We start from the raw sequence: 57,671 nt of genomic DNA, 5'->3' as shown, positions 1-57,671 counted from the left end.
CAGCGTGATCGTCGCGAGTCCGTCGCTCACCTCGTAGAGCACGGTGTCGGCCATGGTGTGTCCCCTCGGCTGTCGCGGTTCAGGCGTACCGGCCGGTACGCCCCTGTCCGTAGGACAGCATGGCGGAGATCACCGCCGGGGGACCGGAGTGGACGTGTGACCTGCGTCAAAGAATTCGGGACGGTTTCCGGTCGGCGGAACTCCGTGCGGCCGCGCAGTATCGCAGTCACATCGCCGAATTGGGTGGTTTTGCTCGCGCGCGTTGCCCAAGCGATGCCGACTGATGTTGGTCATCGGGTCCTGAGATGCGGGATAATGGCTTGGAAGCAATGTGTTCGATGCCGGTGTCGCGTGTCTCACGCTGCGCGCGTGCCCTCCCAGGGCCGTCGGCTTTGACGATGAGCTGGTTTCAGGAAGGGGAACGAGCATGGCGGCCATGAAGCCGCGGACGGGCGATGGCCCGCTCGAGGTGACCAAGGAGGGGCGGGGCATCGTCATGCGCGTTCCGCTCGAAGGCGGCGGTCGGCTCGTCGTCGAGCTGACCCCTGACGAGGCCGACGCGCTCGGCGACGCCCTCAAGAAGGTCGTCGGCTGACGCGGAAGCGACCATACCCTTTCAGCTGCCCCGGCATCCAAGTGGTGCCGGGGTTGCTGTTTGCCGGGCCGCCCCCGCTCGTTTCCCGGCACCTCACCGCTTGATCGAGGCCCTTACCTCTTGACCGCGCACAGCAGCCCGTCGCCCACCGGCAGCAGCGAGGGCACCAGCTCCTGGCTCTCGCGCACCGCGCGCAGCAGCTCCCGGAGCCGCAGCACCTCCGTGGGCTGCGGGCCCGAGTCCACCGTGCGGCCGTTGGCGAAGACGCCCTCGAAGACGACCAGGCCACCGGTGCGCAGCAGACGCAACGATTCAGCGAGATAGTCGAGGAACTCCAGGCGGTCACCGTCGCAGAAGACCAGGTCGTAGCCGGCGTCCGCGAGCCGGGGCAGGACGTCCAGGGCGCGGCCCGGGATGAACCGGGCCCGGTTGCTGGCGAAACCGGAGGCACGGAAGGCCTGGCGGGCGAACTGCTGGTGTTCCGGCTCGGGGTCCACCGTGGTCAGCACCCCGTCCGGGCGCATGCCGTGCAGCAGATGGATGCCGGAGACGCCGGTGCCGGTGCCGATCTCCGCCACCGCCTTCGCGTCCACCGAAGCCGCCAGCAACCGCAGCGCGGAGCCCGTGCCGGGCGACACCGAGCGCAGGCCCGCCTCACGGGCCCGGTCACGGGCCCAGCGCAGCACTTCGTCCTCGGCGACGTAGGCGTCGGCGAACGCCCAGCTCGTCTGCCGGTTGCCGGTAATGACCCTCTCCTGTCCCCGTGGTTGCCTGGGCGTGACTGTATCCGTTGGGGCCGGGAACCCGCAGATGGGACCGGGCGTTTAGAGGGGTAGGAGACGGCACGGGGGGACACAGTTGGATCACGATGAGGGGCAGTGGCCCGAGCAACTGCGGAAGCAGGGGTCCGAGCGGTATCAGCCCAGATCAAATTCTCGTAAAACCGCTTATCCGGAGCTAACGGGCGAGGTGGCTATGGTAGGGGCTCCACTGGACACCACCAGAGCCGACAGGGGAGGTGCGGCTGCGCCTGTGGATCGGGGAGGAGTGCTGCGGCGCTTTCTCGGATCGGCAGGCAGGCCGAAATCCGTGAACGACACCGCTGCTGACCCCAGCCACGCCGCTGACCACGCCCAGACCGCGACTTTCTCCACCGACGCGGACGGGCAGGCGTGGACTCCGCCCACCTGGGAGGAGATCGTCAGCACCCACAGTGGCCGCGTCTACCGCCTTGCCTACCGCCTGACCGGCAACCAGCACGACGCCGAGGACCTCACCCAGGAGGTCTTCGTCCGCGTCTTCCGGTCCCTGTCGACCTACACGCCGGGCACCTTCGAGGGCTGGCTGCACCGGATCACCACCAACCTCTTCCTGGACATGGTCCGCCGCAAGCAGCGCATCCGCTTCGACGCCCTGGGCGACGACGCGGCCGAGCGGCTGCCGAGCCGCGAGCCGTCGCCCCAGCAGGTCTTCAACGACGCGCACTTCGACGCGGATGTCCAGCAGGCCCTCGACACCCTCGCGCCCGAGTTCCGTGCCGCGGTCGTCCTGTGCGACATCGAAGGCCTGTCGTACGAGGAGATCGCCGCAACCCTCGGCGTCAAGCTCGGCACGGTCCGCTCCCGGATCCACCGCGGCCGCTCGCAGCTGCGCAAGGCTCTCGCGCACCGTTCGCCGGAGGCCCGTGCCTCCGAGCGGCGCTCCTTCGTGCCTCGCGTACCCGCACTGGGGGGAGGGGGCGCGACCGCGTGAGTGGAACACGACCCAGCCCCGCCGAGAGGCGTCTGGCCGAGCAGCATCTGGGAGACCGACTCTCCGCCCTGGTGGACGGAGAGCTCGGTCATGACTCGCGCGAGCGTGTCCTCGCCCATCTGGCCACCTGCGCCAGGTGCAAGGCGGAGGCCGATGCGCAGCGACAGCTGAAGAACGTGTTTGCGGAGGCGGCTCCGCCGCCGCCCTCCGAGAGCTTCCTGGCCCGTCTGCAGGGCCTTCCGGGGGGAGATGATCCGGACGGCGGTGGCTCGCCGTTCGGCGGGGGAGGACTCCTCGGAGGAGCCCCCGGAAGACCGGGCCTCACCGGGGTCTTCGGCCTGAAGCGGGGTGAGCGCTTCGAGTTCGGCTACGTCCCCTCCTCTTCCTCGCACGCCCCGATGCTCCCGCCGTCCGCGGACCGCGGCTTCCGCATACACGACGTCAGCCGGCACGAGGCCGAACGGTCGGCCTCGCGCGGGATGCGGTTCGCGTTCGTCGCCGCCGGTGCGGTGTCGCTCGCCGCGGTCGCGCTGGGCGGCGTCACGACGGGCACCCCCGTCGACACCACGGACGCGCGCGGCGGCTCCGGGGCGGGCAGCAATGTGACCCCGATGCGTACGCAGGGGACGGGCGCCGCGACGGCCCCCGAGACCCAGCGGCGCCGTGGCGTCGGCCCGCTGCTCGCGCAGGGCCGGCAGTCGCTCGGTGACGCCCCGGTGGCCCCGACCGAGGTGTCCGCACCGCTGCTGTCGGGGGTGCCGAGCCCGGCCGGCGCGGCGCAGACCATGCACACGCTGGCCACCCCCGTGGTGGCGGGTGCCGCGGTGATGTCCCCACTGATACGTCCGCTCACCACGACCCCGCTGCTCACCCTGACCTCGTGGTCCACGGCCCCCGAGGCCTCGTCCCCCGGCCTCCTGGCCGCACCGCTCCCCGACTCGCCTTCCGCTCCCTCCTCCCCCCACGCCTCCCGCTGACCGGCCCCTGCGCGACGGTCCGCGAACCTGGTTGAATCCAGGTGGACCGCGTCCACGGCAGACGGCCGCGCGCGGAGTCGACAACTGAGGCCACCGCCGACGAGGCGTGCTGCGTCGTGGCCAGCTGTGGGGAGAGCATGAACGAGGGGAAGCCCACGAAGCCGAAGTGGTGGAACCGCCCACGCCCGCAGACCCCTGCGGCGCCTCCGACGGGCACGGCGCCCGCATCGGGCACGATGAGCGGGCCGATCGCCGCCGAGGCTGCCGGGGCGCCGGGGGCGGCGGAGGCGGCACTTGGTTCGACGGGTTCAACGGCGGTCACGGATGCGGCGGGTGCCGCTGCCGGTTCGCCGATGCCCGTGGATGCGTCCGCCGATGCCGCGGCCGGTCCGACCGAGGCTGTGGATGCGCCGCCGCGTCCTGCGTCCGGGACGGCACCGGTGGACGGCGGTGCGGCCCTGCCACAGGACGGTGCCGACGACGGCGACTTCGAGTTGGGCCCCCCGGCCGGGACACGCAGCGGGACAACCGCCTCCGAGGCCGCCGCTGAGCCAGCTCGGCCGAAGCGTGCTGGCGGCGACCGCTCGGCAGTCCCCGAGGGTGACTTCGAGCTGGGCCGACCGGAAGGTCTTTCGGGGAAGCGCAGGGCTGTCGCCGAGGGCGAGAGCGCGGTTTCCGTGGGTGGGGAGGTCGAGCCGGGGCGTCCCGCGGTGGTCGGTGGCGGTGGCCTCCCCGAGGGTGACTTCGAGTTGAGGGCTCCGCAGGATATGGCCGGGTCCGAGGCCGAGGGCGGCTTGCAGAGCGCCTCCGAGGGGGCGGGCTCGGACGAGCCGCGCGCCGAGGGCGACTTCGAGTTGGACCCGCCCGCTGAGGCGGCACCCTTTGCCGACAAGGACTCGGTTGCGGTTACCGGCTCTGCGCCGCCCGCCGCCGAGCGTCCCCAGCCGCTGCACGACCCTGATCCCTACAGCACCCCGCCCTACGGCGAGCCCGGCCCCTGGGCCCCTGCCCCGCCGGTACAGCACCCGGCGGCCAGACCCGCCCAGGGCACGGCGATACCGACTCCGACACCGCCCCACGCCGCACCCGCCCCGGTGCTGGCCCCCGGTGCCCCTGTTCCCACGGCGGCGGCCTCCACGCCCCACGCCACGCCGACCCCGCTGCCGCCGTCGGCCCCCGGCACTCCCGTCGCCGGTGCCCCCACCCCCGTGGCGGCCGCAGCGCCCCACAGCGCACCCGCCCCCACGCAGCCTCCCGGCATCTCGGCCCCGGAGTCCCACAGCGCACCCGCTCAGCCTCCCGGCATCTCGGCGCCGGTTCCGTCCCCTGCCGCTGGCGAGTTCCACAGCGCGCCCAGCGCGACGCAGCCCCCCGGCCTACCGGCCCCCGCCGCCCCCGCACTCCCCCTCTCCACCCCCTGGCAGAACTACGACCCCTGGGCTGCCGCCCCCCTCCAGCAGACCGGGGCTCTCGTCGAGGGTGAGGACAAGCGGCGGCGGCGGGTGAGGAGGGGGCTTGTCGGGGGTGCTGTGGTGCTGGCGCTTGTGTCCGGTGGGGTCGGTGGGGGCATCGGGGCCTATCTCGAGCGCAACGGCGGTGTGGGGGCCGTAGAGCTGCCGCAGGCCGGGAAGGAGCCCGCCGGGCGGGCTCCGGACAGTGTGGCCGGGATTGCCGCCCGGGCCCTGCCCAGCGTGGTGACCCTGCATGTGACCGGCGCCGACGAGTCCGGCACCGGGACCGGGTTCGTGCTCGACGACCAGGGTCACATCCTCACCAACAACCACGTCGTCGAACCGGCCGCCGGGTCGACAGGCGGTACAGGCGAGATATCCGTGACCTTCAACAGCGGGGACACCGCCAAGGCCACCGTGGTGGGGCGGGACAGCGGCTACGACCTCGCCGTCGTCAAGGTCGGCAATGTGCGCGGGCTGAAGCCCATGCCCCTCGGTAATTCCGACAACGTCCAGGTCGGCGACCCCGTCGTCGCCATCGGCGCGCCCTTCGACCTGGAGGGCACCGTCACCGCCGGCATCATCAGCGCCAAGGAACGCCCCATCACCGCCGGCGGCGACAGCTCCGACGGGAGCGACGTCTCGTACGTCGACGCGCTGCAGACCGATGCGCCGATCAACCCCGGCAACTCCGGCGGGCCCCTCCTCGACTCGAAGGCCCGCGTCATCGGCATCAACTCCGCCATCCGGTCCGCCGACAGCAGCTCCGACGAGAGCGGTCAGGCCGGTTCCATCGGGCTCGGCTTCGCCATCCCCGTCAACCAGGCCAAACGGGTCGCCGAGGAACTCATCAACACGGGCAAGGCCACCCACCCCGTCATCGGCGTCACCCTCGACATGGACTACACGGGCGACGGCGCGCGCGTCGGTACCAAGGCTTCCGGCGGCGGTCCCGCCGTCAACGCGGGCGGACCGGGCGACAAGGCCGGCATCAAGGCGGGCGACATCATCACCGGGGTGGACGGCCAGCGTGTGCACTCCGGCGAGGAGCTGATCGTCAAGACGCGCGCCCACCGCCCGGGCGACCGCCTGGAGCTGACCGTGCGGCGCGACAGCAAGGAGAAGCAGATCTCGCTGGTGCTAGGTTCCGCCGGCGGCGACTGATTGACACAAACCTCACAGGTACGACCCCAAGCACAGCCCCACAAGGCAAACATCCCCCAAAACCGCGCAGGAAGACGCACTCGGAAACCTCGGGACAGTACCGGTCGTACGGGATCGCCGGGTACCGTGGATCCGGCCCGGACCACGGAAGACCCGCACAGACCACCGAGGGCCGAGGACCGAGGACATCGCAAGGAGCTTCAGGTGTTCAATGACATAGGACCGCTCGAGCTGGTGACGCTCGTTGTCCTTGCTGTGCTCGTCTTCGGTCCGGACAAGCTCCCGAAGTTCATCCAGGACGTCACACGGACGATCCGCAAGATCCGTGAGTTCTCGGAGAGCGCCAAGCAGGACATCCGCAGCGAGCTGGGCCCGGAGTTCAAGGACTTCGAGTTCGAGGACCTCAACCCCAAGACGTTCATCCGCAAGCAACTGGACAACGACGACCTGGGGCTCAAGGAGATCCGCAACGGCTTCGACCTGAAGAAGGAGATGGCCGAGGTCACGGACGCCGTCCACAGCACCGACGCGCCGTCCTCCCCCTCTGCCTCCTCGTCCTCGTCGGCCTCTTCGTCCTCCGGTTCCACCGGCGGCCGTGTCGACATGACGAAGAAGCCCGAGGATGACGACCGGCCGCCGTTCGACGCGGACGCCACCTGAGATCCTGCTCAGCCGTACGCCCCGGCTGATCCCCTGCGCCGTACGTGACGCGTTTCATAGTCCGCGGCGCCTCCGCACGGCCTGAACCCGCCCTCGGTGCGACCCACGCGCCGGACGGTTTCCGTGCTGTCCTGAGTGGGGTGGCTATGCTGCCGAGTTGTTGTGCGGACCGTACTTCGAGGAGTAACGCCGCCCGAAGGGGGGCGGGCCGCTCCGGTCCGACGAGAGCGAGGAGGCGTCCGGGCACATGGAGACGACGAGTCAGGCAGTCGCGCAGGCGCCGGCCGCGGAGGGCGAAGAACAGCTGCCCTCCGCCCGGCGCACGGTCGACGGCTACCTGCTGGCGCCCTTCCCGTGGTACGGCCTCGACGAGGCCTTCACGGGCCCGCGCTGGCTGATGCAGGTCGGGACGGCGGCCGACGAAGCTGTCGAACACGGTTCGATCGGACACGGCGACGAGCCCTCCGTGAAGAACGAGTACGCGGTCGGGACGGCCGGCGAGCCCAAGGAGAAGTTCGCGGTCGTGGTCACGGTCGCGGCCAACCCCGTGCGGCGCAGCGCGGACGGCACGGGGCTCCTGGAGGCCACCTCGGTGTCCTCGGCGGCCTGGCTCGCGGGTGTGGGGCTGCTGTCCTTCACCTGGCCGGGGCAGATGGACCACTCCCTGCGTGACGACTGGCTGGAGCAGCAGACCGAGACGGCCTGGGCCCTCGCGGACGACCTGGATGGTCCGGACTGGTCGACGCTGTCCCTGCCCGTGGACGGTGTCCCGACGCCGTTCCACTACCGCGAGTCCGAGTTCGGCTGGGTCCTCGCGGGTTCCACGCAGCAAGGGGTGCACGTGGGGGCATACGGGAGAGGCATGAGCGCATACGGCCTGGGCTTCGCCATGATCAAGGACATCGGCACATACGCCTAGCCACGGATACGGCAGAGGGGGCGCTGTCCGCCTGGACAGCGCCCCCTCTGCCGTGGAAACCCTAGAACTTGTTCTTCGGCGTGATCCCCAGCGACAGCCCCGAAAGGCCGCGCTGGCGGCCGCCCAGCTTGCCCGCGATGCCGCGCAGGGCCGCGCCCGCCGGGGAGTCGGGGTCGGTCAGGACCACCGGCTTGCCCTCGTCGCCGCCCTCGCGGAGGCGGACGTCGATCGGGATGGCGCCGAGGACCGGGACGGTCGCGCCGGTCGTGCGGGTGAGACCGTCGGCGACCGTCTGGCCGCCGCCCGTGCCGAAGACGTCGACCATCTCGCCGCAGTGCGGGCAGGGCAGGCCCGACATGTTCTCGACCACGCCGACGATCTTCTGGTGGGTCTGCACGGCGATGGAGCCGGCCCGCTCCGCGACCTCGGCGGCCGCCTGCTGCGGGGTCGTCACGACCAGGATCTCGGCGTTCGGGACCAGCTGGGCGACCGAGATGGCGATGTCGCCCGTGCCCGGCGGGAGGTCGAGGAGCAGGACGTCCAGGTCGCCCCAGTACACGTCCGCCAGGAACTGCTGCAGCGCACGGTGGAGCATCGGGCCGCGCCAGACCACCGGGGCGTTGCCCGGCGTGAACATGCCGATGGAGATGACCTTCACGCCGTTGGCCGAAGGGGGCATGATCATGTTTTCGACCTGGGTGGGACGCCCGTCCACACCGAGCATGCGCGGCACCGAGTGACCGTAGATGTCGGCATCGACGACACCCACCTTGAGGCCGTCGGCGGCCATCGCCGCCGCCAGGTTCACCGTCACCGAGGACTTGCCGACGCCGCCCTTGCCGGACGCGACCGCGTACACACGGGTCAGCGAGCCCGGCTTGGCGAAGGGGACCTCGCGCTCGGCCGTGCCGCCGCGCAGGGCGGCCGCCAGCTCCTTGCGCTGCTCGTCACTCATGACGTCGAGGGTGACGTCGACGCGGGTGACGCCGTCGACCCGGGAGACCGCCTCGGTCACGCGCTGCGTGATCGTCTCGCGCATCGGGCAGCCGGAGACCGTCAGGTACACGGTGACCGCGACCGCTCCGTCAGCGCCGATCTCCACCGACTTCACCATCCCGAGCTCGGTGATGGGCCGGTTGATCTCGGGGTCGTTCACCGTCGCCAGTGCCTCGCGCACCGCGTCTTCGCTAGCCATAGGAACGATGGTACGGCTCGGTAGCCTGGCCCCGGAAAGCCCGTCACCGGTCGTCTACGTCACGTCCGCGCGACCGTTCTGCCGGGAATACGGCATGTTCGTGGTGACCGTCCTGCCGTCCCTCCAGCTCCTTGACCAGGTCCTGCAGCTCGGAGCGGATCCAGTCGCGGGTCGCCACCTCGCCGAGGCCGATGCGCAGGGCGGCGATCTCGCGGGTCAGATACTCGGTGTCGGCGATGGAGCGCTCGTTCTGCTTGCGGTCCTGTTCGAGGTTGACCCGGTCCCGGTCGTCCTGCCGGTTCTGCGCGAGCAGGATCAGCGGGGCCGCATACGAGGCCTGGAGCGACAGCATCAGGGTCAGGAAGATGAACGGGTAGTTGTCGAAGCGCAGGTCGTGCGGTGCGAAGACGTTCCACAGCACCCACGCGATGATGACGACCGTCATCCAGACGATGAACCGCCCGGTGCCCAGGAAGCGCGCGATGCGCTCCGAGAGCCGTCCGAAGGCCTCCGGGTCCCACTCCGGCAGGATCCGGCGGCGCGGCGGCCGCGGCTGGTCGAGGCGGGGACGTGTGCGCGTGGTCGCCGTCGCACCCGCCGGGGTGCGCTCGCGGCCGGTCTCGCGCTCAGGAGACATGGGGGGCAGCCCCCTCGTCGTCCTCGAGGTGGAACTCGGTCTCACGCCAGTCCTCGGGCAGCATGTGGTCCAGTACGTCGTCCACGGTCACCGCGCCGAGCAGCGACCCGGCCTCGTCGACGACGGGCGCCGCGACCATGTCGTACGCCGCGAAGAACCCTGCCACCAGGGGTAGCGCGTCGTCGGGGTCCAGGGGCTGCAGATCGTCGTCGATGATCGAGCTGACCAGCGTGTACGGCGGGTCCCGCAGCAGCCGCTGGAAGTGGACCGTGCCGAGGTACTTGCCGGTCGGCGTCTCGTCGGGCGGGCGGCAGACGTAGACCTGCGCGGCGAGCGCAGGCGAAAGGTCGCGGTTGCGCACGCGCGCGAGGGCGTCGGCGACGGTGGCGTCGGGCCGCAGCACGATCGGCTCGGTGGTCATGAGCCCGCCGGCCGTCTTCTCCTCGTATGCCATGAGCCGGCGCACGTCCGCCGCCTCGGCGGGCTGCATCAGCGTCAGCAGCCGCTCCTTGTCCTCCTCCGGCAGCTCGGCCAGCAGGTCGGCCGCGTCGTCCGGGTCCATGGCCTCCAGGACGTCGGCGGCGCGCTCCTCCTTCAGCTTGCCGAGGATCTCGATCTGGTCGTCCTCGGGGAGCTCTTCAAGTACGTCGGCCAGGCGGTCGTCGTCGAGGGCGGCGGCGACCTCGGCGCGCCGCTTGGCGGAGAGGTGGTGCAGGACGTTCGCCAGGTCGGCGGGGCGCAGCTGCTCGAAGGTGGCGAGAAGGCTCTCGGCGCCCTGCCCGTGCTCCTCCAGGGAGAAGCCGGTGACGGCGGACCACTCCACCGTCAGCGTCTCGCCCTTGGCCCGCCGGAAGGCACCGCCCTTCCTGCCCTTGCGGACGAAGACACGGTCGACCTCCCAGTCCCGGCGGGCCGGGAGGTGGTGCACCGACACGTCGAGGACGGTGACCTGCTCGCCGGTCTCGGCGAGCGTGACGCGCCGGTCGAGGAGTTCGCCGAAGACGAGGCGCTCGGTGGGGCGTTGCTCGAAGCGGCGGACGTTGAGCACGCCGGTGGTGATGACCTGGCCGGACTCGATGCTGGTGATCCGGGTCATGGGCAGGAAGATGCGGCGCCGGCTGGGCAGTTCGACGACCAGACCGAGCACCCGCGGGGGCTTTCGCCCTACGCGCAGCATCACGACCAGATCGCGCACGCGGCCCACCTGGTCGCCGTTGGGGTCGAAGGCCGCGACGCCGGCGAGGTGCGAGACGAAGATCCGGGGCGCGCCCGCTGCCATGGCTGCGCCTCCTTTTCGTACGGGTGTCCAGTGCTGCGTGTCGCTGCTGTGCATCTTTACCGAATTGCCCCCTCGGATGGGCTTCAGGCTAGCCCGTACCGATCGGATCCGCCCTGGTGGGAGGTCCGGACGGACCGGCTCCGCTCGGCCCGAACGACACCCGTTACTCTGCCGTACGCTGCGGGGGCCCAGCCCGGCGACAGGGCCCCGCGTCCCTCGACTGAAAGGCAGCCCCACCTGTGACTGCGATTGCCCTGGGCCGAATCCGTCGGACCTCGCTGGTGAGCGCGGTGTGCGCGCTGGTGGTGACGGGGACGGGGCTGCTTGCGGGATGCAGCGAGGACCCCGACGCGGGCACCAACGGGGTCGGCAAGCTGCCGGCCGACAAGATCCAGTCGAGGACCAGGGCGGCCGCCGAATCCGCCGAGGCGGTACGGCTCTCCGGAACCGTGGTGACCAACGGGCGGACGTACACACTCGACATGCGCCTGAAGTCCGGCGGCGGCAGCGGCTCGGTCACCTCCAAGGGGGTGGCCTTCGGGCTGCTGCGGATCGGTGAGCAGCTGTATCTGAAGGCCGGCGCGGAGTTCTGGAACCACGCGGACGGCAACAAGGACGCGTCGGCCGGGGGCGCGCTCGACGGCAAGTACGTGAAGGTGCCGCAGGGCGACCCCTCGTACAAGAAGTTCAGCGGGTTCACGGACAAGGATGTCCTCCTCGACGGCCTGCTCACCCTGCACGGCGCGCTCGCCACGGACGGCCACCACGAGCAGGCGGGCACCCGCACCATCCGCATCACCGGCGACAAGGGCTCAGGCGGCACACTGGACGTCTCCCTGGAGGGCACCCCGTACCCCCTCCGCCTGGAACGCGCAGGCGGCGCCGGCACCCTCACCTTCTCCTCCTGGGGCAAGGACTTCTCCCTCACCGAGCCGAAGAAGGACGAGACGGTGGACTACGGCAAGAAGCTGCCGACGTAAGTGACAGCGCCCCCTTGAGGGGCGCGGGCCTGTGTCTGACATGCGGCTCCGCCGCGTGGGCGCGACAAGCCACGACGTCGCCGCAGACGCTGGACGGCCGATCGCGGCACTACGAGCGGCAGCTCACCCGCGCCGGCGCTTCCGGAAAAGCAGCCGCGGCAACCCCGCCGGAATCGGCTGACGAGTGGTGGCCGGCGACGGCAAAGGTGCCTCCGCCAGACTGCCGTCGGGCAGGGGACCCGACACCCCCGCCGGCTCAAGGCGGAGCACCCTGCACTCACGGGCCCAACGCCCCGTCATCGCCTCACCGTCGGGGGCGTTCAGCCGCTTGCCCTTGAGCTCGGCGACCGCCGCCTCCCACTCCTCGGAACCCGGCGTCAGCTCCACGACCTTCGCCGGCCAGGACACCAGCCGCCCGCCCTTGTCCTTGCTGCGCACCGTCACCTCGGCGCCGCCCCCGTCGGCAAGCCCCGGAAGCGGCTGCTCGCCCGGCCCGTCGCCGACGACGCACGCGGCACCCTCGTGCCACACGTGCCACAGCGCACGGGCCGCAGCACCCGGGCCCCTGACCCAGATGAGGCCGGACTTCTTGGTGGCCTCCTCGACGAGGGCCTGGTCGAGCAGCTCGCTTGTCATGAGCCCAGACTATCGAGGCGCCTCACAGCCAGCCGTTCCGCTTCAGCGTGCGGTGGATGCCCAGGCAGATGACCCCGGTGAGCATCATGATCACCGGGTAGCCGTACTTCCAGTGCAGCTCCGGCATGTACTTGAAGTTCATGCCGTACACCCCGCACACCATGGTCGGTACGGCGATGATCGCGGCCCAGGCGGTGATCTTCCGCATGTCCTCGTTCTGCGCGACGGACGCCTGCGCGAGGTTGGCCTGCAGGATCGAGTTGAGCAGCTCGTCGAAGCCGATGACCTGCTCCTGGACGCGGGCGAGGTGGTCGGCGACGTCCCGGAAGTACTTCTGGATGTCGGGGTCGATCAGCCGCATCGGCCGCTCGCTCAGCAGCTGCATGGGGCGAAGCAGCGGCGACACGGCCCGCTTGAACTCCAGCACCTCACGCTTGAGCTGGTAGATCCGCGCCGAGTCCACACCGCGTGAGGCACCGCCCCGGCGCCCCGGCGAGAACACCTCGGTCTCCACCTCGTCGATGTCGTCCTGGACGGCGTCGGCGACCGCGACATAGCCGTCGACGACGTGGTCGGCGATCGCGTGCAGCACCGCCGAGGGGCCCTTGGCGAGCAGCTCGGGGTCGTCCTGCAGCCGGTGCCGCAGCGTGCGCAGCGAGCCCTGGCCGCCGTGCCGGACGGTGATGAAGAAGTCCCGCCCGGTGAAGCACATGACCTCGCCGGTCTCCACGACCTCGCTGTTGGCGGTGAGCTGGTCGTGCTCGACGTAGTGGATCGTCTTGAAGACGGTGAACAGGGAGTCGTCGTACCGCTCCAGCTTGGGCCGCTGGTGGGCCTGGACGGCGTCCTCGACGGCCAGCGGGTGCAGTCCGAACTCGCGGGCGATCCCGGCGAATTCGGCCTCGGTCGGCTCGTGCATCCCGATCCACACGAAGCCGCCGTCGCGGCGCACCAGGCGCATCGCCTCGTGCGGGGTCAACGGCTTGCCGGTGTCGACGCGGGCCCCGTCGCGGTAGACGGCGCAGTCGACGACGGCGGACGGCGTCGAGGGGTCGCGCGTCGTGTCGTACACGCCGGTGTCCTTGCGCAGGGAGATGCGGGACGGCCGGACCGCGGCGCGGAGGTCACGGATCATCGACATGGCTGGCTCCTTCGTGACTGGCAACGCAAGGGCGCCGACGACGGATGGAACTGCCCGGAATGGGGACGTCCTGACTTCGGGTGTTTGGCACGTCCACAAAGCGGGGAGCACCGCACCATCGCGGTGGCGAGCTTCGTTACTGATTCAGATCAGACAGATCAGGCAAAACGAAGTGCTCTTCCGCATGAAGACGTAAGCGTGAAAGGCGGCGGTCAGCCGGAGCCGGATCAGCTGTATCAGCGGCGGGAAGAGCGAGTGGTACTGCACGGGTGACTTCGATCCATGACAGCCCCACCTCCTCCGGCCGGTCCCTCGTAAGGGAGTCTCAATCGGCGTCGGGACTCGATCGCGACGCCTCTGCGTGCTGCCCGAACGACCGGGCCAGAGTATCAGCCGCCCAAACTGTCAAGGCGCCGCTTTGCCCGGTGCTGACGAGTTCTATGCTCACCGCATGGTTGATGTTCTCCCTCTGGTCGAGGCCCGGTTGCGCAGCGCGCTGGGTGAACCGGACGCCCGCGCGGCAGTCACGTTCCTGGGTACGGACCGCATCGAGGTGCTGCGTTTCCGGGACGACTCGGGGGACGGCGCCATCGTCCGCTACGCCACGCTCGGCATGTCCGCGCAGCCGATGAGCGACCCCACCGCGGTGCTCGCCGACCCGGTCAAGGGCCCGCGCGCGGAGCTGGTCCTCTCGGTGCGCGGCGGCCTCGCCGACACCGACAAGGCGCTGCGCCCGCTCGCCGTACTCGCCGCGTCCCCGCAGGTCGAGGGCGTGATCGTGGCCCCCGGCGCCTCGCTCGACGTCGGGGACCCCCTGTGGCCCGGGGCCCCGTTCAGCTCGGTCCTGGTCGCCGAGCCGGGCGGCCTGATCGAGGACCTGGACCTCGACGAGCCCCTCGATCCGGTCCGCTTCCTGCCCCTGCTCCCCATGACGCCGAACGAGGCCGCCTGGAAGCGTGTGCACGGCGCCCAGGCCCTCCAGGAGCGCTGGCTGACGAACGGCACGGACCTGAGGGACCCGTCCCGCAGCTCCGTCCCACTGGACTGACCTGCGAGTGAGCAAGCTCACCAACACAAGGCCGGAATGGGTCAGTTGGCAAAGGCCGTGACCCCGCGCATCCCGTTCCGGTGGTGAGGGTTCCGGTGAAGGGTTCCGTCCGGACGGGTGATCGTCCTTGACGTGGCGGAGCGGGGGTAGCACCGTGGGGCCCTATGAGGGGCGAACCCAGTTGCCCGAAGTGTGGTGGCCGGGTCAGGGCTCCCGGACTCTTCTCCGACACTTGGCAGTGCGATGTGCACGGCACCGTGCATCCGCTGCAGCCCGTGATCCCGCCCAGCGTCGAGGCCCTCAGTGTCGTGGTGCATCGCACGCAGGTGCCGGTGTGGATGCCGTGGCCGCTGCCGATCGGCTGGCTGTTCACGGGCGTGGCCTGCGCGGGTGACGACCGCCATGGCGGTCGCGCCACCGCCGTGGCCTGCTCGGGTCCGGGGCCGCTCGGTGGGATAGGGGAGCTGATCCTGGTCGCCGAGGAGCTCGGTGTCGGGCTCGGTGCGCGGTATGCGGGGATCGACGGCCCGGACCCGGGGCCGTACATGAACGTCGAGAAGCCCCCTCAGGCGAAGGTGCTGGCCGGTGGGCGGCCCACCCCGCTGTGGCATGTCGCCGGCAGCCCCGACGACCGGGCGGTGTTCGCGGGCGAGGCGCGCGGGCTGTGGCTGTGGGCGGTCGTGTGGCCCGAGCAGTCGGGGTTGCTGATGTACGACGAGCTGGTGCTGACGGATTTGCGGGAGGCGGGGGCCGAGGTCGAGCTGGTGCCGTGCGGGGCGCTTTCGCCGCGCTTGCTTGAGCCGTAGCTCCCACCGGGGTTGTGTGACGTGTGCGGGTTGTGGGGGCTGATCGCGCCACGTGGCGGAGCCGCACATCGATACAACCCGGCGCCCCTTCGACCGGCGGTGTTGGTAGGGGGTGCTCAGCAGGTGCGGGTGTGACAGCGGGCGTTGAAAAGCCGGTTATCCTTGAGCGTTCCCTTTCGTGCCGTCACCGCTTGGAGTCCGCGTAGTGCGTATTGATCTGCACGCTCACTCCACTGCTTCCGACGGTACGGACACCCCGGCCGAGCTGGTGCGGAATGCTGCCGCGGCCGGGCTGGACGTCGTTGCGCTGACCGATCACGACACCACTCGTGGGTATGCCGAGGCGATCGCCGCGGTGCCGGCGGGGCTCACGCTCGTCACGGGCGCCGAGCTGTCCTGTCGTGTCGACGGTGTCTCCATGCACATGCTCGCCTACCTCTTCGATCCCGAGGAGCCGGCGCTGCTCGCCGAGCGCGAGCTGGTGCGGGACGACCGGGTGCCGCGGGCCAAGGGCATGGTCGCCAAGCTGAACGGGCTGGGCGTGCCGGTCACCTGGGAGCAGGTCGAGCGGATCGCCGGCGGCGGTTCCGTCGGGCGGCCGCATGTCGCGACCGCGCTCGTCGAGCTCGGCGTCGTACCGACCGTGAGCGACGCCTTCACCGAGGACTGGCTGTCCGACGGCGGCAGGGCCTTCGTCGAGAAGCACGAGACGGATCCCTTCGAGGCGATCCGGCTGGTCAAGGCCGCGGGCGGGGTCACCGTCTTCGCGCACCCGGGTGCCAGCAAGCGCGGCCGCACGGTGCCGGAGTCCGCGATCGCCGAGATGGCCGCCGCCGGGCTCGACGGCATCGAGGTCGACCACATGGACCACGACGAGGAGACCAGGGCGCGGCTGCGGGGGCTGGCCAAGGAGCTGGGGCTGCTGACCACGGGGTCCAGCGACTACCACGGCAGCCGGAAGACCTGCGTCCTTGGCGAGTACGTCACGGATCCCGAGGTGTACGGGGAGATCACCCGGCGGGCGACCGGGGCGTTCCCGGTGCCGGGAACCGGCGGAGCCTGAGGAACCCCTCCGCACCCCCCGTTCCCCTCCATCACTTTTTCCTGCAAGGCGTGTAGCTCACCCATGTTCGACGTCGCCGTCTTCGGCTCCCTGTTCCTGACCCTTTTTGTCATCATGGATCCCCCCGGGATCACCCCGATCTTCCTCGCGCTGACCGCCGGGCGCCCCGGCAAGGTCCAGAAGCGGATGGCCTTCCAGGCCGTCTGCGTGGCGGGCGGGGTGATCACCGTCTTCGGGCTGCTGGGGCACCAGATCCTCAACTACCTGCATGTCTCCGTGCCCGCGCTGATGATCGCGGGCGGGCTGCTGCTCCTGCTCATCGCCCTCGACCTGCTGACCGGCAAGACCGACGAGCCGAAGCAGACCAAGGACGTCAATGTGGCGCTCGTACCGCTGGGCATGCCGCTGCTGGCCGGCCCCGGTGCCATCGTGTCCGTCATCCTCGCCGTGCAGAAGGCCGACAGCGTCGCCACGCAGATGTCGGTGTGGATGGCGATCCTCGCCATCCATGTCGTGCTGTGGCTGGTGATGCGGTATTCGCTGCTGATCATTCGGGTCATCAAGGACGGGGGCGTGGTCCTGGTGACGCGGCTCGCGGGCATGATGCTCTCCGCGATCGCCGTGCAGCAGATCATCAACGGCATCACGCAAGTGATCAAGGGCGCCTGAGCCCCGCAGCGTGCCGGGTATGTGCAGAGCCCCCGTACGGCGTCGATGCCGTACGGGGGCTCTGAAGCTGCTGCGGTGATCCGCGTCGGTTACGCGGCCGAGTCCTCGGCCGGCCGGATCCAGAGGCGCTGCCCGATGGCGGCGGCCTGCTGAACGATCCGGTTGACGGAGGCGGCGTCCACGACCTTGCTGTCCACGGTCGTGCCGTTGACCTCGTCGAGTCGCATGATTTCGAAGCGCACTGCCTCTCCCTTCGTCTTCGTCTCGCTGTGTACGTAGTAGTCAACGGCTTGCGTGTTACAAACATTCCCTACGCTAAAGAAATTTTTCGAACGGCTAACTACTAGCCGGTAAGGTACTGGCCAGGAGACCGACCGGGACCAGTTGTGTTCGCAGCGTGACCGCCGGGACAATGGAGGCGATGAACGATGACCTGGCGGCCCTCAGTGCCCGACTCGACCGCACGAACGAGCTGCTGCAGCGCATGCTCGCCGAGGTGGCGAAGACGCCCTCGACCCATGCGATCTTCGTCGACGCGGGCTACCTGTACGCGGCCGCCGGGCGGCTGGTGGCGGGGACGGAGGACCGTCGCGCCTTCGACCTGGACGCCGAGGGCCTGATCGAGGCGTTCATCGACCGGGCCCGCACGATCTTCGCGGACAGTCGGCTGCTCCGCGTCTACTGGTACGACGGCGCGCGACGCCGCATCCACACCGCCGAGCAGCAGTCCATCGCCGAACTGCCGGATGTGAAGGTCCGGCTGGGCAACCTGAACGCCAACAACCAGCAGAAGGGCGTCGATTCGCTGATCAGGTCGGACCTGGAGTCACTGGCCAGACACCGGGCGATCAGCGACGCGGCACTGCTGGGCGGCGACGAGGACCTGGTGTCGGCGGTCGAGGCGGCGCAGGGGTACGGGGCGCGCGTCCACCTGTGGGGCATCGAGGCCCCCGAGGGGCGCAACCAGGCGGAGCCCCTGCTCTGGGAGGTCGACAGCCAGCGCACGCTCGACCTCGACTTCTTCAAGCCGTACGTCTCCCGGCGCACCGCGGCCGCCTACGAGGCCGCCGCCGCCCGGCCCGGCCGTGAGGACGTCCGCTTCGTCGGCGCGCAGATCGCCGCGAAGTGGCTGGCCGCGCGGGGCCGCGACTCCCTGGCGGAACTGCTGCCGGGCCACCCCTACCTGCCCGGCTCGGTGGACCAGGACCTGCTGGTGGAGGCGGAGGGCCTGCTGCAGTACTCCCTGCGCGGCCAGGCGGACCTGCGGCGCGCGCTGCGGGACGGGTTCTGGGAGCACCTGCAGGCGCAGTACTAGCGGCGGCGCCTACGGGCGGGCCTGCGTGCGGTCCCAGAAGTCGGCGAAGGCGCGGGCCGTGTCGAGGGGCCGGTCGGTGTTGGGGGAGTGTTCGGCGCCCTGGACGACGGTGCGGTGCGCGCGCAGGCGTTGCGCCATGTCGTCGAGCAGGGGCACCGGCCAGGTGTCGTCGCGGGAACCCGACAGGACGTGGAGGGGCAGCGGTACGGCGGACAGCTCGGCCACGCGGTCCGGTTCGACGCACAACTGGCGGCCCGTCGCGATGAGTTGGGCCGGTTTGTTGCCGAGCCAGCGGCGGCGCAGGTCGTCCTGGTCGTCGAGGCCGCCGTCCAGGTCCCCGGACTCGCCGGTGTCGGTCTCCTCAGGCGGCTCCATGGCCTGGATCGCCTCCCACACCTCGGCCATGCTCATCACGGCCAGCGCGTCCCGGAGCAGCTTGACGCGCTGCTGCTGGGAGCCGGAGATCTGGGCGGGACCGGAGGCCATGAGGGTGAGGGACAGGAAGGGGGCGTGGTCCAGCAGGACCGCGGCGCGCGCGATCTGCCCGCCGAGGGAGTGGCCGACGAGGTGCACGGGGGTGCCGAGCGCGGCGGCCTGGGCGAGCACGTCCCGCGCCAACTCGGCCTGTGCGTAGGCCGATTCGTCGTGCTCGGGCCCGTCGGACTCGTACTGCCCCCGTCCGTCCACCGCGACGGTCCGGTAACCGCGTGCCGCGAGCGGCAGGTGCAGCGGGTTGTAGTCCTCCTTGCTGCCGGTGAAGCCGGGCAGCAGGAGCGCGGTTCCCTTGGCGGCGACGCCGTCCGCCACGGGCGCGTCGACGACGGCGAACGCTCCGCGCGCGGTGGGCAGTGAGTACGCGCGGGCGCCGGGGGGCGGGGTGAAGGTCGGGGGCCTGCTCATGGGGTGAGGTTATCCGGCTCGGGTGTCGGGGAGGGGGACGGGCCGGGGCATCCGGAGAGGGCGCGCACGCCGGCGCCGTAACGCCGACGGCCCGGCCTCCCACCTGTGGGGTGGGGGACCGGGCCGTCGGGTGAGCGAATCAGCTCTCCGCGGGCTCCGCGGCGGCCGTGGCCTTCCGCGTGCGACGCACCCTGGGCTTCGCCTCGGTAGCCGCCTCGGCGGGTGCCGCGGCCTTGCGGGCGCGGGTGCGCGGCTTGGCCTCGGGCTCCTCGGCGGCCTGCGCCGGGATCTCCGCGACGGCGGTGGCCTTGCGGGTACGGCGCGGCTTGGCCTCGGTGGCTTCGGCGGTCGCAGTCTTCCGCGTACGGGGCTTCGCCTCATCGGCGGGCTCCGCGGCGGCCGTCTTGCGGGTGCGCGGCTTGGCCTCCGTGCCCTCCGCCGTGTCGACCGCGGCCGTCGCCTTGCGCGTACGCCGCGGGTTCGCCACCTCCGGCGCCGGGGCGGCGTCGGCGGACTCGGCGACCTTGCGGGTACGCCGACGGGGCGCTGCCTCGGTGGTTTCCGCGGCGGCGGCCGTCTTGCGCGTACGGCGCGGCTTGGCTTCCGTGCCCTCGACGGTGTCGACCACGGCTTCCGCCGCAGCCGCCGCCTTCCGCGTCCGCGGCTTGGCCTCCTCGGCGGCCTGCGGCCGTGGCCTTGCGGGTCCGGGTGCGGGGCCTGGCCTCGGTGGCTTCGGCGGTGTCGACGGCGGTTTCAGCCGCGGCAGCCGTCTTGCGGGTGCGGCGGGGCTTGGCTTCCGTGGCCGTGGCCTTGCGGGTCCGGGTGCGGGGCCTGGCCTCGGTGGCTTCGGCGGTGTCGACGGCGGTTTCAGCCGCGGCAGCCGTCTTGCGGGTGCGGCGCGGCGTGGCTTCCGTGGCCTCGGCCGTGTCGACCGCGCTCTCCGCGGCAACCGTCGCCTTGCGCGTACGGCGGCGCGGTGCGGTCTCCGTCGGCTCCGGGGCCGACTCGGCGGTGTCGACCGCGGTCGCCGCTGCAGTCGTCGCCTTGCGGGTCCGGGTGCGGGGCCTGGCCTCGGTGGCCTCGGCGGTGTCGACCGCGCTCTCCGCTGCAGCCGTCGTCTTGCGGGTCCGGCGGCGCGGTGTGGCGGCGGGGGCCTCGGGCTCCGTGGCCGGCGGGGCCTCCTCTGTCGCCGGAGACTCAGCGGCGAGCGACTCCGCAGGCGTCGTGCCCTCCGCCGACTTGCGGGTGCGGCGGCGGCGCGGCTGCGACGGGACCTCGGGGGCGTCAAGGGCGGGGCCCTCCGCCGTCGTGACGGCGGCTTCCGCGGCCTCGGGTGCCGTGGCCGTGACCGTGGCCGTCACCGGCTCCGATGCCGAAGCACCACGGGTGCGGCGGCGACGCCGCGGGGTGCGGGGACCGGCGGTCTCCTCGGACGGCGCGACCGCCGTCGAGGCCTCCGGAGCGGCCGTCGCGTCCAACTGCGCCCCGCCGCGGGTACGGCGGCGGCGACGCGGCGTGCGCTCCGTACGCTCCGTGCGCTCGCGCTCGGTGGACCGGGACTCGCCCCGGCCACCCCGCTCGGGGCGGCCGCCGCGACCGCGTGCACCGCGGCCGCCGGTCTCGCCCAGGTCCTCGAGCTCCTCCGCGTCGAGGCCGGCACGCGTGCGCTCGGCGCGCGGCAGAACACCCTTGGTGCCCGCGGGGATGTTCAGCTCCTCGAAGAGGTGCGGGGAGGTGGAGTACGTCTCCGGCGGGTCGTTGAAGCTCAGCTCCAGCGCCTTGTTGATCAGCTGCCAGCGCGGGATGTCGTCCCAGTCGACGAGCGTGATCGCGATGCCCTTGGCACCCGCGCGGCCCGTACGGCCGATGCGGTGCAGGTACGTCTTCTCCTCTTCGGGAGACTGGTAGTTGATGACGTGCGTGACGCCCTCGACGTCGATGCCGCGGGCGGCGACGTCGGTGCAGACGAGGACGTCCACCTTGCCGTTGCGGAACGCGCGCAGCGCCTGCTCACGGGCGCCCTGGCCGAGGTCGCCGTGGACGGCGCCGGCCGCGAAGCCGCGCTGCTTGAGCTGGTCGGCGAGGTCGGCCGCGGTGCGCTTCGTACGGCAGAAGACCATGACCAGTCCCCGGCCCTCGGCCTGCAGTATGCGCGCGACCAGCTCGGGCTTGTCCATGTTGTGCGCGCGGTACACGTGCTGCTGGGTGTTCGCGACCGTCTTGCCCTCGTCGTCCGGCGCGGTGGCGCGGATGTGCGTGGGCTGCGACATGTAGCGGCGCGCGAGACCGATGACCGCGCCCGGCATGGTCGCCGAGAACAGCATCGTCTGGCGGCGGGCCGGCAGCAGGTTGATGATCTTCTCGACGTCCGGCAGGAAGCCCAGGTCGAGCATCTCGTCGGCCTCGTCGAGGACAAGGGCCTTGACGTGCTTGAGGTTGAGCTTCTTCTGGCCCGCGAGGTCGAGGAGCCGGCCCGGGGTGCCCACGACCACGTCGACGCCCTGCTTCAGGGCCTCGACCTGCGGCTCGTAGGCCCGGCCGCCGTAGATGGCGAGAACGCGTACGTTGCGCACCTTGCCCGCGGTCAGCAGGTCGTTGGTGACCTGCGTGCACAGCTCGCGCGTGGGGACGACGACGAGCGCCTGCGGGGTGTCGGTGAGGTCCTCGGGCTTCGCGCGGCCAGCCTCCACGTCCGCGGGGACGGTGACGCGCTCGAGGAGCGGGAGACCGAAGCCCAGCGTCTTGCCGGTGCCGGTCTTGGCCTGGCCGATGACGTCCGTGCCGGAGAGGGCGACGGGGAGGGTCATCTCCTGGATGGGGAAGGGGGTGATGATGCCGACGGCCTCGAGGGCCTCGGCGGTCTCGGGAAGGATGCCGAGATCTCTGAACGTGGTAGTCAGGGTGCTGCCTCTTCTGTGTGCGCGGTGCGAGGCGAGCGCGGGGGTCTTTGACGGACCGTGCCGGGGACGTCGGCTGCCTTACGGGCTTGCCGTAGGGCACGGGACCACTGCCGACGCTCTAGCGCTCGTACCGCTGAGGGATGTCCCTCCGGATGCCGTACGCAATGTGCCGTACGCATATGGAAGGCTGTCGGGTCGGAGCCGATCGGGCCACCGACCGGGCATCCTCATACGTGCGGCCCGTCGAGTAGTCGGCAGGCGCATTACCACCATACCCCGGAATCCCGCACATGCGATGGCCGATTTGGTCACGTAGCCGTCATCACACTGATTGACCAGGGACTTCCAGGACTCGGCAAGCGGACTATTGTGCGCTTCATGACGACGCCTGACAACACCTCTGACGCACCCGCCGAGCAGACCGGAGTGGCCGCCCAGGACTGGGCCCGGGCCTCCGCGGACCCCCAGTACCGGGCAGCGGTCGTCGACCTCCTCGGTGCCCTCGCGTACGGCGAACTCGCGGCGTTCGAGCGGCTCGCGGAGGACGCCAAGCTGGCGCCGACGCTGGGGGACAAGGCGGAGCTGGCCAAGATGGCGTCGGCGGAGTTCCACCACTTCGAGCGGCTGCGCGACCGGCTCACGGAGATCGGCGAGGAGCCCACGCGCGCGATGGAGCCGTTCGTCGCCGCGCTGGACGGCTTCCACAAGCAGACGGCGCCCTCGGACTGGCTGGAAGGGCTCGTGAAGGCCTACGTCGGCGACTCGATCGCCAGCGACTTCTACCGCGAGGTCGCCGCACGGCTCGACGCGGACTCGCGTGAACTGGTGCTGGCCGTGCTGGACGACACCGGGCACGCGGGCTTCGCCGTGGAGAAGGTGCGCGCCGCGATCGACGCCGACCCGCGAGTGGGCGGCCGTCTCGCGCTGTGGGCCCGGCGGCTCATGGGCGAGGCCCTGTCGCAGTCCCAGCGGGTGGTCGCGGACCGCGACGCGCTGTCGACGATGCTCGTCGGCGGCGTCGCGGACGGCTTCGACCTCGCCGAGGTCGGCCGGATGTTCTCGCGGATCACCGAGGCCCACACCAAGCGGATGGCCGCCCTGGGGCTTGCCGCCTAGCTCTCGCTTCCCTGGTCTTCCTCGTCGTCCCGGTCGGGATTACGCCGGCGCTGATCGCCGGCGGAGTCTCCCGGCCGGGCGCACCAGCAGCGACACAGAGGCCGCGGAGACGATCGCCGCGCCGAGCAGGTTCAGCAGGAAGTTGCCGGGGTCCAGCGCGCTGTGGGTGATGAAGGCGCCGAAGAGGGCTCCGGCGACACCGGTCGCGAGCACCAGCGAACGGTTGGGCAGACGGTCGGACAGGCGGTGGATCGCCGCCCCTGCCAGCACGAGACCGAGAAGTGCGGAGCCGAGCGCTTCGAACAACATCATGGAGTCCCTCCCACACGGCCACACTGCCCATCACGGTCGTAGCCCGTCATACCCGTGACCTGCGGAATGCAATCCTCCCCTGTGCGTGACTTGTGCTCCAGTTGTGGAGAAGAAATATCTCGGGGTTGCAGCGAGAGGGGCCCGGCGACCGATGGTCGCCGGGCCCCTCCTTTGTTGTGCTGTTGTGCGCCTACAGCGCTCCGAAACCCACCTTGCGCGGGGCCGGCTCGCCGAGCTCGACGTAGGCGAGGCGCTCGGCCGGGACGAGGACCTTGCGGCCGTGCTCGTCCACGAGGGTCAGCAGCTGTGACTTCCCGGCCAGTGCCTCGGCCACGACCCGCTCGACCTCCTCGGCGCTCTGACCGCTCTCCAGAACGATCTCGCGGGGCGCGTGCTGCACGCCGATCTTGACCTCCACGGCTATGTCCCTCCGACGGTCAGTGAAGTGCGCGACCTTTACGCGCCGTACCCAGCACACATTAGCCCGGTGAGGGGACGTACACCCTCCGCGCCTGCACGCCAGGAGCGAACAATGGGCGGGAACAAACGGCCTGTACGCGCGTGTGCGGGTCAGTGAGGCTGTTCGGTGCCGTGCAGCGGGAAGCCCGCGATGCCGCGCCAGGCCAGCGACGTCAGCAGCTGCACCGCCTGGTCGCGCGGCACGCTGCGGTCGCTGTGCAGCCAGGACCGGGCCACCACCTGCGCGAGGCCGCCGAGACCCGAGGCCAGCAGCATCGCCTCCGCGGGCGAGAGGCCGGTGTCCTCGGCGATCACGTCGCGGATCGCCTCCGCGCACTCGTTCGTGACCTTGTCGACGCGCTCGCGCACCGCGGGCTCGTTCGTCAGGTCCGACTCGAAGACCAGGCGGAAGGCGCCGCCGTCGTCCTCGACGTACGCGAAGTAGGCGTCCATCGTCGCCCGCACGCGCTGCTTGTTGTCGGTCGTCGAGGCGAGCGCCCCGCGTACCGCCCCGATCAGCGACTCGCAGTGCTGGTCCAGCAGTGCGAGATAGAGGTCGAGCTTGCCCGGGAAGTGCTGGTAGAGCACCGGCTTGCTGACGCCGGCCCGCTCCGCGATGTCGTCCATCGCGGCCGCGTGGTACCCCTGCGCCACAAAGACTTCCTGTGCGGCGCCCAGCAACTGGTTCCGTCGGGCACGGCGCGGCAGGCGCGTGCCCCGCGGGCGTGCTGCCTCTGTCTGCTCGATGGCTGTCACGCCGCCTCCCAAAATCGTCCACATGCGGTGTGCGCCGCGCGGCCATCGTACTTTTCGGTAACCCTGTCGTGCGCGGTGCGAGCGCAGAATTTCACGGACCGGACGGTGGCGAAAGCCGTACAGAGGGTTTCAAAGCAGACCGAAGCGGGCAGCGGTTCACCCCATTCCAGCTCAGCGGCACCCTCCGGCACCCCGCAAGCGCTTGTCAGCGGTAGTCGTCCTCGTCGATGGAGACGACGCGGCGCTGCTCGACGAGGTCGGCCTCGTTCGCGCGGGCCGGGTCCACGTCCTCAAGAGGGTCGTCGCGGTCCGGTGCGAGGTCCGCGTACTGTTCCGCGGCGTCGTTCTCGGGGGCCTCGACGTCGATCTCCTGGGCTTCCTGCGTGTCCTCGTCCTCGAACGTCTCGGGATCGGTGGGGTCTACGGCCATGGTTGGGCTCCCTTCCTACGAATGTCCCTGGAAGAAGCAGGGGCCACAGCGGGTGCCCTCTTTACGAGCGTAGGAGACACCCGATCCGGATGCTATGCGGTGCGCCATGCGATCTGTGACGGCGAACACATGAGTCACTGCGTGATCGTCTCGTAACATTGCCGCATGTCTTCGACCGAGCTGCCCTCCGTGCCGGCGACCACTGCGCTCCCGAAGGTGGCGCCCGTCAGAGTCGCGGACGGCGAGCAGCTCAGGTCCGTCGGGCTGCCTGGGATCACGCTGTCGGTGCGGTCGAGACCACCGGCCCGTGAGGGACTGCCGCCCGCGCTGTACGTCCACGGGCTCGGCGGTTCCTCGCAGAACTGGTCGGCGCTGATGCAGCAGCTGGAAGGTGTCGTCGACGGCGAGGCGATCGACTTGCCTGGCTTCGGCGACTCGCCGCCGCCGGACGACGGCGACTACTCGGTGACCGGGCACGCGCGCGCGGTCATCCGTTTTCTCGACGCGGCCGGCCGCGGGCCCGTGCACCTCTTCGGCAACTCGCTCGGCGGCGCCGTCACCACCCGCGTCACGGCGCTGCGGCCCGACCTCGTACGGACGCTCACACTGGTGTCGCCGGCGCTGCCGGAGCTCCGCGTCCAGCGAACCGCGGTCCCCACGGCCCTGCTGGCGCTGCCCGGGGTCACCGCACTCTTCACCCGGTTCACCAAGGAGTGGTCTGCGGAGGAGCGGGTCCGCGGGGTCATGGCGCTCTGCTACGGCGACCCCGGACGGGTGACGCCGGAAGGTTTCCGCAACGCGGTCGAGGAGATGGAGCGGCGTCTCCAACTGCCGTACTTCTGGGACGCGTTGACGCGCTCCGCGCGCGGGGTGGTGAACGCCTACACGCTGGGCGGCCAGCACGGCCTGTGGCGCCAGGCCGAGCGCGTCCTCGCCCCGACCCTGCTCGTCTACGGCGGCCGGGACCAGCTCGTCGGCTTCCGCATGGCCCAGCGGGCGGCCGGGGCCTTCCGTGACTCCCGTCTGCTCACCCTGCCGGACGCGGGGCACGTGGCGATGATGGAGTACCCCGACACGGTGGCTCGCGCTTTCTGCGAACTCCTCGGCGAGGCGGGAGAGTCGGTCGGCGGCTTCCCGGCCGGGAAGCCGGCTTCCGTCGCAGGCCGGGCCACCCCCGACGGAGGTGGCCCGGTCGTCGACGACGGCGAGGTCGCCGCCGAGAGCGCGGGGAGCTGAGGGCCGACGTGGGACGCCACAGCCGCCGCGGGGGCGCCGCCGCCGCGAAGGGTGATGCCGGTGACATAGGAGCGGGACAGGGCGGTCGGCCGACCGCCGGGCCCGGGTCCGTTCCGGGAGTACAGCAGGGCGGGGCGGGGGGCCGTCGGGTGCCCGGGCCGTCGGGCGGGCAGCAGCGGGCTCCGAGGTACGGTCCGCCGGGGACGCCGGACGGCACACCCGCGCGCGGGGTGCCGCGACTGCCGGACGGCACGCCTGCTCATGGGATGCCGCGACTGCCGGAAGGCACGCCTGCTCATGGGGTGCCGCGGTTCCCCGACGGTACGCCCGCGCACGGCACCCCCCAGGTCCGCAGCGGTCACCCCGAGCAGCGTGAAGCCGGTGGTGGCTGGGGTGAGTTGAGGGGGCCGGGAGGCGCCGGGCCCGGTGTCGCCATACCGCGGCAGCGGCAGGCACCGCCCGGTGGGCCGCGACAGGACTACCTCGAGGCCTTCGACGAGGACGACGACGTCTTCGCGCCCCGCACCGGGGTCTCGGCGCACGCCTCGGACCCGTATGCCTCCGTCACCGACTGGGACCCCGGCACCGGTGTCGGGGTGCCCTCCGAGACCGACGACGACGCGCCGCCGACCGGCGTGCCCGCGCAGGCCAAGGGCAGCAAGGGGCGGACGTTCACCGGTATCGCGGCCGCCGCCGTCACCACCGTGCTGGCCGTCGTCGTCGCCGGCCAGGTCACGAACGGACGCGAGGGCACCGGCGTAAGGACACAGTCGGCCACCGGCCAGGCGCGGGACGCCCGGGACTCGGGGCCGTCGCCGTCCTCGTCGCCCAGCCTGGCGACGCTGACGTACGCGCAGGCGATGGGGGAGAAGTACCCGCTCGGCGCCACGCTCAAGGGGCCGGGGAAGTTCGATGCGGTTCCGGGGTTCGACAAGGCGCCGGGCACGGGACAGAAGTACACCTACCGCGTGGACGTGGAGCAGGGGCTCGGGCTCGACGGCGCGCTCTTCGCCCAGGCCGTGCAGAAGACGCTCAACGACGACCGGAGCTGGGCCCACCACGGCTCCCGCACCTTCGAGCGCATCTACACCGGCAAGCCCGACTTCGTGATCACGCTCGCCAGCCCCGGGACGACCGCGAAATGGTGCGCGAAGTCCGGACTCGACACGACTGAGGACAACGTCTCGTGCGACTCGGCCGCCACCGAGCGCGTGATGATCAATGCGTACAGATGGGCACAGGGATCGAAGACCTACGGTGATCAAATTCACGCCTACCGGCAGATGCTGATCAACCACGAGGTCGGTCACCGGCTCGGCTACAGCCACGTCACCTGCAGCAAGAACGGCCAGCTCGCGCCGGTCATGCAGCAGCAGACCAAGTTCCTCGACCACGACGGGATCCGCTGTCTGCCCAACCCCTGGCCGTATCCCGGAAGTTGACCGACGCCTCATACGTCACATTGACATGCCCAGAAAGTTCATACATATTTCTGGGCATGTCGACCCCCCACGTCACCGCACGCGCCGCCATCGAGCTGGCGCTCATCGGCGTGACCCCGCTCTGCGTGGCCGACATCCACTGTCGCTGACGCTCGCCCTCAGGCGTTCGCGTCGCGATCTTTTTCCTCTTCCGTGACTCGGTCACGGTTTTCGACGACCTGACGCCCGGGCAGAGGTCTGTTCACTTTCGTCTCACTCCTCGTCCATCCGTCTCACCATTCGGGCTCATTCCGGTTCATCAGGGCCCGAACCACTCCGAGAGGTCGTCATTCCGATGCGTCAACCGTCCGTCAGAGCGCGCCGCGTGGCCGCTGCATCCGTAGGCCTGGTTCTGGCGGCGGGCGCCGCCGCCTGCGGGCCGAAGGACAACGATGCCAAGGGCTCCGGTGGCGACTCCACGCCGCACAAGGGCGGCACCCTGACGGTGCTGAACTCCAGCCCGCAGGAGAACTTCGACCCCGCCCGCCTGTACACCTCCGGCGGCGGCAACGTCCCGTCCCTGGTCTTCCGTACGCTCACCACCCGCAACCGCGAGAACGGCGCGGCCGGTGCCAAGGTCGTCCCGGACCTCGCCACCGACACCGGGCGCCCCAACAAGGACGCGACCGTGTGGACGTACACCCTGAAGAAGGGCCTCAAGTACGAGGACGGCACCGCGATCACGTCCGCCGACATCAAGTACGGCATCGAGCGCTCCTTCGCGCCCGAACTGTCCGGCGGTGCCCCCTACTTGAGGGACTGGCTGGTCGGCGCGGCGGACTACCAGGGGCCGTACAAGGACAAGAAGGGTCTGTCGGCGATCGAGACGCCGGATGCCCGGACCATCGTCTTCCACCTGAACAAGCCCGAGGGCGAGTTCCCGTACCTCGCCACGCAGACGCAGTTCACACCCGTCCCGAAGAGCAAGGACACGGGTACGAAGTACGCCGAGCACCCGGTCTCGTCCGGCCCGTACAAGGTCGTGAGGAACGAGAACAACGGCGAGCACATCGTCCTCGAGCGGAACACGTACTGGTCGACGGCGACGGACGCCGAGCGCAAGGCCTACCCGGACAAGGTCGACGTGAAGTCGGGTCTCGACTCGTCCGTGATCAACCAGCGGCTGTCGGCGTCCCAGGGTGCGGACGCGGCCGCCGTCACCACGGACACCAACCTCGGCCCGGCCGAACTCGCCAAGGTGACGGGCGACAAGGAGCTCGCCTCGCGCGTGGGCACCGGCCACTTCGGCTACACGAACTACATAGCGTTCAACCCGACCGTCAAGCCGTTCAACAACGTCAAGGTGCGGCAGGCGATCTCGTACGCCGTCGACCGGTCGTCCGTGATCAACGCCGCCGGCGGTTCCGCGCTCGCCGAGGCCGCCACCACCTACCTGCCGAACCAGAAGTCCTTCGGCTACACGCCGTACGACCTCTTCCCGGCAGGGAAGACGGGCAACGCGGCGAAGGCCAAGGAGCTGCTGAAGGAGGCGGGTTACCCGAACGGGCTCACCGTCACGCTGACCCACTCCAACGCGAAGAACTTCGAGACCAGCCCGGAGATCGCAACGGCCCTCCAGGACGCGCTCAAGCAGGCCGGGATCACGGTCAAGCTGCAGGGCCTGGAGGACAACGACTACTCCGACAAGATCCACAACGTGAAGACCGAGCCCGGGTTCTTCCTCGCCCACTGGGGTGCCGACTGGCCTTCCGGCGGTCCCTTCCTCGCCCCGATCTTCGACGGCCGGCAGATCGTCAAGGACGGCGCGAACTTCAACACGGGTCTGCTCAATGACAAGTCGGTCAATGCCGAGATTGACGCGATCAACAAGTTGACCGATCTTGACGCTGCCGCCAAGAGGTGGGGTGCACTGGACAAGAAGATCGGCGAGCAGGCCCTGACCGTGCCGCTGTTCCACCCCGTCTACAAGCGGCTGGTCGGCAAGGACATCAGGAACGTCGTGATCAGCGACTGGACCGGTGTGCTGGACATCTCGCAGGTCGCGGTGAAGTAGCGCCGTGAGCGAGGCACTTGTCGCCGCCGAGGCCGCCGGCGCGGGCGTGGAGCCCGTCCCCGGCGCCTCGGGGGCTCGTCAGTTCTGGCGGCGTCTGCGCACGCAGCGCGCCGCCCTCGTCGCGGCGGCCGTCGTCGCGCTGCTGGTCCTGGTCGCGCTCGCCGCACCCCTCCTCACCGCCCTCGAGGGCCAGGACCCCACCACCTACCACCCCTCGCTCGTCGACTCCGCCCGCGGAGGCGTGCCGATCGGCTCCTTCGGGGGCATCGGCGGGGACCACTGGCTGGGGGTCGAGCCGCAGACCGGGCGGGACCTGTTCGCTCGGCTGGTCTATGGGGCGCGGGTCTCGCTGGGGGTCGCACTGGGGGCCACCGCGGTGCAGGTTCTTCTCGGTGTCGTCGTTGGCGTGGCGTCCGCGCTCGGCAACCGATGGGTTGATCAACTGTTGAGCCGGGCCACCGACATCATCGTCGCCATGCCGCTGATGATCATGGCGTTGGCGTTGCTGGCCATCGTGCCCAGCAGCTTCCCGAGGCCGGTCCTGGTCGCGCTCATCATCGGCTTCGTCGCCTGGGGCACCATCGCCAAGATCGCCCGCGCCCAGACGCTCACCCTCAAGGAACTCGACTACGTCGCCGCCGCCCGGCTGAGCGGCTGGAGCACCTGGCGGATCGCCCGCCGGGAGCTGCTGCCCGGGCTGGCCGCGCCCGTCATCACCTACGCCGCGCTCATGGTGCCGGCCAACATCGCCATCGAGGCCGCCCTGTCCTTCCTCGGCGTCGGCGTGAAGCCGCCCACCCCGTCCTGGGGGCAGATGCTCACCTCGGCCAACGTCTGGTACCAGGCGGCCCCGCAGTACCTGCTCCTGCCCGCGGGCGCACTGTTCGTGACCGTCCTCGCGCTCACCGTCCTCGGTGACGGCGTACGCACCGCCCTCGACCCGCGAGCGGCCTCCCGCCTGCGCGTCGGAACAGGCGGCAAGCGGGAGGCGAAGGCGACCGCCGAGAAGGAAGTGGAGTCATGAGCGGCTTCGCCGGTTTCGCGCTGCGCCGCGCCATGGGCGCCGTGATCACCCTGCTCGTCATCTCGGTGATCATCTACGTCGTCTTCTACGCCACTCCCGGCAACGTCGCCCAGATCACCTGCGGCCCGCGCTGCTCGCCGGAACAGGTGCACCAGGTCGCCCAGCAGCTCAAGCTCGACGACCCGCTGTACCTGCGTTACTGGCACTTCCTGGAGGGCATCCTCGTCGGCCAGGACTACTCGACGGGCACCTCCGTCGCGCACTGCTCGGCACCCTGCCTCGGCCAGTCGTACCAGAGCGACCAGCAGGTCACCCAGATCATCCTGGCCAAACTGCCGGTCAGCCTGTCCCTGGTGGTCGGCGCGATGGTGCTCTGGCTCCTGATGGGTGTCGGCACCGGGGTGCTCTCCGCCTGGCGGCGCGGCCGGTTCAGCGAACGCGCGCTGACCGGCCTCACCCTCGCGGGTGTGTCCACTCCGGTCTTCGTCATCGGCCTGGTGCTGATGATCGTGATCTGCGGGCAACTGGAGCTGCTGCCCTTCCCGGAGTACGTCTCCTTCACCGACGACCCGGAGCAGTGGGCCTGGAGCCTCCTGCTGCCGTGGTTCACCCTCGCCCTCAACGAGGCCGCCTACTTCGCCCGGCTGACGCGGGCATCGATGCTGGAGACGCTGGCCGAGGACCACATCCGGACCTTCCGGGCCTACGGCGTCGGCGAGCGGTCGCTCGTCGGCCGGCACGCGCTGCGGGGGGCACTGGCGCCGATCATCGCCCTGAACGCCAACGACTTCGGCAGCGCAGTGGGCGGCGCCGTTCTCATCGAGACCCTCTTCGGCCTCCCCGGCATCGGCCAGGAGCTCGTCCACGCCGTGAATGTGGTCGACCTTCCGGTCGTCGTCGGCATGGTCCTGGTGATCGGTTTCTTCGTGGTCCTCGCCAACGCCGTCGCGGACGTGCTGTACGCGGTGGCCGACCGACGGGTGGTACTGACGTGAGTCTCGTCCAAGTCACGGATCTCTCCGTCGAGTTCGGCGACCTGCGGGCCGTGGACGGCCTCTCCTTCCGCCTGGAGCAGGGCGCCGCCCTGGCCCTGGTCGGCGAGTCCGGGTCCGGAAAGTCCACCGTCGCCTCGGCCCTGCTGGGGCTGCACCGCGGCACGGGCGCGCGGGTCGGCGGCTCGATCGAGGTCGCCGGCACCGACGTACAACAGGCGTCCGACGACGAACTGCGGCGGCTGCGGGGGGCAAAGGCGGCGATGGTCTTCCAGGACCCCCTGTCGTCCCTCGACCCGTACTACGCGATCGGCGACCAGATCGCCGAGGTGTACCGCGTGCACACCCGCGTGTCACGACGGGCGGCACGCGCGCGTGCCGTGGAGGTGCTCGACCGGGTGGGAATTCCGGACGCACAGCGCCGGTCCCGTTCCCGTCCGCACGAGTTCAGCGGCGGCATGCGCCAGCGCGCGCTCATCGCCATGGCGCTCGCCTGCGAGCCCGAGCTGCTGATCGCCGACGAGCCGACGACCGCGCTCGACGTCACCGTCCAGGCCCAGATCCTCGACCTGCTGCACACCCTGCGCGAGGAGACGGGCATGGGTCTGCTCCTCGTCACGCACGACGTGGGCGTCGCCGCCGAGAGCGTCGACGAGGTCCTCGTCATGCGGCACGGGCGCGTGGTCGAACACGGCCCGGTCGCGGAGGTGCTGGACGCACCTACGGAGCCCTACACACGGGACCTCCTGGCGGCGGTTCCGCGGGTGGACGTGCGGCGGACGGCACCTGGGGTCGTCTCGGATGCCGGGGCGGGGGATGGCGGGGGCGCCATGCCGGAGGCTTCGTCCGAGGGCGCGAAGGCTGTCTCGGCAGGGGATGGCGAGGCCGTGTCCCCGGGTATTGCGCCTGGCGACGCCGCGGCGGTCTCTGCGGACGCTTCGGCGCGGGGCGCCCGGGCCGGCTCCTCGGGTGTTTCGGCTGAGGGTGCCGAGGATGTTTTGTCGGGCGGTGTCGCGGGTGGGTCCCCGGGGGTTGTGTCCGGGGACGGCGGGGTCGGTTCCTCGGGCGTTTCGGCTGACCGCGCCGAGGCTGCCTCCCCCGCGACCGTGACGGAGAACGCCCGGGGTGTCTCTTCGGGTGCTTCCGGGGACGTCGTCCTGGAGGCGGCCGGGCTGCGGCGCGAATTCGGACGTGGCAAGCGGGCGTTCGCCGCCGTGGACGGCGTGTCGCTGACCCTCCGCCGCGGCGAGACCCTCGGGATCGTCGGTGAGAGCGGCAGCGGCAAGACCACGCTCGGGCGGATGCTGGTCGGGCTGCTGGAACCGACGGCCGGAGAGGTCCGTTACGAGGGGCACGCGCGCGTGGGCGTGAATCCGGCCGTCCAGATGGTGTTCCAGGACCCCGTCTCCTCCCTCAATCCGCGCCGCAGCGTGGGCGAGTCGATCGCCGATCCGCTGCGCGCGCGGGGTGAGCGGGACGAGAACCGCATCCGGGGGCGCGTGACAGAACTGCTGGAGCGCGTGGGGCTCGAAGGGGCGCACTACGACCGTTACCCGCACGAGTTCAGCGGCGGCCAGCGCCAGCGTGTGGGCATCGCACGGGCGCTCGCGGCCGACCCGCGCGTCATCGTCTGCGACGAGCCCGTCTCCGCGCTGGACGTGACCACCCAGGCCCAGGTGGTCGCCCTGCTCGGCGAGCTGCAGCGCGAACTCGGGCTCGCGCTCGTCTTCGTCGCCCACGACCTCGCCGTCGTACGACAGGTCAGCGACCGGGTAGCGGTGATGCGCCGCGGCCGGATCGTCGAGTCCGGGCCCGCCGACGAGGTGTACGACAACCCCCAGGACCCGTACACCAAGCAGCTGCTCGCCGCCGTACCGGCACTCGACCCCCAGGTCGCGGCCCGGCGCAGGGCTGCCAGGCGGGAGCTCGCCGCGGTCTGACGTAACGTAACTGCTTGATCTCTTAGCGCTATCGAACGCGATCCGCACGGGAAAGTTACGACCGTTCACCCCTTTTGGTGGTGCGATGGACAACCGTCCGTCGCGCCACCGCCTTGTCCGCATACGTTCTTCCCGCTGCGAGCCGCCGAGTCAACGGCGGCTCCCCATACGGGAGATCGGGGGTGCGCTGGTGCGCATCGGACTGCTTACGGAGGGTGGCTATCCGTATGTGAGCGGTGACGCCAGGCTCTGGTGCGACCGGCTCGTGCGCGGGCTGGGGCAGCACGAGTTCGACGTCTACGCGCTCAGCCGCAGCGAACGCCAGGAGAACGGGGGCTGGGTCGGGCTGCCGCCGCAGGTCGCCCGGGTGCGGACGGCGCCGTTGTGGACGGCCGAGGACGACGGGGCGATCCACGGCCGCCGGGCGCGGCGGCGGTTCGCCGAGTGCTATGGGGAGTTGGCGGCCGCGCTGTGTGCCGGGCACGCCGGGGATCCTTCCGGCGCTTCGAGGGAGGCCCCGGCCGCCGAGGCGGACCGTTTCGCCAGCGCCCTGTACGGGCTCGCCGAACTCGCCCGGGACGAGCGCGGCCTGGTGGGAGCGCTTCGCTCCGAGGCCGCCGTACGAGCCCTGGAGCGCGCCTGTCGTGCGCCGGGCGCCCTGGGGGCGGCACGTGAGGCGCGCGTACCCGATCTCCTCGCGGTCGCCGCACACCTGGAACGCGCCCTGCGCCCCCTCTCGCTCGACTGGTACGAGGACGACGGACTCGGCTCGGTCGACCTGTGCCACGCGACATCCGGCGGCCCCGCGGCCCTGCCCGGACTGCTCGCCCGCCACTTCCACGGCGTACCCCTGCTGCTGACCGAGTACGGCGTGCGGCTGCGCACGCACTACCTGGCCGCCACGGACGCCCCGCCCGCGGTACGGTCCCTGCTCGCCGCCTTCCACGGCAGACTCGCCGCCGAGATCTACGACCGGGCCGCAATCGTCACGCCCGGCAACGCGCACGCCCGCCGCTGGCAGGAACGGTGCGGCGCCGACCGCGTGAAGCTCCGCACGGTCTACCCGGGCATGGACGCCTCCCGGTTCGCCGAGGTCGGTGAGTCCCCGGAGTCCGCGGACCCCGACACGCTGGTCTGGGTCGGCCGCGTCGAACCCGCCAAGGACCTGGTGTCGCTGCTGCACGCCTTCGCGGAGATCCGCAAGGAGGCGCCGAAGACCCTGCTGCGGATCGTCGGTACCCCGGACGGCCCCGACGGCGAGGCCTACCTCGGCCACTGCCGGGCGCTGGCGGCGCAGCTGTTCCCCGACGAGGCGGCAGGGCTGCACGCCGTCGGCGACAACCCCGTCTCCTTCGAGGAGATCGGCGGCCCGGAGCTGCCGAGCCTCGCCGACGCGTACGCCGCCGGAGCGGTGACCGTGCTGTCCAGCGTCGTCGAGGGGTTCCCGATCAGCCTGGTCGAGGCCATGTTCTGCGGCCGCGCGACCGTCTCCACGGACGTCGGGGCGGTCGTGGAGGTCATCGGGGGCACGGGGCTCGTCGTGCCGCCGCGCAACCCGCGGGCGCTCGCCGAGGCGTGCCTGGCACTGCTGCGCGACCCCGAGCGCCGGGAGCGCCTGGGGGCCGCCGCACGCGCGCGTGCGCTCGAACTGTTCACCGTCGAGCAGAACACCACGGCATTTCACGGCATTTACCTGGAGATCGTCTCGCACACCCCGGTGCGCCGTGTCGTCCTCGACGACGCGGGGGAGCCACTGCCGTTCGCCGTCCCCGCCGAGGCTCATGTCCCCGGCCGCTGGACCCGTCGGGACGCGCGTGTAGTGGCCCGCGGCGGCCCCGGCTGGGCGACGGGCACCCCGGTACGCGCGACGCCGCCGCGGACGACACCCCCGATGCCGGCCACCGAGGGGGCGCGATGAGCGACTTGGGAGCACTGGACCGCCCGGGCACCCCGGACAGCCCCGGAGCCTGGGACGAACGGTCACAGGGATGGCTCGCGGGGCAGACCTCCGCCTCGGACACCACCGCAGGCGAGACGGCACCTGGTACGCGCGGCGGCGATGACGCCCTGGCACGCACGCGTGGCGACACCGAAGCCCCGGCCCGTGCCCATGTTGACGCCGAACCCCCGGCACACACGCGTGCAGAGGCCGAAGCCACGGCGCCCGCGCATGCCGACGCCGCCGCCCCGGCCACCCGCCGGGAACCCGCTGCTCCCCGGCGCGCCGCCGCCGATCCGGTGAAGGCGCTGATGCACCGTCACCGCGAGCTGTGCGAGCGGGCGGTGGACCCCTTGGAGATCGCTGCGGGCCTGGAGGCGCACGGCGTCACTGACCGGACCGCCGCACGCTTCCGGCACCGGGACGTCTTCTCCCTGGCGGAGGAGATGTACGCGCGCGTACCCCGCGACGACGGCACCCCTGCCCGCCCAGCAGCCCTCAACGTGCCCAGGGCACGCGCCGACTGGGTCCTGCTCACCCTCCTGCCCGGAGCACTGTGCGCGGCGACCGTCGCCGCCCTGCACCTCACCCACGGGCAGGCGCGCGCGATCGCGGCCGCCGTCGGTGTCCTCGCCGTCGCCCTCGCCCTGCGCGCCGCGCTCACCCGCGGCCCCCTCGGCGCGACGGACCGCAGACCCCCGGGAACCCTCCCGCACACGCACGGCAGCCGCGTGTGCACGTACTGGCTCCTCGCGTACGCCCTCCTCGGCGACGGCTTCCTGCGGGCAGCCCTCGCCGGAGGCCCCGACGGCCCGCCCACCGGCACCGCCGGCGGCCCCTGGCCCCTCGCCACGGCCCCCGTCCTGGCCCTCCTGCTGGCCTGCGCCCCAGCGGCCTGGAGCGCCCACCTCTTCGCCGTACGCGCCCGCCGCAGACTGACCGCCAGCCGCGCCCTGGAGGAGTACGCCGCCTCCGTACGACCGCTCCTCCTCGGCACGTTCGCCCTGTACCTGTGCGCGCTGACGGCCCTGCTCGCCCTGTGCGGCGCGGCCCTGGGCGAGCCCGCGGCCTACGCCCAGACCGTCACCCTGGGCGCCCTGCTGCTCCTCGCCCGTCTCCTCACCACGCACGGTTTCACCCACGCCCCCGCGCTCGTCCTCACCGCCGCGGCCACGGCCGAGGTCACCGCCACGGCCACGGTCTTCGCGAGCCGCCTCCCCGGGTGCGGCTTCCTCGCCACCCCGGTGGAGACCCTCGTCGACGACTGGGGTCCCGGCAGCGTCCCGGCCCTCGTCTGCGGGGCAGCCGCGCTGACCCTGCTGATCCACGCGACCCGCACCCTCACCCGGGCCTCGGCCCATGCACCAGCGGACCGGCCGTGCTGACGCGGCAGTCGTCCCCGGCGCACCCCCACGGGTCGCATGCACGCCGACGCGCGTCGGCCCACGCCCTGCCGCAGGCGCCCGGCCCCGCCGCCCGAGGCACGCGCACCACCCCCTCCGAAGGAGAACCCCAGATGATCACCTCCCGACCCGACGCCTCGGCCCCGGGAGCCGCCCGATGAGAGTCCTGCTGATCGGAGCCAACGGCTACCTCGGCCGCTTCGTCGCCGACCGTCTGCTCGCCGACCCGGCCGTCCAGCTCACCGCGCTCGGCCGCGGCGACGACGCCGACGTCCGCTTCGACCTCGCGTCCGGCAGCCCCGGAGCCCTCACCCGCTTCCTCGACGCGGTTCACCCCGGCGTCGTCATCAACTGCGCCGGCGCCACCCGGGGCGGCGCCCGCGACCTCACCCGCCACAACACCGTCGCCGTTGCCACCGTCTGCGAGGCCCTGCGCCGCAGTGGCTGCGGCGCCCGCCTGGTGCAGATCGGCTGCGGCGCCGAGTACGGCCCGAGCCAGCCGGGTTCGTCGACGGCCGAGGACGCCGTCCCGCGGCCCGGCGGCCCGTACGGCGTGAGCAAGCTCGCCGCCACCGAACTGGTTCTGGGGTCTGGCCTGGACGCGGTCGTCCTCCGGGTCTTCTCACCGGCGGGCCCCGGCACCCCCGCCGGCTCGCCGCTCGGCCGGCTCGCCGAGGCCATGCGCCGCGCGATGCAGTCCGGCGACGGCGAGCTCAAGCTCGGCGGCCTCGGTGTCCAGCGCGACTTCATCGACGTACGCGATGTGGCTCGTGCCGTGCATGCCGCCTCGCTCTCCGCCGCGCAGGGCGTCATCAACATCGGCTCGGGCCGCGCCGTCCGGCTGCGGGACGCCGCCGCCATGCTCGCCCGCGTGGCCGGATACGGCGGCGCGCTCCACGAACTCGACGGCCCGCCCGGCCCGCTGCGGGCCACCATCGGCCACCCCCGCAGCGAATCCGACCACGCGGCCCCCGTCGCGTACCCGTACCCCGACGGCTGCGGCAGCTGGCAGCAGGCCGACGTGCGCACCGCACGCGACCGGCTCGGCTGGCGGCCCCGCATCAACCTCGAAGAGTCCCTCGCCGACATCTGGATGGAGGCGGCATGCCGTATCTGACCAGCACCAAAGCGGGCACCGCGAGCACCGACGTCCGCACCGGCTTCGGCATCCCCGGATACGCACACCCCCTTGTCGCACCCACCGAGTGGGGCGAACTCACCCGCCCGGGAACGCCCTTGCACTGGGTCGTCCTCAACGTGGCCGACGGCCCCGGCTCCCGCCTCGACCCGCACTGCCTGGAGGCCGCCGGCCGCCTGCGCAACGCGGGCGTGCGGGTCCTCGGCCACCTCGACACCGGTCATGGGGTCCGCACCTTCGGCGAGGTGATCTCCGACGCGCACCGCTACATCGACTGGTACCGGGTCGACGGCTTCCTGCTGGACCGCTGCCCGACCGAACGTGTCTCGCTCCCCGAGGTCCGCCGCACCGTCACCACACTCCGCGGGATCCGTGACGATGGCCACATCGTCCTCGGCCACGGCACCCACCCGCACCCCGGCTACGCCGAGACGGCCGACCAGCTGGTCACCTTCTCCGGTTCCTGGAGCGACTACCGCTGGTCGCAGGTGGCCGAGTGGACCGCGGACCATCCGCCCGAGCGCTTCTGCCACTTCGTCCACGGGGTACCCCGCCCCCACCTGGAGGAAGCACTGCGCATCGCCCGCTGGCAGGGCGCCTCGACCATCTACTTCACCGACCACACCGACCGTGGTGGCCGCGCCGACCCCTGGGAGACCATGCCCGGCTACTGGGACGAAATCGTCTCGCGGATCGGAACGGGTGTCTCGGAATGAAGAAGGCCGTGGCAGTGTTACGGGGAGAACAACTGTAGTGATTGACCGACCAACGGAGTCCCCGTGTCGCTGCCACCCCTGGTCGAGCCAGCCTCTGAGCTCACCGTAGACGAGGTCCGCAGGTACTCCCGCCACCTGATCATCCCCGACGTCGGGATGGACGGGCAGAAGCGGCTGAAGAACGCCAAGGTGCTCTGTGTGGGCGCCGGCGGCCTGGGCTCGCCGGCGCTGATGTACCTGGCCGCGGCGGGCGTCGGCACGCTCGGCATCGTGGAGTTCGACGAGGTCGACGAGTCGAACCTGCAGCGCCAGATCATCCACAGCCAGGCCGACATCGGCCGCTCCAAGGCCGAGTCCGCGCGCGACTCCGTCCTCGGCATCAACCCGTACGTGAACGTGATCCTTCACGAGGAGCGGCTCGAGGCCGACAACGTGATGGACATCTTCAGCCAGTACGACCTGATCGTCGACGGCACGGACAACTTCGCGACCCGCTACCTGGTCAACGACGCGTGCGTGCTGCTCAACAAGCCGTACGTGTGGGGTTCGATCTACCGCTTCGACGGCCAGGCCTCCGTCTTCTGGTCCGAGCACGGCCCCTGCTACCGCTGCCTGTACCCGGAGCCCCCGCCGCCGGGCATGGTCCCCTCCTGCGCCGAGGGCGGCGTCCTGGGCGTGCTGTGCGCGTCCATCGGCTCCATCCAGGTCAACGAGGCCATCAAGCTCCTCGCAGGCATCGGCGAGCCGCTGGTCGGCCGCCTGATGATCTACGACGCCCTGGAGATGCAGTACCGCCAGGTCAAGGTCCGCAAGGACCCGAACTGCGCGGTCTGCGGCGAGAACCCCACCGTCACCGAGCTCATCGACTACGAGGCCTTCTGCGGCGTCGTCTCCGAGGAGGCCCAGGAGGCGGCCGCCGGCTCGACGATCACTCCGAAGCAGCTCAAGGAGTGGATCGACGACGGCGAGAACATCGAGATCATCGACGTCCGCGAGATCAACGAGTACGAGATCGTCTCGATCCCCGGCGCCAAGCTGATCCCGAAGAACGAGTTCCTCATGGGCGCCGCCCTGGAGACCCTCCCGCAGGACAAGAAGATCGTCCTGCACTGCAAGACGGGTGTCCGCAGTGCGGAAGTCCTCGCGGTCCTGAAGTCCGCGGGCTTCGCCGACGCCGTGCACGTCGGCGGCGGCGTGATCGGCTGGGTCAACCAGATCGAGCCGCACAAGCCGGTCTACTAGACGCACGCCTTCCCGGGAGGGGCTCGGCACCGCGGGTGCCGGGCCCCTTTCCGCTGCCCGGGCTGCGAGTCCTGCTGTCCGGGCTACGAGGAGCAGACCTTTCCGTCCTTCGGCACCGTCCCGTTCAGCAGATACGCGTTCACCGTCGAGTCGACGCAGTCGCTCCCCTTCCCGTACGCACCATGTCCCTCGCCCTTCCAGGTGAGCTCCACACCGACGCCCTTGCCCAGCTCGTCGGCCATCTTCCGGGCGCCCTCGTAGGGCGTCGCCGGGTCGCCGGTGTTGCCGACCACGAGGATCGGGGCCGCGCTGGGTGCGCCGGCCGGCGGGGTGACCCACTGGCCCGCCACCGGCCAGTCGTGGCACCAGCCGGCCGTGTCCCAGCCCATGAAGTCGCCGAAAACGGGCGAGATCTTCTCGAACTGCGCCAGCCGCTTCTTCGTTTCGGCGGGTGTCGGCCGCAGCTTGCTGTCCAGGCACGATATGACTCGTTGCGAGTGGGTCGACGTCTCGTAGCGCCCGGAAGCGTCGCGGCCGTTGTAGCCGTCGGCCAGCGACAGCAGTTCCGAACCGTCCCCGTCCTCAGCCGAGTTCAGTGCGCTGGTCAGACTGGGCCAGCTCTGCTCGGAGTAGAGGGGGTACGCCAGTCCGGTCAGCGCGAGGGTCTGGGTGAGCTTGCGGCCGCTCGAGGTCGGCAGCGGGTGGGCGTCGATCCGCTTCAGCAGGGCCGAGATCTTCCGGGATCCCTGCGCCGGGTCCTGTCCCGTGGACTTGAGGTAGTCGTCGAGTGCCCGCTGGAAGCCCCTGGCCTGGTTCTCGGCGTGGCCCACCACGTCGGCGCTCGGGTCGACCACGGCGTCCAGGACGAGCCGAGCCACCCTCTTCGGGAACAAGTGGGCGTAGACACCGCCGAGTTCGGTGCCGTACGAGATGCCGAAGTAGTGCATGTCCGAGTCGCCCAGCACCTGGCGCATCAGGTCCATGTCGCGGGCGGTATCGGTGGTCGACGCATGCGACATCAGCTTTCCGGCGGCCTTCTGGCAGCCCCTGCCGAAGTCGACGGCGTCCTGGAGGTACGCCTTCTCCTCGGCCGGGGTGTCCGGTGTGGTGTCCACGGACTCCGCGGCCTGGATCTCCTTGTCGCTGCGGCAGCGGATTCCCCCGCTCGATCCGACGCCGCGCGGGTCCCAGCTGACCAGGTCGTACTGTTCGCGGAGTTTGGCGAAGGTGGGGCCGAAGGACGGCAGGTAGGAGACGCCCGGGGCGCCGGGGCCGCCGAAGTTGAACAGCAGTGAGCCGATGCGCTTGCCCCCGCGGGCCTCGGCGCGGATCAGCGCGAGGCCCATCGTCTCGCCCTGCGGCTTCGACCAGTCCAGCGGCACCTTGAGCGTCGCGCACTGCCAGTCGTTGCCCGGCGCCGGGGAGTCGTCGGCGGCCTTGCAGTGGCCCCAGGCGAGCTTTTGCGTGGTCAGTGAGGAGGGCAGCGCGGCCGTGGTGCCCTCGGAGCCGGACGAGGGCGAGGCGGCCGCGCTCGTCCTCCCGCCGCCCTTGCCGCCGTCGGACGACGAACCGCTGCTGCAACCCCCCACCAGCAGCGCTGCGGCGGCCCCCAGAGCCGTCCACCGTACGAATCGCGCCATGTGCGTCCCCCCTCACGGGCCGTCCGCATCGAGCAGCAGACGGCTGTCAGGCCATCGTAGGCGGATCAAGCCAGACCTGCCTGAGCCTGTGGATAACCTCCTGACCTGCTGCTTTAACCTGGATTCGTGGCGGGCCTCAGGAACAGACGGTTCCGGCCGCCGGAACCTTCCCGTCCAGCAGATAACCGTTCACGGCGGCCTGCACGCACTTGTTCTTGCTGTCGTAGGAGCCGTGCCCCTGCCCCTTGTACGTCAGCTCCACGCCGACGCCCTTGCCCAGCGCGTCCACCATCTTCTTCGCACCCTCGTACGGCGTGGCGGGGTCGCCGGTGTTGCCCACGACGAGGATCGGCGCGGCCCCCGGCGCGCTCACGTCCGGATGGTCGGCGGCACCCGCGACGGGCCAGTCGGTGCAGCTGACCATGGACCAGGCCAGGAAGTCGCCGAACAGGGGTGAGGCGGACCGGAACTCGGGCAGTTTCTGCTGCACGTAGCCGGGGCTGTAGCGGGGCTTCTCGTCGGCGCAGTTGATGGCGATGTTGGCGGCGGTGATGTTGCTGTACTCGCCGTTCTCGCTGCGCCCGTTCAGCGAGTCGGACAGCGCCATGAGGACCTTGCCGTCGCCGCCGTACGCCTGCTCCAGGCCCTCGGTGAGGTACTGCCAGTAGTCCTTGGAGTACAGGGCCTGCGCGATGCCGTTGGTCGCGGCGGTCTGGGTCAGCCGGCGGGGGAGGATGCCGGAGATGGGCTTCGCGTCGAGGTCCTTCAGCAGCTTGGCGATACGGTCCTTCACGTCCTGCGCGGTGTCGCCGATGGGGCACGCACCGGCCTTCGACGTGCAGTCCGCGGCGAAGTTGTCGAGCGCGAGCTGGAAGCCCTCGGCCTGTCCGAGCGAGCTCTGCTCGGCGTTCTGCGTCGGGTCGACTACCGCGTCGAGGACGGCACGGCCCACCTTGTTCGGGAACAAGTGGGCGTATACGCCGCCGAGTTCCGTGCCGTACGAGATGCCGAAGTAGTACAGCTTGTCGTCGCCGAGGACCTGCCGCATGAGGTCCATGTCACGGGCTGCGTCGGTGGTGCGCACATGCGGCAGAACCTTCTTGGAGTTCTTCTCGCAGGCCGCGTTGAACTTCTTGGTGTTGTTCAGGTACGTGGTGCGCTCGCCGGTGTCGTCGGGGGTCGCGTCCTGCTGGAAGTACGCGTCGAGCTGCTGGTCGTTCTCGCATTTCACGGGGGCGCTGGCGCCGACGCCGCGCGGGTCGAAGCTGACCAGGTCGTAGCGGGTGCGCAGTTTCGCGTAGTCCTGGCCGAAGGAGGGCAGCGTGGTGACGCCCGAGCCGCCGGGCCCGCCGAAGTTGAAGACGAGCGAGCCGATGCGCTTGCTGCTGTCGCCGCTCGTCTTCGCCCGGATCAGTGCGATGCCGATCGTGTCGCCCTTGGGCTTCGTCCAGTCGAGGGGTGCCTTCATGGTGGCGCACTGCCACTGGCCGCCGTTCGGCAGAGGTGACGGGGCGTTGCCGCCGCCTTCCGCCGCGGACGGGGCCGGGCAGTCCTCCCAGTCCAGCTTCTGGGCCGACAGGTCCTCGTCCTTGGCGTCCTTGGAGCTGTCGCTGCAGCCCGCCAGCACGGAGGACAGCAGCAGGAGGGTGGCGGTCAGGGCGGCCGCGCGCGGGCGAGAAGGGTTCGGCATGCTCCCATCCTGGCGTCACGCGCGCGGGGGCGCTCGGAGCACGGGCCGTAAGAGGTAGGACGGCTACGGTCTTGGTACTACAGCGCACCCTTGCGCGACAGCTGGTTGAAGGCCAGCCAGCCCGGCAGCACCGGAAGCCACAGCGTCAGCAGCCGGAACAGCAGCACGGCGGGGGCTGCCACCTCCTTGGGCAGGCCCACGGCGATCAGGCCGACCGTCAGGGTCGCCTCCACGGCGCCCACGCCGCCCGGCGTAGGGGCCGCGGAGCCGAGCGCGTTGCCGGCGAGGAAGACGACGGCGACGCTGGCGATGCTGAGCGAGGTGCCTTCCTGGCCGAAGGCGCGGATCGAGGCGTCCAGGCACATCACGAAGCAGGCGGTCAGCAGCAGCATGCCGCCGATGCCGGTGACGAGCTTCTGTGGCCGCTGCAGCACGTCCAGCATGCGCGGCACGACACCCGCGAAAAGCGACCGCACGCGCGTGGCGACGAATTTCCGCAGGAGCGGCACAGAGGTGACGACGAGGACGAGCACGGCCACCGTCAGCAACCCCGCGATGACGGTTCGGGACGGCGACAGGGACGGCGTCTTCTCGGTGCCGGTCAGATAGCCGAACGACAGCAGCATCAGGATGTGGCAGCCGAGCCCGAACAGCTGCGAGGCGCCGACGCTCGCCACCGCGAGCCCCGGGCGCACCCCCGCGCGCTGCAGGAAGCGCGTGTTGAGGGCGACACCGCCCACCGCGGCCGGCGCGACGATCTTGACGAACGATCCGGCGACCTGCGCCGCCACGGCCCGCAGGAACGGCACCCGCTCCGGTACGAACCCCAGGAGGGCCATGGCCGCCGCGAAGTAGCTCAGAGCCGAGAACAGCACGGCGGCGACGACCCAGCCCCACTGCGCGTTGGCGACCAGAGGACCGAACTCGATGTGGGTGAGCTGCGTCAGCAGGAAGTACGCGCCGATCGCACCGGCGATGAAACTGATCAGCGTCCGCGGCCGTACCCGCTCGAGCCGGGCAGGCTCGACCGGCGCCTGCGGCCTGATCAGCAGCACCTGGTGCCGGATCTGTGTGAGCAGGTCCTCCTCGCGCGCTTCCTCGATGGCCTCGTCGATGGCCCGCTTCTCGGCCCGCTGCTCAGCGCGTACGGCCTTCTTGTCGGGCTTTTCGAGTACGGGCCCGGTCTGGTCCGAGGCGTCCTCCAGGCGGGCCTGTTTGGCCTGGCGGGTGGCCTCCAGTACCGCCTCGCGCTCGCGCTGGGCCCGTTCCCGGGCCAGCTTGCGCAGGGTCGCGCGGGAGGTGCGGCTGAGCGCGATGGGCTGCAGCATCGGCAGGCAGTCGGCCACGTCGTCGGGACCGAGCACGCCCACTGCCGACGCCACCGCGCGCTCGGCGCCCACCCGCAGCCCCAGCGTCACCAGGAGCTGCGAGATGTCCATGCGCAGCAGCAGATCGCCGGCCGCGATCTCGCCGACGCGCAGGTCGGTGAGGATGACCGTGCCGGAACGATCCACCAGAATCGCGTCGCCCACCAGCCTGCGGTGCGCGATGCGGCGGGACTGCAGTGCGCGTACCTGGTGCCAGGTGTCGTGCAGCAGCTCGTCGGTGATTTCGTCGTCCGCGAGGGTGTCGAGGGTGCGCCCACCGGTGTGCTCGTAGACGAGCATCACGGCGTCGGGACCGAGCTCGGAGGTCGCGATCAGCTTGGGTGCGTTCGCGCCGGCCGCGATCGCTGCGTAGGCGAGCAGGGCCTCCTGCTCCAGTGCCTGGCGCAGCGACTGGAGGCTGCTGCGGGTGGCGAAGCCGCGCAGTGTCAGGTTGCGCCACACGCGGTAGAAGAAGCCCTGCGCCTGCTGCTCCCGGTCGACGACCGTCACGTCCAGGGGCGGGCCGTCCTCGAGTGTGACGAAGTAGCGCCGTCCGCGGTCGCCGGTCTCCGGTGTCTCCGGCAGTTCCTCGCGCGACGCGGTCACCGGGCGGAAGCCGACGTGCCGCAGGCCCGCCATCAGCGTCCGCCCGGTGGGGCGGACGTTGGGCGAGCCGACCGCGTACAGCGTCCCGTAGGCCACGGTCCAGCCGATCAGCACCGTCAGGATGATCGAGAACGGTGTCGTGTAGCCCGTGACGAGCATCGAGAACGCGTCGAGGAGCAGCACGATCCACAGCACCGCACGCCAGCGCGGCCGCCGCGACATGCCGACGGCGGTCATGTACGCGATGACCGGTGCGAGATAGCCGTGCACGGGGTCGGTCAGGGCGTGGATGTCGCCGGGGGAGGGCTGGGTGAGCGCCTCCTGGAGGGAGCCGGGGGCGCCCTTGGCGACCCACAGGTCTGTGGCGAGAGTCACTCCGTGGGCGAGGACCGCCGCGAGGACGCCGTCGGCGATGCGCAGCCCGTCGCGCTTGATCAGCCGCTCGATCGCGAACGCGACCGGCACCAGCAGGATCGCGATGCTGGAGGCCAGGCCGGCGATCTTGATGAGCAGGTCGGGCGCCTGCCCGGTGCCCTTGTTGATGTCCTGTTCGAGCCCCGAGGTGGTGCCGTGCGCGAACGCGGCGATCGCCAGCAGCAGGATGATCCCCAGCACACCCACCAGGAGGCGCATCAGATCCGACGGACGGTGCACGCGCGCGGGGAGCAGCGGTTCGTCGCCCTCGACCTCGTCGATGTGCGCCTCGTCCAGGAAGTCGTCCTCGCCCCTGTTGACATCCTTCGAAGCGGTGTCCGAGTCGGTGCGGGAGCCGGAGCCGGAGTCGCTGCCGGGGCGCGACGAAGCGTCAGAGGTGCTCTTGGTGCCCTCTGGGTTCGCACCCTGCTGCTTCATCGTCTCTTCTTGATCTCGTATCACCAGTCACCGCCCGCATGATGGTGGCATGCTCCACCGACACACGGGGGCATCAGGGTGCAAGAGCGGGGGCGCACAGTCTGCCGGAAGCGCCGTCCGGGTGCGAGGGATACGCATCGTTGCGAGCCCGTCACAGTGTCGGTGGCATGCGGCAGGATGGGCCGGATGAGCGAGGAGAGCCTTCCGCGGGATGCCGGCCCGGAGTACGCGGACGCGCTGCCGGAGTACGCCGAGCGCGTCCTCGAGGTCGCCGAACTGATCCCGCCCGGGCGTGTCATGACGTACGGGGACGTCGCGGAATGGCTGGAGCAGGGCGGGCCCCGTCAGGTCGGCCGGGTGATGGCCCTCTACGGGGGAGCCGTTCCATGGTGGCGCGTCGTGCGCGCGGACGGCGCCCTGCTCCCGGGGCACGAACTGCGTGCTCTCGATCACTACCGCGCCGAGGGCACCCCCCTGAAGGAGGCGAGCAGGGCAGCCGAGGGCCACCTGCCGCGCCTCGACATGAGGCGGGCGCGATGGGACGGCGGCGAGCGCGCGGACGGTCACACCTGAAAGCTTCCGCCATGGGACGGGCGGGTGTGTGACCCGTGATCCGTACGGGGGACCCGGGGCACGTTTGTGGCATGGCGTACGTTCGTGGGAGGAGGGGCCTGCGGGGGTGCGAGTGCCGCCAGGGAAGAAGAGGAAGCCCTGCTTCCGCAACCTGCGTCGGCGTAGCGTCGGCTGCACATGCCCCCCTCACCTCCCGATCACCGCCCTGCACGGGCGGTGGTCCGACGACCAGTACAACCACCAGGACCGGCGAACCACGTGAGCTCCTCTTCCTCCACCAGACGCCTGTCGCACCCCCGGGTGCGACAGGGGGGCCGTGGCGCCTACCGACTGGTGCGTACCCCGCCGATCCGACAGGATCCCCCTCGTCTGGACGCGCCTCAGCGCTCCGTGGTTGACCACAAGGGCGGCCCGCTGCTCGTCCTCGCAGGTCCGGGCACCGGCAAGACCACCACGCTCGTCGAGTCCGTGGCGGCCCGGATCGCCCGTGGCGGGGACCCCGAACGCATCCTGGTGCTGACGTTCAGCCGCAAGGCGGCCGTCGAACTGCGCGACCGCATGGCACTGCGCATAGGGGCGGCACGCGCGCCCCAGGCGACCACCTTCCACTCGTTCTGCTACGCCTTGGTCCGCGCCCACCAGGACAACGACCTGTTCGTGGAGCCGCTGCGTCTGCTGTCCGGCCCCGAGCAGGACGTGACCGTCCGTGAACTGCTCGCGGGCCAGGCCGACCTGGAGCGGCTCGGCCTCGCGCATGTGCGCTGGCCCGACGAATTGCGGGCCTGCCTGACCACCCGGGGTTTCGCCGACGAGGTCCGTGCGGTTCTCGCCCGAAGCCGCGAACTGGGACTGGGACCCGGCGCCCTGGACGCGTTCGCCCGCCGCATCGGCCGCCCGGACTGGCGTGCCGCGGCCACCTTCCTCGCCGAGTACCTCGACGTGCTCGACCTGCAGGGCGTGCTCGACTACGCGGAACTGGTCCACCGCGCGGTTCTCCTCGCCCGCCGTCCCGAGGCCGCCGAGCGGCTCGCCGCGCGCTATGACGCCGTCTTCGTGGACGAGTACCAGGACACGGACGCCGCCCAGGTACGGCTGCTGCAGGCCCTCGCGGGCACCGGCCGCACCCTCGTCGCCTTCGGTGACCCCGACCAGTCGATCTACGCGTTCCGGGGTGCGGACGTGGGCGGCATCCTCGAGTTCCCGGGCGCCTTCCCGCGCGCGGACGGTCGCCCCGCGCCCGTCGAGGTTCTGCGCACGTCGCGCCGCTCCGGTGCCGCTCTGCTCGGCGCGACCCGGCTGCTCACCCAGCGCATGCCGCTCACCCGGCTCCCGGCGGAGAAGGTACGCGCGCATCGCGACCTCGCCCCGGTGCGGGACGGCGGCCGCGTCGAGGTGTACACGTACCCGACGCCCGGCACGGAGCTGGACAACATCGCCGACATCCTGCGCCGGGCACACCTGGAGGACGGTGTCCCCTGGCGTGAGATGGCCGTACTGGTGCGGGCCGGATCGCGCACGATCCCGACCGTCCGCCGGGCGCTCACCGCGGCGGGCGTGCCCCTGGACATCGACGGTGACGACCTGCCGCTGCGGCACGAACCGGCCGTGGCGCCGCTGCTGACGGCGCTGCGGGCGGTGGCCGAGGCGGAGGCGGCGCAGACTGATGCGCCGCAGGGGTCGGATGCCGAGCCCGCCTCCGAAGGCACCGTGCCCGAGGAGGACGGTCCCGAAGAGGCCCTCTCCCAAGGGCTCGCAACCGAAGAGCCCGAGACCGCCGCGTGCTGGCTCGACACCGAGACCGCCCTGACCCTGCTGGCCTCCCCCCTCGCCGCTATGGACGCCGCCGACCTGCGCCGCCTCGGGCGTGCCCTGCGCGACGAGGAGCGGGCAGCGGGCAACACGCTGCCGCCGCCCTCGGACGAGCTGCTCGCGCGGGCGCTGGCCGAGCCGGAGCGCCTGGTCGCGCACGACCCCACGTACGCGCGTGGCGCCCAGCGGCTCGGCGCACTGCTGCGCAGCGCCCGTGAGCGCCTCGCTGGCGGCGGCACCGCCGAAGAGGCGCTGTGGGACCTGTGGGACGGCACACCGTGGCCGGTCCGGCTGGAGCGGTCCGCGCGGCGCGGCGGCGCCGCCGGGCGCAACGCCGACCGCGATCTGGACGCCGTGTGCGCACTGTTCGCGACCGCCGCGCGCGCGGAGGAGCGCACCGGCGGCCGGGGCGCCCTCAACTTCCTGGAGGAGATCGAGGCCGAGGACATCGCCGCCGACACCCTCACGCGGCGTGCCGTGCGCCCCGACGCCGTACGCCTGATGACCGCGCACCGCTCCAAGGGCCTGGAGTGGCGCCTGGTCGTCGTCGCGGGCGTGCAGGAGGGACTGTGGCCGGATCTGCGCCGCCGGGGCTCCCTCCTGGAGGCCGACCGCATCGGCCGCGACGGACTCGCCGAACCCCTCACCCCGGGCGCACTGCTCGCGGAAGAACGCCGCCTGTTCTACGTGGCCGCCACGCGCGCGCGTGAACGCCTCGTCGTCACCGCCGTGAAGGCTCCCGCGGACGACGGCGACCAGCCCTCCCGCTTCCTCACCGAACTCGGCGTCGAACCCAGGGACGTCACCGGCCGCCCGCGCCGCCCGCTGTCCGTCGCCGCGCTCGTCGCCGAACTGCGCGCCACCACCGTCGACCCGCGCGTCTCGGACACCCTCAGGGAGGCCGCCGCCCACCGCCTGGCCCGGCTCGCCGCGCTCGCCGACGAGGACGGCCGCCCACTCGTCCCGTCCGCCCATCCCTACCGCTGGTGGGGCATGTACGAGCCGACCGAGAGCAAGGTGCCGCTGCGCAACCGCGACCAGCCCGTCGTGCTCTCGGGCAGCGCCCTCGACCAGCTCGCCAACACCTGCGCCCTGCAGTGGTTCCTGGGCCGTGAGGTGAAGGCCGACGCCCCCGCGACGGCCGCCCAGGGCTTCGGCAACGTGGTGCACGTACTCGCCGACGAGGTCGCCTCCGGACACACCCCCGCCGACCTCGCCGTCCTCATGGAGCGCCTCGATTCCGTGTGGAACGCGCTCGCCTTCGACGCGCCCTGGAAGTCGGCGCAGGAGAAGGAGAACGCGCGCGTGGCGCTTGAACGCTTCCTGAAGTGGCATGTCGACACCAGTGGCGCCCGCACCGGCCGCACCCCGGTGGCCAGCGAGCACGGCTTCGACGTCACCCTCGAAGCAGGCGACTACGAGGTCCGCATCCGCGGCTCCATGGACCGCGTCGAGGCCGACGGCGAGGGCCGCGCCTACGTCGTCGACTTCAAGACCGGCAAACAGGCCCCCACCGCTCGTGAGGTGGCACGCCACCCCCAACTCGCCGTCTACCAGCTCGCCGTCCGTGAGGGCGCAGTCGACGAGGCCTTCGACGGAGTGCGCCCCGAATCCGGCGGCGCCGAGCTGGTCCAGCTGCGCCAGGGTGCCGCCCAGCGCGACGGCGGCGAGACCCTGCCCAAGGTGCAGGCCCAGGAACCGCTGGAGGGGGAGTGGGTCGGCGAACTGCTGGCCAACGCCGCCGGAAAGGTCCTCGACGAACGGTTCACACCCAGCGCCGGCCAGCACTGCACACACTGCGCATTCCGGGCATCCTGCAGCGCGCGCCCCGAAGGACGGCACGTGGTCGAGTGATGCGGGTGATCTTCCGGGCCTTGTGTGATCGACCGCACCACCCGTGCTGACCTGCGCTTCTCCTCGCTCCGAGGCCGATCCGGCCTCCACTGTCAGTGGCCGCCGCTAGCCTCTCTGACGTGCCGCCCCGTATCACCGATCCCGATCAGCTCAAGGAGCTTCTCGGGATTCCGTTCACCCCGGAGCAGACGGCCTGCATCATCGCGCCGCCCGCCCCGCAGGTGATCGTGGCCGGAGCCGGATCGGGCAAGACGACGGTGATGGCGGCACGCGTGGTGTGGCTGGTCGGCACCGGCCAGGTCGCACCCGAGCAGGTCCTCGGCCTCACCTTCACCAACAAGGCGGCCGGCGAGCTCGCCGAGCGCGTCCGCAAGGCGCTCGTCAAGGCAGGCGTCACGGACCCGGACGTCATCGACCCGGACAATCCGCCGGGTGAGCCCGTGATCTCGACGTACCACGCCTTCGCGGGCCGCCTCCTGACCGACCACGGCCTGCGTATCGGCCTCGAACCGACCGCCCGTCTGCTCGCCGACGCCACCCGCTACCAGCTCGCCGCGCGCGTGCTGCGGGAGGCCCCGGGCCCCTACCCGGCGCTCACCCGCTCCTTCGCGGACCTCGTCAGCGACCTGCTCGCCCTTGACTCCGAACTCGCCGAGCACCTCGTACGGCCCGAGGAGCTGCGGGCGTACGACGCCGGACTGCTGCGCACCCTGGAGGGCGCCAAGCTCACCAACGCCGACCTGCGCAAGGTCCCCGAAGCGGCCGCCGCCCGCCGCGAACTCGCCGACCTGGTGGTCCGCTACCGCGCCGCCAAACGCGAGCGTGACCTCCTCGACTTCGGCGACCAGATCGCCCTGTCCGCACAGCTCGCCCGCATCCCCGAGGTGGGCCGCATCCTGCGCGACGAGTTCCGCGTGGTCCTCCTCGACGAGTACCAGGACACATCGGTCGCCCAACGCATCCTCCTGGCGGGCCTGTTCGGCGACGGCACCGGCCACCCTGTCACCGCCGTCGGCGATCCCTGTCAGGCGATCTACGGCTGGCGTGGCGCCTCCGTCGCCAACCTGGACGACTTCCCGGAGCACTTCGCGCACCCCGACGGCCGCCCCGCCACCCGCCAGGCACTCAGCGAGAACCGCCGCAGCGGCGGCCGTCTCCTCGACCTCGCCAACGGCCTCGCCACGCCCCTGCGGGCCATGCACGCGGGCGTGGAGGCCCTCCGCCCGGCCCCCGGTGCCGAACGCGACGGCATCGTGCGCTGCGCGCTGCTGCCCACCCACGCCGAGGAGATCGAGTGGATCGCCGACTCGATCGCCCACCTGGTGAACACCGGCAAGGCGCCCGGTGAGATCGCCGTCCTGTGCCGTACGGCAACCGACTTCGCCGAGATCCAGGGCGCACTCGTCACGCGGGACGTCCCCGTCGAGGTGGTCGGCCTGTCTGGGCTGCTGCACCTGCCGGAGATCGCCGACCTGGTCGCCGTCTGCGAGGTCCTCCAGGACCCCGGCGCCAACGCCTCCCTGGTCCGCCTGCTGACCGGCCCGCGCTGGCGCATCGGCCCCCGCGACCTCGCCCTCCTGGGGCGCCGCGCCCGGCTCCTCGTCGCCCACGCGCGCGTGGACGGCGACGACGACCGCGACCGCCGGCTTGCCGAAGCCGTCGAGGGCGTCGACCCCTTTGAGGTGACCTCGCTCGCGGACGCCCTCGACACCTTCCTGGAGATGCCGCTTCACGCCGAACAGGAGGACGACGGGCTGCCCTTCTCCCCGGACGCGCGCGTGCGGTTCGCCCGCCTGGCCGCCGAACTGCGCGACCTGCGCCGCTCGCTGGCCGACCCGCTCATGGACGTCCTGCACCGCGTCCTCGCCGTGACCGGCCTGGAGGTGGAGCTGTCGGCGTCCCCGCACGCCCTGGCCGCCCGCCGCCGCGAGACCCTCTCCAACTTCCTGGACATCGCCGCCTCCTTCGCCGCCGGAGACGGCGAGGCCACCCTGCTCGCCTTCCTGGGCTTCCTGCGCACCGCCGCCCAGTACGAGAAGGGCCTCGACAACGCCCTCCCGGGCGGCGAGAACACCGTGAAGGTCCTCACCGCCCACAAGTCCAAAGGCCTGGAGTGGGACGTCGTCGCCGTCCCCGGCCTGGTCACCGGCACCTTCCCCAGCACACAGGGCCGCGAGAAGTGGACCGCCCAGGGCAAGGTCCTGCCGCACGAACTGCGCGGCGACGCCGACACCCTGCCCGACATCGACGCCTGGGACTCCCGGGGCCTCAAAGCCTTCCAGGAGGCCATGAAGGAACACCAGCACACCGAGGAACTCCGCCTCGGCTACGTCACCTTCACCCGCCCCCGCTCCCTCCTCCTCGGATCCGGCCACTGGTGGGGCCCCACCCAGAAGAAGCCCCGCGGCCCGTCCGACTTCCTGCAAGCCCTCCACGACCACTGCACCGCCGGATACGGCGAGATCGAGGCGTGGGCGGACGAACCCGCCGAGGGCGAGGAGAACCCGGCCCTGCACACGGCGACCGCCGACCAGGTCTGGCCACTGCCCCTGGACGAGGCGTCCCTGGCCCGGCGCCGGACGGCCGCCGAAACGGTCCTCGCCCACCTGGACGACCTCGCCTCCCACGAGGACGGCCACCCCGCGGCCACGCACGACCCGGACAGCCACGACGACCCGGAGTGGCCCCCGCCGCCGGACGACGAGGACATGCCGTACGAAGAGGAGGATCCGTTCGCCGAGGAGGACCCGTTCGCAGGGGAGACCCCCACCGACTGGGACGCCTGGTCCACAGCCCGCCCGACCGTCCCGCACCAGGCAGCAGCTCCGGAGGAAACCGGGAACCAGGGCGCACGCCCGCACCCCGCCACGCCGAAATCCACTGCGGAGCGCGCCCGTACCACCCCTGGACGCCCCCGCGCCGCCGCCCCCACCCGCCTCACCCCGGAGGAGGCCCGCACCCTCGCCTCCTGGGACCGCGACCTCGACGCCCTCACCGGCGAACTCCTGCGCGCCCGGGAGGCCGTCACGGACGTCCCCCTCCCCGCGTCCCTCACCGCTTCCCAGGTACTGCGCCTGGCCACCGACCCGGACGGTTTCGCACAGGAACTCGCACGCCCCATGCCGCGCCCCCCGCAACCCGCCGCACGCCGGGGCACCCGCTTCCACGCCTGGGTCGAGGCCCGCTTCGAAGAACTGACCCTTCCGATGCTGGAGCCGGAGGAACTGCCCGGCAGCGAGACCGAGATCGCCGACGAACGCGACCTGGAAGCCCTCAAGGACGCCTTCGAACGCACCGAGTACGCCCACCGCACGCCCCACCGCGTCGAAGCACCCTTCCAGCTCGCCATCGCCGGCCGTGTGGTCCGGGGCCGCATCGACGCCGTCTACAAGGAGGACGACGGCGACGCGACGACGTACGAGATCGTCGACTGGAAGACCAGCCGCTCGCGCACCGCCGACCCCCTCCAGCTCGCCCTGTACCGGCTCGCCTGGGCCGAGCAGCAGGGCGTGCCCCTGGAGTCCGTCAACGCCGCGTTCCTGTACGTACGCACTGGTGAGGTTGTACGACCGGACGGCCTGCCGGACCGGTCCGCACTGGAGCGGCTGCTGCTGGACGAACCGGCCGCGGCAGCAAACTGTGAGGAACCGCCCACCGAGGATGTCGGTGCGGGCCGATAGGCTCGTGACCATGAGCCAGCCCGTTGACAAAGCCGTCAGCGCCGTCCGTACGTACATCGAGCAGCACCGCGCCGCCTTCCTCGACGACCTCGCCGAGTGGCTGCGCATCCCGTCCGTGTCGGCCCAGCCCGACCACGCACCCGATGTGCGACGCAGCGCAGACTGGCTCGCCGCCAAACTCAAGGAGACCGGCTTCACGACCGCAGAGGTCTGGGAGACGCCGGGCGCCCCGGCCGTCTTCGCCGAGTGGCCCGCCACCGACCCCGCGGCACCCACCGTCCTCGTCTACGGCCATCACGACGTGCAGCCCGCCGCCCGCGAGGACGGCTGGGACAGCGAGCCCTTCGAACCCGTCGTCCGCGAAAACCGCCTCCACGCGCGCGGGGCGGCCGACGACAAGGGCCAGGTGTTCTTCCACACACTCGGCGTCCGCGCCCACCTCGCCGCCACCGGCCGCACCGCCCCCGCAGTCAACCTGAAGCTGCTGATCGAGGGCGAGGAGGAGTCCGGCTCGCCGAACTTTCGCACCCTTGTCGAACAGCGTGCGGCCCAACTCGCCGCCGATGCCGTGATCGTCTCCGACACCGGCATGTGGGCCGAGGACACCCCGACCGTGTGCACCGGCATGCGAGGCCTCACCGAGTGCGAGATCCACTTCTCCGGCCCCGACCAGGACATCCACTCCGGCTCCTTCGGCGGCGCCGTCCCGAACCCCGCCACCGCCGCCGCCCGCCTGGTCGCCGCCCTGCACGACGAGCACGCACGCGTGGCGATCCCCGGCTTCTACGACGGCATCGTCGAACTCACCGACCGCGAGCGCGAACTCTTCGCCGAGCTGCCCTTCGACGAGCAGCAGTGGCTGCGCACTGCCAAGTCGTACGCCACCCACGGCGAGGCAGGGCACACCACCCTGGAGCGCATCTGGGCCCGCCCCACCGCCGAGGTCAACGGCATCGGCGGCGGCTACCAGGGCCCCGGCAGCAAGACGATCATTCCGGCCTCGGCCATGGTGAAGCTGTCGTTCCGGCTGGTCGCGGGCCAGGACCCCGACCACATCGAGAAGGCCGTCCGCGCTTGGGCCGCCGAACAGGTGCCCGCCGGGATCCGGTACGAGATCACGTTCGCCGCGGCCACACGCCCGTGCCTGACACCGCTGGACCACCCCGCCCTCCAGTCCGTCGCCCGCGCCATGGGCCGCGCCTTCGACAAGCCCGTCCGCTTCACCCGCGAGGGCGGCTCCGGACCCGCCGCCGACCTCCAGGAAGTCCTCGGGACACCCGTGCTCTTCCTGGGCATCTCCGTCCCCTCCGACGGCTGGCACGCACCGAACGAGAAAGTCGAGCTCGACCTGCTCCTCAAAGGCGTCGAGACCAGCGCGTACCTGTGGGACGACCTCGCCGAGACCTGGCGCCATGCACCCTGAGCGCCCAGCGCCGTCCGTAGCGCCACCGCCCACGGGGCACACTGAAAAAGGCCGCCCCGCACCGCCCAGCCCCGCCGGATCCAGTCGCCTACCGCCCTGCATCCCGCCGAACCGTCTGCCGAAACAATCCGTTCCACTGGGGGAGTTGGAAGCACCCGTGACCACCTGGACCGACCACACCGCCGACCGCCCCATCTCCCTCACCGCGCCCAGCGGCATCGACCGCGCCGCCCACCACCGCCTCGACGAGGCCTGGCTCGCAGCGGCATGGAGCCACCCCACGACCCGCTGCTTCGTGGTCTCCGGCGGCCAGGTCCTCATCGACGAGACGGTCGACGGCCGCACCGAACTCGTCATGACCCCGTCCTTCGAAGCCCCCCTGACCGAGGCCCACCGCTACTTCCTGGGCACCGACGAGGAAGGCGTCAGCTACTTCGCCCTCCAGAAGGACGCTCTGCCCGGCCGCATCGACCAGTCCGCACGTCCCGCGGGCCTGCGCGAGGCCGGCCTCCTGCTGTCACCCCGCGACGCGGGCCTGATGGTGCACGCGGTCGGCCTGGAGAACTGGCAGCGCACCCACCGCTTCTGCTCCCGCTGCGGCGAGCGCACGGTCATCGCCGCCGCCGGCCACATCCGCCGCTGCTCCGCATGCGGCGCCGAGCACTACCCGCGCACCGACCCCGCCGTGATCATGGCCGTCACCGACGAGGAGGACCGCATCCTGCTCGGCCGCCAGGTCCACTGGCCCGAAGGCCGCTTCTCCACGCTCGCCGGCTTCGTCGAACCCGGCGAGTCCATCGAGCAGTCGGTACGCCGCGAGGTCTTCGAGGAGGCCGGCATCACCGTCGGCACGGTCGAGTACGTCGCCAGCCAGCCCTGGCCCTTCCCCTCCAGCCTCATGCTCGGCTTCATGGCCCGCGCCACCTCCACCGACATCAACGTCGACGGCGACGAGATCCACGAAGCCCGCTGGTTCTCCCGGGACGAACTGGGCGCCGCCTTCGAAGCCGGAGAGGTACTGCCCCCCTACGGAATCTCCATCGCCGCCCGCCTGATCGAGATGTGGTACGGCAAGCCCCTGCCGACGAGGAGCTTCGTCTGAGCCGGACGCCGCGATGACAGACCCGTACTGGAACCACAACGTCCACTACCACCCCGTCGTCCTCGCAGCCGTCCCCGACGGCTGCCGGACGGCCCTGGACGTCGGATGCGGCGACGGGCTGCTCGCACGCAAGCTGGCACAAAAAGCCGAATCGGTGACAGGCGTGGACCGCTCACCGGAAATGATCCGGCTGGCCCGCGAGCAGACGCCGGCGAACGTCACGTTCCAGGAGGGCGACTACCTCGACGCGGAGACCCTCCCCGAGGGCAAGTACGACTTCGTCAGCGCCGTCGCCGTGGTCCACCACACACGGTTCGAGGACGCCGTGCAGGGCCTGGTACGACTGCTCGCCCCCGGCGGTCGGCTGGTGATCGTCGGGATGGCGTACAACCACACCGCCCTGGACTGGGTGATCAGCGGCTGCGGCCTGCCAGCGAGCCTGCTGAACGCACGGCTGCGCGGCGGCAAACGGGGCCCGGCCGGCATGCCCGTCAAGGACTCGGCCATGCACTGGGCAGAGGCCCGCAAAGCAGCACACCGCCTGCTGCCCGGCTGCCGCTTCCGCCGCCGACTGCTGTGGCGCTACATCGCAGTGTGGGACAAACCACAAGAAGGCGGTTCCTGAAGCGACCCAGGAACCGCCCTCCGAACGAAAACGCGCAGCGCCTACGCGCCGATCTTCTGCTTCACCTGCGCCAGCGACGGGTTCGTCAGCGTCGAACCGTCCGGGAACAGCACCGTCGGCACCGTCTGGTTTCCGCCATTCGCCTTCTCCACGAACGCCGCGGAA

General features: G+C 71.3%; 48 protein-coding genes and 1 pseudogene (2 of these 49 cut by a window edge). 31 read left to right on the top strand and 18 right to left on the bottom strand.

Annotated elements, in window-relative coordinates:
• Positions 1-54: the start of an enoyl-CoA hydratase/isomerase family protein gene (locus tag IH68_RS0105685; RefSeq protein ID WP_030929277.1), read on the bottom strand. Its footprint begins 750 nt before the window's first position; the window shows 54 of its 804 coding nt (coding positions 1-54); its start codon is at positions 52-54; the stop codon falls past the left edge of the window.
• Positions 55-427: 373 nt separating this feature from the next.
• On the opposite strand from IH68_RS0105685, the gene IH68_RS52785 reads away from it, so the two are divergent.
• Positions 428-595 (top strand): DUF3117 domain-containing protein, encoded by a 168-nt coding sequence (locus tag IH68_RS52785; RefSeq protein WP_003966491.1) that lies wholly within the window; start codon positions 428-430, stop codon positions 593-595.
• Positions 596-708: 113 nt separating this feature from the next.
• Here IH68_RS52785 and IH68_RS0105675 read toward each other — a convergent pair whose 3' ends face one another.
• Positions 709-1,341, bottom strand: coding sequence for an O-methyltransferase (locus tag IH68_RS0105675; RefSeq protein WP_078912336.1), 633 nt, complete (start codon positions 1,339-1,341; stop codon positions 709-711).
• Between the two features lie 301 nt (positions 1,342-1,642).
• Between IH68_RS0105675 and sigE the strand changes: the two genes are divergently transcribed.
• From sigE to IH68_RS0105650, 5 genes are all read left to right on the top strand, one after another.
• The gene (gene sigE / locus IH68_RS0105670; RefSeq protein WP_078912335.1) at positions 1,643-2,347 is read left to right on the top strand and encodes an RNA polymerase sigma factor SigE; all 705 of its coding nucleotides are present in this window, start codon (positions 1,643-1,645) and stop codon (positions 2,345-2,347) included.
• The gene (locus IH68_RS0105665; RefSeq protein WP_030929266.1) at positions 2,344-3,324 is read left to right on the top strand and encodes an anti-sigma factor family protein; all 981 of its coding nucleotides are present in this window, start codon (positions 2,344-2,346) and stop codon (positions 3,322-3,324) included. Before sigE ends, IH68_RS0105665 begins: the two co-directional genes overlap by 4 nt.
• 767 nt (positions 3,325-4,091) lie before the next feature.
• On the top strand, positions 4,092-5,939 hold the full coding sequence (locus IH68_RS52780; protein ID WP_107057405.1) for a S1C family serine protease: 1,848 nt from the start codon (positions 4,092-4,094) through the stop codon (positions 5,937-5,939).
• A gap of 204 nt (positions 5,940-6,143) precedes the next feature.
• Complete coding sequence (locus tag IH68_RS0105655) at positions 6,144-6,599, top strand: sec-independent translocase (protein WP_030929261.1); 456 nt, start codon at positions 6,144-6,146, stop codon at positions 6,597-6,599.
• A gap of 247 nt (positions 6,600-6,846) precedes the next feature.
• Positions 6,847-7,518, top strand: coding sequence for a hypothetical protein (locus tag IH68_RS0105650; RefSeq protein ID WP_030929259.1), 672 nt, complete (start codon positions 6,847-6,849; stop codon positions 7,516-7,518).
• Positions 7,519-7,579: 61 nt separating this feature from the next.
• Here IH68_RS0105650 and IH68_RS0105645 read toward each other — a convergent pair whose 3' ends face one another.
• The 3 genes from IH68_RS0105645 to IH68_RS0105635 are packed head-to-tail and all read right to left on the bottom strand — an operon-like array spanning position 7,580 to position 10,629.
• Complete coding sequence (locus IH68_RS0105645; RefSeq protein WP_030929256.1) at positions 7,580-8,713, bottom strand: Mrp/NBP35 family ATP-binding protein; 1,134 nt, start codon at positions 8,711-8,713, stop codon at positions 7,580-7,582.
• A 43-nt stretch (positions 8,714-8,756) separates the two neighbouring features.
• Positions 8,757-9,350: a DUF1003 domain-containing protein gene (locus tag IH68_RS0105640; protein WP_030929253.1), complete on the bottom strand. Its 594-nt coding sequence runs from the start codon at positions 9,348-9,350 to the stop codon at positions 8,757-8,759.
• Complete coding sequence (locus tag IH68_RS0105635; protein WP_030929251.1) at positions 9,340-10,629, bottom strand: magnesium transporter MgtE N-terminal domain-containing protein; 1,290 nt, start codon at positions 10,627-10,629, stop codon at positions 9,340-9,342. Before IH68_RS0105635 ends, IH68_RS0105640 begins: the two co-directional genes overlap by 11 nt.
• 239 nt (positions 10,630-10,868) lie before the next feature.
• Here IH68_RS0105635 and IH68_RS0105630 point away from each other — a divergent pair, with 239 nt between their 5' ends.
• Positions 10,869-11,609, top strand: a complete 741-nt coding sequence (locus tag IH68_RS0105630; protein ID WP_030929248.1) for a hypothetical protein — start codon at positions 10,869-10,871, stop codon at positions 11,607-11,609.
• A 123-nt stretch (positions 11,610-11,732) separates the two neighbouring features.
• Here the strand turns inward: IH68_RS0105630 and IH68_RS0105625 are convergent, their stop codons facing one another.
• On the bottom strand, positions 11,733-12,245 hold the full coding sequence (locus IH68_RS0105625) for a hypothetical protein (RefSeq protein WP_030929245.1): 513 nt from the start codon (positions 12,243-12,245) through the stop codon (positions 11,733-11,735).
• 22 nt (positions 12,246-12,267) lie between these two features.
• A complete protein-coding gene (locus tag IH68_RS0105620; protein WP_030929242.1) occupies positions 12,268-13,386 on the bottom strand; it encodes a magnesium and cobalt transport protein CorA in 1,119 nt (372 codons plus the stop codon).
• 451 nt (positions 13,387-13,837) lie between these two features.
• Between IH68_RS0105620 and IH68_RS0105610 the strand changes: the two genes are divergently transcribed.
• The 4 genes from IH68_RS0105610 (at position 13,838) to IH68_RS0105595 (ending at position 16,972) form a co-directional block, all read left to right on the top strand.
• Complete coding sequence (locus tag IH68_RS0105610) at positions 13,838-14,434, top strand: suppressor of fused domain protein (protein ID WP_030929238.1); 597 nt, start codon at positions 13,838-13,840, stop codon at positions 14,432-14,434.
• A gap of 164 nt (positions 14,435-14,598) precedes the next feature.
• Positions 14,599-15,240: a DUF6758 family protein gene (locus IH68_RS0105605; protein ID WP_030929236.1), complete on the top strand. Its 642-nt coding sequence runs from the start codon at positions 14,599-14,601 to the stop codon at positions 15,238-15,240.
• 205 nt (positions 15,241-15,445) lie between these two features.
• Complete coding sequence (locus IH68_RS0105600) at positions 15,446-16,303, top strand: PHP domain-containing protein (RefSeq protein ID WP_030929233.1); 858 nt, start codon at positions 15,446-15,448, stop codon at positions 16,301-16,303.
• 63 nt (positions 16,304-16,366) lie between these two features.
• Entirely contained in the window at positions 16,367-16,972 is a 606-nt protein-coding gene (locus IH68_RS0105595; protein WP_030929230.1) for a MarC family protein, read from the top strand.
• Positions 16,973-17,061: 89 nt separating this feature from the next.
• Here IH68_RS0105595 and IH68_RS56995 read toward each other — a convergent pair whose 3' ends face one another.
• On the bottom strand, positions 17,062-17,214 hold the full coding sequence (locus IH68_RS56995) for a hypothetical protein (protein WP_099931158.1): 153 nt from the start codon (positions 17,212-17,214) through the stop codon (positions 17,062-17,064).
• 179 nt (positions 17,215-17,393) lie between these two features.
• Here IH68_RS56995 and IH68_RS0105585 point away from each other — a divergent pair, with 179 nt between their 5' ends.
• On the top strand, positions 17,394-18,287 hold the full coding sequence (locus IH68_RS0105585; RefSeq protein ID WP_030929226.1) for an NYN domain-containing protein: 894 nt from the start codon (positions 17,394-17,396) through the stop codon (positions 18,285-18,287).
• Between the two features lie 9 nt (positions 18,288-18,296).
• On the opposite strand, the gene IH68_RS0105580 is transcribed toward IH68_RS0105585, so the two are convergent.
• On the bottom strand, positions 18,297-19,187 hold the full coding sequence (locus tag IH68_RS0105580; protein ID WP_030929223.1) for an alpha/beta fold hydrolase: 891 nt from the start codon (positions 19,185-19,187) through the stop codon (positions 18,297-18,299).
• Positions 19,188-19,326: 139 nt separating this feature from the next.
• Positions 19,327-21,994, bottom strand: a pseudogene (locus IH68_RS49635) (DEAD/DEAH box helicase).
• A gap of 471 nt (positions 21,995-22,465) precedes the next feature.
• Between IH68_RS49635 and IH68_RS0105570 the strand changes: the two are divergent.
• Complete coding sequence (locus IH68_RS0105570; protein WP_199931844.1) at positions 22,466-23,203, top strand: ferritin-like fold-containing protein; 738 nt, start codon at positions 22,466-22,468, stop codon at positions 23,201-23,203.
• A 39-nt stretch (positions 23,204-23,242) separates the two neighbouring features.
• Here the strand turns inward: IH68_RS0105570 and IH68_RS0105565 are convergent, their stop codons facing one another.
• From IH68_RS0105565 to IH68_RS0105550, 4 genes are all read right to left on the bottom strand, one after another.
• Positions 23,243-23,515: a hypothetical protein gene (locus IH68_RS0105565; protein ID WP_078912332.1), complete on the bottom strand. Its 273-nt coding sequence runs from the start codon at positions 23,513-23,515 to the stop codon at positions 23,243-23,245.
• A gap of 190 nt (positions 23,516-23,705) precedes the next feature.
• A complete protein-coding gene (locus IH68_RS0105560) occupies positions 23,706-23,933 on the bottom strand; it encodes a DUF3107 domain-containing protein (RefSeq protein ID WP_030929216.1) in 228 nt (75 codons plus the stop codon).
• Positions 23,934-24,085: 152 nt separating this feature from the next.
• Complete coding sequence (locus IH68_RS0105555; protein WP_030929214.1) at positions 24,086-24,730, bottom strand: TetR/AcrR family transcriptional regulator; 645 nt, start codon at positions 24,728-24,730, stop codon at positions 24,086-24,088.
• 205 nt (positions 24,731-24,935) lie between these two features.
• Positions 24,936-25,160, bottom strand: coding sequence for a hypothetical protein (locus IH68_RS0105550; RefSeq protein WP_030929212.1), 225 nt, complete (start codon positions 25,158-25,160; stop codon positions 24,936-24,938).
• Between the two features lie 165 nt (positions 25,161-25,325).
• Here IH68_RS0105550 and IH68_RS0105545 point away from each other — a divergent pair, with 165 nt between their 5' ends.
• From IH68_RS0105545 to moeZ, 12 genes are all read left to right on the top strand, one after another.
• A complete protein-coding gene (locus IH68_RS0105545) occupies positions 25,326-26,396 on the top strand; it encodes an alpha/beta fold hydrolase (protein WP_078912330.1) in 1,071 nt (356 codons plus the stop codon).
• Between the two features lie 8 nt (positions 26,397-26,404).
• Positions 26,405-27,838 carry a DUF3152 domain-containing protein gene (locus IH68_RS0105540; RefSeq protein WP_030929208.1) on the top strand — a complete coding sequence of 478 codons (1,434 nt, stop codon included), beginning with the start codon at positions 26,405-26,407 and terminating at the stop codon, positions 27,836-27,838.
• A 56-nt stretch (positions 27,839-27,894) separates the two neighbouring features.
• Positions 27,895-27,987: an Ms4533A family Cys-rich leader peptide gene (locus IH68_RS59385; protein WP_324607662.1), complete on the top strand. Its 93-nt coding sequence runs from the start codon at positions 27,895-27,897 to the stop codon at positions 27,985-27,987.
• Between the two features lie 185 nt (positions 27,988-28,172).
• Entirely contained in the window at positions 28,173-29,891 is a 1,719-nt protein-coding gene (locus IH68_RS0105530; protein WP_030929205.1) for an ABC transporter substrate-binding protein, read from the top strand.
• 4 nt (positions 29,892-29,895) lie between these two features.
• The gene (locus tag IH68_RS0105525) at positions 29,896-30,915 is read left to right on the top strand and encodes an ABC transporter permease (RefSeq protein ID WP_030929202.1); all 1,020 of its coding nucleotides are present in this window, start codon (positions 29,896-29,898) and stop codon (positions 30,913-30,915) included.
• Positions 30,912-31,910, top strand: coding sequence for an ABC transporter permease (locus tag IH68_RS0105520; protein WP_030929199.1), 999 nt, complete (start codon positions 30,912-30,914; stop codon positions 31,908-31,910). Before IH68_RS0105525 ends, IH68_RS0105520 begins: the two co-directional genes overlap by 4 nt.
• Positions 31,907-33,847 carry a dipeptide ABC transporter ATP-binding protein gene (locus IH68_RS0105515; RefSeq protein WP_030929196.1) on the top strand — a complete coding sequence of 647 codons (1,941 nt, stop codon included), beginning with the start codon at positions 31,907-31,909 and terminating at the stop codon, positions 33,845-33,847. Before IH68_RS0105520 ends, IH68_RS0105515 begins: the two co-directional genes overlap by 4 nt.
• 190 nt (positions 33,848-34,037) lie before the next feature.
• Entirely contained in the window at positions 34,038-35,765 is a 1,728-nt protein-coding gene (locus IH68_RS0105510; protein WP_030929192.1) for a DUF3492 domain-containing protein, read from the top strand.
• Positions 35,762-37,171 (top strand): hypothetical protein, encoded by a 1,410-nt coding sequence (locus IH68_RS0105505; RefSeq protein ID WP_030929188.1) that lies wholly within the window; start codon positions 35,762-35,764, stop codon positions 37,169-37,171. The genes IH68_RS0105510 and IH68_RS0105505 overlap by 4 nt, the downstream gene beginning before the upstream one ends.
• Positions 37,172-37,346: 175 nt before the next feature.
• A complete protein-coding gene (locus tag IH68_RS0105500; protein WP_030929185.1) occupies positions 37,347-38,306 on the top strand; it encodes an NAD-dependent epimerase/dehydratase family protein in 960 nt (319 codons plus the stop codon).
• On the top strand, positions 38,294-39,043 hold the full coding sequence (locus tag IH68_RS0105495) for a spherulation-specific family 4 protein (RefSeq protein WP_030929182.1): 750 nt from the start codon (positions 38,294-38,296) through the stop codon (positions 39,041-39,043). Before IH68_RS0105500 ends, IH68_RS0105495 begins: the two co-directional genes overlap by 13 nt.
• Before the next feature lie 63 nt (positions 39,044-39,106).
• On the top strand, positions 39,107-40,285 hold the full coding sequence (moeZ, locus tag IH68_RS0105490; protein ID WP_030929179.1) for an adenylyltransferase/sulfurtransferase MoeZ: 1,179 nt from the start codon (positions 39,107-39,109) through the stop codon (positions 40,283-40,285).
• A gap of 83 nt (positions 40,286-40,368) precedes the next feature.
• Here the strand turns inward: moeZ and IH68_RS0105485 are convergent, their stop codons facing one another.
• From IH68_RS0105485 to IH68_RS0105475, 3 genes are all read right to left on the bottom strand, one after another.
• A complete protein-coding gene (locus tag IH68_RS0105485; RefSeq protein WP_030929176.1) occupies positions 40,369-41,925 on the bottom strand; it encodes an alpha/beta hydrolase in 1,557 nt (518 codons plus the stop codon).
• 136 nt (positions 41,926-42,061) lie between these two features.
• Entirely contained in the window at positions 42,062-43,615 is a 1,554-nt protein-coding gene (locus tag IH68_RS0105480) for an alpha/beta hydrolase (RefSeq protein ID WP_030929175.1), read from the bottom strand.
• 77 nt (positions 43,616-43,692) lie between these two features.
• Positions 43,693-46,440: a lysylphosphatidylglycerol synthase transmembrane domain-containing protein gene (locus IH68_RS0105475; protein ID WP_030929174.1), complete on the bottom strand. Its 2,748-nt coding sequence runs from the start codon at positions 46,438-46,440 to the stop codon at positions 43,693-43,695.
• 186 nt (positions 46,441-46,626) lie between these two features.
• Between IH68_RS0105475 and IH68_RS0105470 the strand changes: the two genes are divergently transcribed.
• From IH68_RS0105470 to IH68_RS0105445, 6 genes are all read left to right on the top strand, one after another.
• Positions 46,627-47,013 (top strand): MGMT family protein, encoded by a 387-nt coding sequence (locus IH68_RS0105470; protein WP_030929173.1) that lies wholly within the window; start codon positions 46,627-46,629, stop codon positions 47,011-47,013.
• Positions 47,014-47,271: 258 nt separating this feature from the next.
• Positions 47,272-50,676, top strand: a complete 3,405-nt coding sequence (locus IH68_RS0105465; protein ID WP_078912327.1) for an ATP-dependent helicase — start codon at positions 47,272-47,274, stop codon at positions 50,674-50,676.
• Between the two features lie 119 nt (positions 50,677-50,795).
• Positions 50,796-54,356 carry an ATP-dependent DNA helicase gene (locus IH68_RS0105460; RefSeq protein ID WP_030929171.1) on the top strand — a complete coding sequence of 1,187 codons (3,561 nt, stop codon included), beginning with the start codon at positions 50,796-50,798 and terminating at the stop codon, positions 54,354-54,356.
• Between the two features lie 10 nt (positions 54,357-54,366).
• Positions 54,367-55,779: a dipeptidase gene (locus IH68_RS0105455; RefSeq protein WP_030929170.1), complete on the top strand. Its 1,413-nt coding sequence runs from the start codon at positions 54,367-54,369 to the stop codon at positions 55,777-55,779.
• A gap of 157 nt (positions 55,780-55,936) precedes the next feature.
• The gene (nudC, locus tag IH68_RS0105450) at positions 55,937-56,881 is read left to right on the top strand and encodes an NAD(+) diphosphatase (RefSeq protein WP_030929168.1); all 945 of its coding nucleotides are present in this window, start codon (positions 55,937-55,939) and stop codon (positions 56,879-56,881) included.
• A gap of 13 nt (positions 56,882-56,894) precedes the next feature.
• Entirely contained in the window at positions 56,895-57,506 is a 612-nt protein-coding gene (locus IH68_RS0105445) for a class I SAM-dependent methyltransferase (protein ID WP_030929165.1), read from the top strand.
• Positions 57,507-57,547: 41 nt separating this feature from the next.
• Here IH68_RS0105445 and IH68_RS0105440 read toward each other — a convergent pair whose 3' ends face one another.
• A protein-coding gene (locus IH68_RS0105440) for a mycoredoxin (protein WP_030929162.1) crosses the window boundary here: on the bottom strand, positions 57,548-57,671 show its 3' portion. 119 nt of this gene lie beyond the right edge of the window; the window shows 124 of its 243 coding nt (coding positions 120-243); the start codon falls outside the window, past its right edge; its stop codon occupies positions 57,548-57,550.

The organism is Streptomyces sp. NRRL S-646, assembly GCF_000720765.1.
Taxonomy (GTDB): domain Bacteria; phylum Actinomycetota; class Actinomycetes; order Streptomycetales; family Streptomycetaceae; genus Streptomyces.
This window is presented reverse-complemented; position numbering and strand designations above follow the sequence as displayed.

Excerpts from the sequence above, each read along its gene's own strand:
- IH68_RS0105620 (WP_030929242.1), bottom strand. The coding sequence starts at position 13,386 with ATGTCGATGATCCGTGACCTCCGCGCCGCGGTCCGGCCGTCCCGCATC.
- IH68_RS0105485 (WP_030929176.1), bottom strand. The coding sequence starts at position 41,925 with ATGGCGCGATTCGTACGGTGGACGGCTCTGGGGGCCGCCGCAGCGCTG.
- IH68_RS52780 (WP_107057405.1), top strand. The coding sequence starts at position 4,092 with ATGGCCGGGTCCGAGGCCGAGGGCGGCTTGCAGAGCGCCTCCGAGGGG.
- IH68_RS0105520 (WP_030929199.1), top strand. The coding sequence starts at position 30,912 with ATGAGCGGCTTCGCCGGTTTCGCGCTGCGCCGCGCCATGGGCGCCGTG.
- IH68_RS59385 (WP_324607662.1), top strand. The coding sequence starts at position 27,895 with ATGTCGACCCCCCACGTCACCGCACGCGCCGCCATCGAGCTGGCGCTC.
- IH68_RS0105495 (WP_030929182.1), top strand. The coding sequence starts at position 38,294 with ATGCCGTATCTGACCAGCACCAAAGCGGGCACCGCGAGCACCGACGTC.
- IH68_RS0105645 (WP_030929256.1), bottom strand. The coding sequence starts at position 8,713 with ATGGCTAGCGAAGACGCGGTGCGCGAGGCACTGGCGACGGTGAACGAC.
- IH68_RS0105545 (WP_078912330.1), top strand. The coding sequence starts at position 25,326 with ATGTCTTCGACCGAGCTGCCCTCCGTGCCGGCGACCACTGCGCTCCCG.
- IH68_RS0105530 (WP_030929205.1), top strand. The coding sequence starts at position 28,173 with ATGCGTCAACCGTCCGTCAGAGCGCGCCGCGTGGCCGCTGCATCCGTA.
- IH68_RS0105550 (WP_030929212.1), bottom strand. The coding sequence starts at position 25,160 with ATGGCCGTAGACCCCACCGATCCCGAGACGTTCGAGGACGAGGACACG.
- IH68_RS0105580 (WP_030929223.1), bottom strand. The coding sequence starts at position 19,187 with ATGAGCAGGCCCCCGACCTTCACCCCGCCCCCCGGCGCCCGCGCGTAC.
- IH68_RS0105470 (WP_030929173.1), top strand. The coding sequence starts at position 46,627 with ATGAGCGAGGAGAGCCTTCCGCGGGATGCCGGCCCGGAGTACGCGGAC.
- IH68_RS0105565 (WP_078912332.1), bottom strand. The coding sequence starts at position 23,515 with ATGATGTTGTTCGAAGCGCTCGGCTCCGCACTTCTCGGTCTCGTGCTG.
- IH68_RS0105505 (WP_030929188.1), top strand. The coding sequence starts at position 35,762 with ATGAGCGACTTGGGAGCACTGGACCGCCCGGGCACCCCGGACAGCCCC.
- IH68_RS0105475 (WP_030929174.1), bottom strand. The coding sequence starts at position 46,440 with ATGAAGCAGCAGGGTGCGAACCCAGAGGGCACCAAGAGCACCTCTGAC.
- IH68_RS0105455 (WP_030929170.1), top strand. The coding sequence starts at position 54,367 with ATGAGCCAGCCCGTTGACAAAGCCGTCAGCGCCGTCCGTACGTACATC.
- IH68_RS0105625 (WP_030929245.1), bottom strand. The coding sequence starts at position 12,245 with ATGACAAGCGAGCTGCTCGACCAGGCCCTCGTCGAGGAGGCCACCAAG.
- IH68_RS0105635 (WP_030929251.1), bottom strand. The coding sequence starts at position 10,629 with ATGGCAGCGGGCGCGCCCCGGATCTTCGTCTCGCACCTCGCCGGCGTC.
- IH68_RS0105650 (WP_030929259.1), top strand. The coding sequence starts at position 6,847 with ATGGAGACGACGAGTCAGGCAGTCGCGCAGGCGCCGGCCGCGGAGGGC.
- IH68_RS0105570 (WP_199931844.1), top strand. The coding sequence starts at position 22,466 with ATGACGACGCCTGACAACACCTCTGACGCACCCGCCGAGCAGACCGGA.
- IH68_RS0105605 (WP_030929236.1), top strand. The coding sequence starts at position 14,599 with ATGAGGGGCGAACCCAGTTGCCCGAAGTGTGGTGGCCGGGTCAGGGCT.
- IH68_RS0105480 (WP_030929175.1), bottom strand. The coding sequence starts at position 43,615 with ATGCCGAACCCTTCTCGCCCGCGCGCGGCCGCCCTGACCGCCACCCTC.
- IH68_RS0105445 (WP_030929165.1), top strand. The coding sequence starts at position 56,895 with ATGACAGACCCGTACTGGAACCACAACGTCCACTACCACCCCGTCGTC.
- IH68_RS52785 (WP_003966491.1), top strand. The coding sequence starts at position 428 with ATGGCGGCCATGAAGCCGCGGACGGGCGATGGCCCGCTCGAGGTGACC.
- IH68_RS0105500 (WP_030929185.1), top strand. The coding sequence starts at position 37,347 with ATGAGAGTCCTGCTGATCGGAGCCAACGGCTACCTCGGCCGCTTCGTC.
- IH68_RS0105585 (WP_030929226.1), top strand. The coding sequence starts at position 17,394 with ATGAACGATGACCTGGCGGCCCTCAGTGCCCGACTCGACCGCACGAAC.
- IH68_RS0105640 (WP_030929253.1), bottom strand. The coding sequence starts at position 9,350 with ATGTCTCCTGAGCGCGAGACCGGCCGCGAGCGCACCCCGGCGGGTGCG.
- IH68_RS0105595 (WP_030929230.1), top strand. The coding sequence starts at position 16,367 with ATGTTCGACGTCGCCGTCTTCGGCTCCCTGTTCCTGACCCTTTTTGTC.
- IH68_RS0105610 (WP_030929238.1), top strand. The coding sequence starts at position 13,838 with ATGGTTGATGTTCTCCCTCTGGTCGAGGCCCGGTTGCGCAGCGCGCTG.